General features: G+C 34.4%; 36 protein-coding genes, 5 tRNA genes and 3 rRNA genes (1 of these 44 running past the window's edge). 35 read left to right on the top strand and 9 right to left on the bottom strand.

What is annotated here, in order from left to right; genetic code table 11:
- From ACXGQW_RS04970 to rrf, 8 genes are all read left to right on the top strand, one after another.
- Window positions 1-609, top strand: the 3' portion of a protein-coding gene (locus ACXGQW_RS04970; RefSeq protein WP_457823990.1) for an NADH:ubiquinone reductase (Na(+)-transporting) subunit D. 63 nt of this gene lie to the left of the window's left edge; the window shows 609 of its 672 coding nt (coding positions 64-672); its start codon lies off the left edge, out of view; its stop codon occupies window positions 607-609.
- An 80-nt stretch (window positions 610-689) separates the two neighbouring features.
- The gene (gene nqrE / locus ACXGQW_RS04965; RefSeq protein WP_457823989.1) at window positions 690-1,304 is read left to right on the top strand and encodes an NADH:ubiquinone reductase (Na(+)-transporting) subunit E; all 615 of its coding nucleotides are present in this window, start codon (window positions 690-692) and stop codon (window positions 1,302-1,304) included.
- A 19-nt stretch (window positions 1,305-1,323) separates the two neighbouring features.
- On the top strand, window positions 1,324-2,619 hold the full coding sequence (gene nqrF / locus ACXGQW_RS04960; RefSeq protein ID WP_457823988.1) for an NADH:ubiquinone reductase (Na(+)-transporting) subunit F: 1,296 nt from the start codon (window positions 1,324-1,326) through the stop codon (window positions 2,617-2,619).
- Between the two features lie 871 nt (window positions 2,620-3,490).
- Window positions 3,491-5,013: ribosomal RNA gene (locus ACXGQW_RS04955) — 16S ribosomal RNA — on the top strand.
- A gap of 85 nt (window positions 5,014-5,098) precedes the next feature.
- A tRNA-Ile gene (locus tag ACXGQW_RS04950) sits at window positions 5,099-5,172 on the top strand.
- Between the two features lie 175 nt (window positions 5,173-5,347).
- Window positions 5,348-5,421 (top strand) — tRNA-Ala (locus ACXGQW_RS04945).
- A 241-nt stretch (window positions 5,422-5,662) separates the two neighbouring features.
- Window positions 5,663-8,469: ribosomal RNA gene (locus tag ACXGQW_RS04940) — 23S ribosomal RNA — on the top strand.
- A gap of 143 nt (window positions 8,470-8,612) precedes the next feature.
- Window positions 8,613-8,722, top strand: a 5S ribosomal RNA gene (rrf, locus tag ACXGQW_RS04935).
- Together the 16S, 23S and 5S rRNA genes with 2 tRNA genes alongside form the textbook arrangement of a ribosomal RNA operon.
- Before the next feature lie 533 nt (window positions 8,723-9,255).
- Here the strand turns inward: rrf and ACXGQW_RS04930 are convergent.
- Window positions 9,256-10,155: a DUF72 domain-containing protein gene (locus tag ACXGQW_RS04930; protein WP_457823987.1), complete on the bottom strand. Its 900-nt coding sequence runs from the start codon at window positions 10,153-10,155 to the stop codon at window positions 9,256-9,258.
- 87 nt (window positions 10,156-10,242) lie between these two features.
- Between ACXGQW_RS04930 and ACXGQW_RS04925 the strand changes: the two genes are divergently transcribed.
- The 9 genes from ACXGQW_RS04925 (at window position 10,243) to ACXGQW_RS04885 (ending at window position 17,256) form a co-directional block, all read left to right on the top strand.
- The gene (locus ACXGQW_RS04925) at window positions 10,243-11,508 is read left to right on the top strand and encodes a Y-family DNA polymerase (RefSeq protein ID WP_457823986.1); all 1,266 of its coding nucleotides are present in this window, start codon (window positions 10,243-10,245) and stop codon (window positions 11,506-11,508) included.
- Window positions 11,508-11,930, top strand: coding sequence for a LexA family protein (locus ACXGQW_RS04920; protein ID WP_457823985.1), 423 nt, complete (start codon window positions 11,508-11,510; stop codon window positions 11,928-11,930). Before ACXGQW_RS04925 ends, ACXGQW_RS04920 begins: the two co-directional genes overlap by 1 nt.
- A 483-nt stretch (window positions 11,931-12,413) precedes the next feature.
- Window positions 12,414-13,064 carry a hypothetical protein gene (locus ACXGQW_RS04915; protein ID WP_457823984.1) on the top strand — a complete coding sequence of 217 codons (651 nt, stop codon included), beginning with the start codon at window positions 12,414-12,416 and terminating at the stop codon, window positions 13,062-13,064.
- A complete protein-coding gene (locus tag ACXGQW_RS04910) occupies window positions 13,051-13,728 on the top strand; it encodes a hypothetical protein (protein ID WP_457823983.1) in 678 nt (225 codons plus the stop codon). Before ACXGQW_RS04915 ends, ACXGQW_RS04910 begins: the two co-directional genes overlap by 14 nt.
- Window positions 13,718-14,203 carry a hypothetical protein gene (locus ACXGQW_RS04905; protein WP_457823982.1) on the top strand — a complete coding sequence of 162 codons (486 nt, stop codon included), beginning with the start codon at window positions 13,718-13,720 and terminating at the stop codon, window positions 14,201-14,203. The genes ACXGQW_RS04910 and ACXGQW_RS04905 overlap by 11 nt, the downstream gene beginning before the upstream one ends.
- Before the next feature lies 1 nt (window position 14,204).
- Window positions 14,205-15,422 carry a hypothetical protein gene (locus tag ACXGQW_RS04900; protein WP_457823981.1) on the top strand — a complete coding sequence of 406 codons (1,218 nt, stop codon included), beginning with the start codon at window positions 14,205-14,207 and terminating at the stop codon, window positions 15,420-15,422.
- A complete protein-coding gene (locus ACXGQW_RS04895) occupies window positions 15,410-15,718 on the top strand; it encodes a PulJ/GspJ family protein (protein ID WP_457823980.1) in 309 nt (102 codons plus the stop codon). The genes ACXGQW_RS04900 and ACXGQW_RS04895 overlap by 13 nt, the downstream gene beginning before the upstream one ends.
- A complete protein-coding gene (locus tag ACXGQW_RS04890) occupies window positions 15,681-16,187 on the top strand; it encodes a type II secretion system protein (RefSeq protein ID WP_457823979.1) in 507 nt (168 codons plus the stop codon). Before ACXGQW_RS04895 ends, ACXGQW_RS04890 begins: the two co-directional genes overlap by 38 nt.
- Window positions 16,177-17,256, top strand: coding sequence for a type II secretion system F family protein (locus ACXGQW_RS04885; protein ID WP_457823978.1), 1,080 nt, complete (start codon window positions 16,177-16,179; stop codon window positions 17,254-17,256). The genes ACXGQW_RS04890 and ACXGQW_RS04885 overlap by 11 nt, the downstream gene beginning before the upstream one ends.
- A gap of 182 nt (window positions 17,257-17,438) precedes the next feature.
- Here the strand turns inward: ACXGQW_RS04885 and ACXGQW_RS04880 are convergent, their stop codons facing one another.
- From ACXGQW_RS04880 to ACXGQW_RS04860, 5 genes are all read right to left on the bottom strand, one after another.
- A complete protein-coding gene (locus ACXGQW_RS04880) occupies window positions 17,439-17,963 on the bottom strand; it encodes a hypothetical protein (RefSeq protein ID WP_457823977.1) in 525 nt (174 codons plus the stop codon).
- Window positions 17,935-18,957, bottom strand: a complete 1,023-nt coding sequence (locus tag ACXGQW_RS04875) for a hypothetical protein (RefSeq protein WP_457823976.1) — start codon at window positions 18,955-18,957, stop codon at window positions 17,935-17,937. The genes ACXGQW_RS04880 and ACXGQW_RS04875 overlap by 29 nt, the downstream gene beginning before the upstream one ends.
- Before the next feature lie 3 nt (window positions 18,958-18,960).
- Complete coding sequence (locus ACXGQW_RS04870) at window positions 18,961-21,114, bottom strand: type II secretion system protein GspD (protein WP_457823975.1); 2,154 nt, start codon at window positions 21,112-21,114, stop codon at window positions 18,961-18,963.
- A gap of 12 nt (window positions 21,115-21,126) precedes the next feature.
- Window positions 21,127-22,530 (bottom strand): GspE/PulE family protein, encoded by a 1,404-nt coding sequence (locus ACXGQW_RS04865; protein WP_457823974.1) that lies wholly within the window; start codon window positions 22,528-22,530, stop codon window positions 21,127-21,129.
- Between the two features lie 458 nt (window positions 22,531-22,988).
- On the bottom strand, window positions 22,989-23,381 hold the full coding sequence (locus ACXGQW_RS04860; protein WP_457823973.1) for a type IV pilin protein: 393 nt from the start codon (window positions 23,379-23,381) through the stop codon (window positions 22,989-22,991).
- A 153-nt stretch (window positions 23,382-23,534) separates the two neighbouring features.
- On the opposite strand from ACXGQW_RS04860, the gene ACXGQW_RS04855 reads away from it, so the two are divergent.
- The 6 genes from ACXGQW_RS04855 to ACXGQW_RS04830 all read left to right on the top strand — a co-directional run bounded on the left by ACXGQW_RS04855 (window position 23,535) and on the right by ACXGQW_RS04830 (window position 37,078).
- Entirely contained in the window at window positions 23,535-24,077 is a 543-nt protein-coding gene (locus tag ACXGQW_RS04855) for an OmpH family outer membrane protein (protein ID WP_457823972.1), read from the top strand.
- A gap of 53 nt (window positions 24,078-24,130) precedes the next feature.
- Entirely contained in the window at window positions 24,131-24,790 is a 660-nt protein-coding gene (locus ACXGQW_RS04850) for a hypothetical protein (RefSeq protein ID WP_457823971.1), read from the top strand.
- A gap of 93 nt (window positions 24,791-24,883) precedes the next feature.
- On the top strand, window positions 24,884-31,735 hold the full coding sequence (locus ACXGQW_RS04845; RefSeq protein ID WP_457823970.1) for an Ig-like domain-containing protein: 6,852 nt from the start codon (window positions 24,884-24,886) through the stop codon (window positions 31,733-31,735).
- 10 nt (window positions 31,736-31,745) lie between these two features.
- Window positions 31,746-35,678, top strand: a complete 3,933-nt coding sequence (locus ACXGQW_RS04840) for an RHS repeat domain-containing protein (protein WP_457823969.1) — start codon at window positions 31,746-31,748, stop codon at window positions 35,676-35,678.
- Window positions 35,679-35,684: 6 nt separating this feature from the next.
- The gene (locus ACXGQW_RS04835) at window positions 35,685-36,317 is read left to right on the top strand and encodes a hypothetical protein (protein ID WP_457823968.1); all 633 of its coding nucleotides are present in this window, start codon (window positions 35,685-35,687) and stop codon (window positions 36,315-36,317) included.
- A gap of 203 nt (window positions 36,318-36,520) precedes the next feature.
- On the top strand, window positions 36,521-37,078 hold the full coding sequence (locus ACXGQW_RS04830; protein WP_457823967.1) for an REP-associated tyrosine transposase: 558 nt from the start codon (window positions 36,521-36,523) through the stop codon (window positions 37,076-37,078).
- Here the strand turns inward: ACXGQW_RS04830 and ACXGQW_RS04825 are convergent.
- On the bottom strand, window positions 37,075-37,266 hold the full coding sequence (locus tag ACXGQW_RS04825) for a hypothetical protein (protein ID WP_457823966.1): 192 nt from the start codon (window positions 37,264-37,266) through the stop codon (window positions 37,075-37,077). The genes ACXGQW_RS04830 and ACXGQW_RS04825 overlap by 4 nt on opposite strands.
- Window positions 37,267-37,599: 333 nt before the next feature.
- Here ACXGQW_RS04825 and ACXGQW_RS04820 point away from each other — a divergent pair, with 333 nt between their 5' ends.
- Entirely contained in the window at window positions 37,600-38,364 is a 765-nt protein-coding gene (locus tag ACXGQW_RS04820) for an arginine deiminase-related protein (RefSeq protein WP_457823965.1), read from the top strand.
- 195 nt (window positions 38,365-38,559) lie between these two features.
- Here ACXGQW_RS04820 and ACXGQW_RS04815 read toward each other — a convergent pair whose 3' ends face one another.
- Window positions 38,560-41,112, bottom strand: coding sequence for an ATP-dependent Clp protease ATP-binding subunit (locus tag ACXGQW_RS04815; protein WP_457823964.1), 2,553 nt, complete (start codon window positions 41,110-41,112; stop codon window positions 38,560-38,562).
- A 290-nt stretch (window positions 41,113-41,402) separates the two neighbouring features.
- Between ACXGQW_RS04815 and gyrA the strand changes: the two genes are divergently transcribed.
- From gyrA to ACXGQW_RS04795, 4 genes are all read left to right on the top strand, one after another.
- Complete coding sequence (gyrA, locus tag ACXGQW_RS04810; RefSeq protein WP_457823963.1) at window positions 41,403-43,904, top strand: DNA gyrase subunit A; 2,502 nt, start codon at window positions 41,403-41,405, stop codon at window positions 43,902-43,904.
- Between the two features lie 36 nt (window positions 43,905-43,940).
- Entirely contained in the window at window positions 43,941-45,164 is a 1,224-nt protein-coding gene (locus tag ACXGQW_RS04805; RefSeq protein ID WP_457823962.1) for a tetratricopeptide repeat protein, read from the top strand.
- A gap of 115 nt (window positions 45,165-45,279) precedes the next feature.
- Window positions 45,280-45,975, top strand: a complete 696-nt coding sequence (locus ACXGQW_RS04800; protein ID WP_457823961.1) for a CoA transferase subunit A — start codon at window positions 45,280-45,282, stop codon at window positions 45,973-45,975.
- Window positions 45,976-45,980: 5 nt separating this feature from the next.
- Window positions 45,981-46,634: a 3-oxoacid CoA-transferase subunit B gene (locus ACXGQW_RS04795; protein ID WP_457823960.1), complete on the top strand. Its 654-nt coding sequence runs from the start codon at window positions 45,981-45,983 to the stop codon at window positions 46,632-46,634.
- Here ACXGQW_RS04795 and ACXGQW_RS04790 read toward each other — a convergent pair.
- The gene (locus tag ACXGQW_RS04790) at window positions 46,627-47,397 is read right to left on the bottom strand and encodes a C40 family peptidase (protein WP_457823959.1); all 771 of its coding nucleotides are present in this window, start codon (window positions 47,395-47,397) and stop codon (window positions 46,627-46,629) included. The two genes, ACXGQW_RS04795 and ACXGQW_RS04790, sit on opposite strands and share 8 nt — an antisense overlap.
- A gap of 257 nt (window positions 47,398-47,654) precedes the next feature.
- Between ACXGQW_RS04790 and ACXGQW_RS04785 the strand changes: the two genes are divergently transcribed.
- The 7 genes from ACXGQW_RS04785 (at window position 47,655) to ACXGQW_RS04755 (ending at window position 57,560) form a co-directional block, all read left to right on the top strand.
- Window positions 47,655-49,715, top strand: a complete 2,061-nt coding sequence (locus tag ACXGQW_RS04785) for an HD family phosphohydrolase (protein WP_457823958.1) — start codon at window positions 47,655-47,657, stop codon at window positions 49,713-49,715.
- A gap of 80 nt (window positions 49,716-49,795) precedes the next feature.
- Window positions 49,796-49,879 (top strand) — tRNA-Ser (locus tag ACXGQW_RS04780).
- A gap of 22 nt (window positions 49,880-49,901) precedes the next feature.
- Window positions 49,902-49,976 (top strand) — tRNA-Pro (locus tag ACXGQW_RS04775).
- An 8-nt stretch (window positions 49,977-49,984) separates the two neighbouring features.
- Window positions 49,985-50,058: transfer RNA gene (locus ACXGQW_RS04770), tRNA-Arg, on the top strand.
- A gap of 427 nt (window positions 50,059-50,485) precedes the next feature.
- Window positions 50,486-53,068, top strand: coding sequence for a glycoside hydrolase family 3 protein (locus tag ACXGQW_RS04765; protein WP_457823957.1), 2,583 nt, complete (start codon window positions 50,486-50,488; stop codon window positions 53,066-53,068).
- Window positions 53,069-53,242: 174 nt separating this feature from the next.
- On the top strand, window positions 53,243-55,057 hold the full coding sequence (locus tag ACXGQW_RS04760) for a sodium:solute symporter family protein (protein ID WP_457823956.1): 1,815 nt from the start codon (window positions 53,243-53,245) through the stop codon (window positions 55,055-55,057).
- 49 nt (window positions 55,058-55,106) lie between these two features.
- Window positions 55,107-57,560 carry a glycoside hydrolase family 2 TIM barrel-domain containing protein gene (locus ACXGQW_RS04755; protein WP_457823955.1) on the top strand — a complete coding sequence of 818 codons (2,454 nt, stop codon included), beginning with the start codon at window positions 55,107-55,109 and terminating at the stop codon, window positions 57,558-57,560.
- Window positions 57,561-57,671 lie beyond the last annotated feature (111 nt).

Here is a 57,671-nt window from a genome sequence, read left to right as displayed (position 1 = left end):
GATAACAATCCAATTTCAGTTCAAGTATTAGGAATATGTTCAGCGTTGGCTATTACAGTTCAGTTAAAGCCAGCCGTTGTAATGTCATTAGCAGTTTTATTTGTTGTCATAGCCTCTAATGTAATCGTATCATTAATACGTAATTTAATACCAGGACGTATACGTATTATTGTTCAATTGCTAATTGTTGCCTCTTTGGTAATTTTAGTAGACCAAGTATTAAAAGCCTATGCATACGATGTAAGTAAAGAATTATCAGTATTCGTTGGACTAATTATAACCAACTGTATTGTAATGGGACGTTTAGAAGCTTTTGCTTTAGCAAACGGACCATGGAAATCTTTCTTAGATGGTGTAGGAAACGGTGCAGGTTACGCATTAATTTTAGTTTTGGTTGCCGTATTCAGAGAATTACTAGGTTCAGGTAAATTATTTGGTATAGAAATTTTAGGGCACAAGGCTAAAACAATTGCAGATTCTACAGGTTTATACGCACTAGGATATGAAAACAACGGGTTTATGTTGTTATCTCCAATGGCATTAATTACCGTAGGTATCATTATATGGGTACAACGTTCTAGAAATAGAAAATTAATTGAACAACACTAATCTATTGTTAATTCGTCTATGAGTTGAGTCGTTTGCTCGAATCAACCAATGCACAAATCAACATATCAACAAAAAGTAAAATGGATTATATCAACATTTTTGTAAAAAGTATATTTATTGATAATATGGTATTTGCATATTTCTTAGGAATGTGTTCTTACTTAGCAGTATCAAAAACAGTAAATACAGCTGTAGGTTTGGGAGCGGCAGTAGTATTTGTATTGTCAATTACCGTTCCAGTAAACTTCTTAATTGATAGCTATTTATTAAGACCAGGAGCCTTATCTTGGTTAGGAGAAGAGTATGCCAATATTGATTTATCGTTCTTAAGTTTTATCATGTTTATTGCAGTAATTGCATCCATGGTACAATTGGTAGAAATGATTGTAGAAAGATTTGCACCAGCATTGTACGGAGCTTTAGGGATTTTCTTACCATTAATTGCGGTAAACTGTGCCATCTTAGGAGGTTCATTATTTATGCAGCAAAAAGATTTTGCCAACGTTGGAGAATCAGCCGTGTATGGATTAGGATCAGGAATTGGGTGGTTGTTAGCTATCGTTGCCATTGCGGCCATTAGAGAAAAAATTGCTTATTCTCATATTCCAGGACCTTTAAAAGGATTAGGAATTACTTTCATCATTACAGGGCTAATGGCGATTGGTTTTATGAGCTTCTCAGGTATTAAATTATAAAAATAAAGAACAAATAATTATGAATGTAATTGCAATAAGCATTGTTGTTTTCTTGATTATTGTTTTAATCTTAGTAAGTATTTTACTAGGAGCTAAAGCAAAATTACTACCGTCAGGAAAAGTAAAAATTACCATCAACGGAGAAAAGACGATTGAGGTAGATACTGGTAGTTCTTTATTAGGAACATTAGGAAACGAAAAAATATTTTTACCATCAGCCTGTGGGGGTGGAGGTACCTGTTTACAGTGTGAGTGTCATGTTCACTCTGGAGGTGGAGAAGCGCTACCAACAGAAACACCTCACTTTACACGTAAAGAATTAGCTGCGGGTGCTCGTTTAGGGTGTCAGGTTAAGGTTAAGAATGACATGGATATTTCTATTCCAGAAGAAATTTTTGGAATCAAAAAATGGGAAGCTACCGTTGTTCGTAACTACAACGTAGCATCATTTATAAAAGAGTTTGTGGTAGAAATTCCAGAAGATATGGATTACAAAGCAGGAGGATATATTCAAATTGAAATTCCCCCTTGTGAAGTAAATTACAAAGACATGGACATCACTGCGCATCCAAAAGATCACCCAGGAGAACCCGATAAGTTTCACCAAGAATGGGAAAAATTTGGTCTATGGCCTCTAAAAATGAAGAACACGGAGACAGTCGAACGTGCTTATTCTATGGCTTCTTACCCAGCAGAAGGGAGAGAAATCATGCTAAATGTACGTGTTGCTTGCCCTCCTTTTGATAGAGTAAAAGGTGGATGGATGGATGTGAATCCAGGAATTGCTTCCTCTTACGTATTTAACCAAAAGCCAGGAGATAAAGTAACAATTTCAGGACCTTATGGAGAGTTTTTCATTAATAAAAACTCAGATGCTGAAATGATTTATATAGGAGGTGGAGCAGGTATGGCACCAATGAGATCTCACTTGTATGAATTATTCCATACTATGAAAACTGGACGTAAAGTAACCTACTGGTACGGAGGTCGTTCTAAGCGTGAATTATTCTACATACACTATTTTGAAGATTTGATGGAAAAATTCCCTAACTTCAAATTACAGTTAGTATTGTCAGAACCATTACCAGAAGATAACTGGAAAATCAAAAAAGATATTCATGATGATGAAGGAGATGGATTTGTAGGATTTGTGCACCAGTCACTAATTGATAATTATTTATCTACTCACGAAGCCCCAGAAGATATAGAATTTTACTTTTGTGGTCCACCAATGATGAACCAAGCAGTTGTAAAAATGTGTGATGATTTTGGAGTACCAAAAGAAAATGTACGTTTTGACGATTTTGGTGGATAAGCCAAGTCAGATACAAATAAAAAGAGAGTCTATTATATATAATAGACTCTCTTTTTATTTGTATCTGATCAAGACGAGTGTAATAGCCGCAATAGTGATTTAATTTACCTTGGTTACTAATACGATGCTACTTAATCGAATTCATGAACCAAGCCGTGTAAAAAACAGAGATAAATAAGCATCATGCTCAAAATCTACTAACCAACAAGTTCACATATATCGTCTAGGGCGTTCCCCTATGGGTCGGGCTGTCGCTACTCGCTTTTTTTTGGTGCTCGACTAGCGCTCGAACACCCAAAAAAGAGCTCAAACACGCGCTCCATCCCTAACGCAAAGAGTAAAGTTTACCAAAGATATAAGACAGAGAATATATAATCAAAACATAACACCATAAACACATCTCAATAATGTCAAAGTTCTTAAACTTATAGCCACCAACCACCAACCACCAACTATCCCCATTAACCCCCTGACTAGTAACACACTAAAAAAAGAGATAAAAACTTCACGAAAAAACTACGTAAAAACATTAAAATATGCGTATGTTTGCATCCCCTTAGTGGCGAGAACTATTCGAGTTATAAAGGAATAAGATCAGATACATGATATAACATTTAATAAAGGAGCATCTCCTTTACAAACGAGTAAAAAAAAGATTTAGAAATAAATCAACAATTATTTGTTTGGGATTAAATAAAGTTAGTATATTTGCATCCGCTTAGCGAAGCAGCTAAGTTATTAAGTCGCTATGTGACTAAGTTCATTGAGAAATTTGAAATTGACAGCGTAAATTAGAGCGTAAATTACATGACTAGATCATGAGATTTTTTTGAGCATCGTCTAAATAAGCAGTGAGAGCTGTAAAAAAATAACGATGAAGAGTTTGATCCTGGCTCAGGATGAACGCTAGCGGCAGGCTTAACACATGCAAGTCGAGGGGTAACAGGGATAGCTTGCTATTTGCTGACGACCGGCGCACGGGTGCGTAACGCGTATAGAACCTACCATAAACAGGAGGATACCCTTTGGAAACGAAGACTAATACTCCATGGCGATATGATTTGGCATCAGATTATATTTAAAGATTTATTGGTTTATGATGGCTATGCGTCTTATTAGCTAGATGGTAAGGTAACGGCTTACCATGGCAACGATAAGTAGGGGTCCTGAGAGGGAGATCCCCCACACTGGTACTGAGACACGGACCAGACTCCTACGGGAGGCAGCAGTGAGGAATATTGGTCAATGGAGGCAACTCTGAACCAGCCATGCCGCGTGAAGGATGACTGCCCTATGGGTTGTAAACTTCTTTTATAGAGGAAGAAACGTGGTTACGTGTAACCATTTGACGGTACTCTACGAATAAGGACCGGCTAACTCCGTGCCAGCAGCCGCGGTAATACGGAGGGTCCAAGCGTTATCCGGAATCATTGGGTTTAAAGGGTTCGTAGGCGGGCTAATCAGTCAGAGGTGAAATCCAGCAGCTTAACTGTTGAACTGCCTTTGATACTGTTAGTCTTGAGTTATATGGAAGTAGATAGAATATGTAGTGTAGCGGTGAAATGCATAGATATTACATAGAATACCGATTGCGAAGGCAGTCTACTACGTATATACTGACGCTGATGAACGAAAGCGTGGGGAGCGAACGGGATTAGATACCCCGGTAGTCCACGCCGTAAACGATGGACACTAGTTGTTGGGCACAAGTTCAGTGACTAAGCGAAAGTGATAAGTGTCCCACCTGGGGAGTACGGTCGCAAGATTGAAACTCAAAGGAATTGACGGGGGCCCGCACAAGCGGTGGAGCATGTGGTTTAATTCGATGATACGCGAGGAACCTTACCAGGGCTTAAATGTAGGATGCATTGTTTAGAGATAGACATTTCTTCGGACTTCTTACAAGGTGCTGCATGGTTGTCGTCAGCTCGTGCCGTGAGGTGTCAGGTTAAGTCCTATAACGAGCGCAACCCCTATTTTTAGTTGCTAACAGGTTAAGCTGAGGACTCTAGAGAGACTGCCGGTGCAAACCGCGAGGAAGGTGGGGATGACGTCAAATCATCACGGCCCTTACGTCCTGGGCTACACACGTGCTACAATGGTAATGACAGAGGGCAGCTACCTGGTGACAGGATGCGAATCTTCAAACATTATCACAGTTCGGATTGGAGTCTGCAACTCGACTCCATGAAGCTGGAATCGCTAGTAATCGCATATCAGCCATGATGCGGTGAATACGTTCCCGGGCCTTGTACACACCGCCCGTCAAGCCATGGAAGCTGGGAGTGCCTGAAGTCGGTCACCGTTAAGGAGCCGCCTAGGGTAAAACTGGTAACTAGGGCTAAGTCGTAACAAGGTAGCCGTACCGGAAGGTGCGGCTGGAACACCTCCTTTCTAGAGAAACGAGATGTATGTTACAAAGAGATTATTTACCTCTAAGCTGTTAATTTAAAAAGATATAGAATACAATCACATATTGAGTCTCGTAGCTCAGCTGGTTAGAGCGCTACACTGATAATGTAGAGGTCGGCAGTTCGAGTCTGCCCGAGACTACAAACAAAGTTTGTTTAGGCGGTTATTAATTGCTAAACAATTACTTTAAAGTAAAGAGTATTAGATTGTATTTTAAAAAGGAAATTCTAGAAGCAACGCAATTCAATTAGCAATTGACCATAAGCAATTAACAATTATTGAAAATTGTAGATTGAAGATTGTTCATTGCAAATAAGGGGGATTAGCTCAGCTGGCTAGAGCGCTTGCCTTGCACGCAAGAGGTCATCGGTTCGACTCCGATATTCTCCACAAGGCTATGCCTTGAGGTATTTATTTATCTTACAGGTATATAACAGTCACCCTGATTTAAATTCAGTGGCGACTCGCCACCGTTCATTGACATATTGATATTATAAATATGGGAAACCATATTTACTTGAGTAGACATTAATAGTTAATATTGAGTACGAAGTACAAAGTATTAACTAAAGATAAAAATAAAATATTACAGTCGATGACTGTAATTAAAGATTAAAGACGCAAAAGAGTACAATAAGCTAATTAAGGGTGTATGGCGGATGCCTAGGCTCTCAGAGGCGAAGAAGGACGTGATAAGCTGCGATAAGCTACGGGGATTTGCACATAAGAATTATATCCGTAGATTTCCGAATGGGGCAACCCACTATGTTGAAGGCATAGTACCGAGAGGAGCAAACCCGGTGAACTGAAACATCTAAGTAACCGGAGGAAGAGAAAATAATAATGATTTCGTTAGTAGTGGCGAGCGAACGCGAAAGAGCCCAAACCCATTCTGTTACGGCAGGCTGGGGGTTGTAGGACTGAGTTATTGAGAAGCAATCGAATTAGAATAACCTGGAAAGGTTAACCACAGAGGGTGATAGTCCCGTATAGGTAAGAGAAGCGATCATATCAGATTCCTGAGTAGGGCGGGGCACGAGGAACCCTGTCTGAATCTGCCGGGACCATCCGGTAAGGCTAAATACTCCTGAGAGACCGATAGTGAACTAGTACCGTGAGGGAAAGGTGAAAAGAACCCTAAGTAAGGGAGTGAAACAGATCCTGAAACCGTACACCTACAAGCGGTCGGAGCCATTTTACATGGTGACGGCGTGCCTTTTGCATAATGAGCCTACGAGTTACTTTATCTAGCAAGGTTAAATTCTTAAGGAATGGAGCCGTAGCGAAAGCGAGTCTTAATAGGGCGTTTTAGTTAGGTTGAGTAGACGCGAAACCTGGTGATCTACCCATGGGCAGGTTGAAGCTGTGGTAACACACAGTGGAGGACCGAACCCGTTGACGTTGAAAAGTCTTGGGATGACCTGTGGGTAGGGGTGAAAGGCCAATCAAACCAGGAAATAGCTCGTACTCCCCGAAATGCATTTAGGTGCAGCGTTGTATTATAGTTATATAGAGGTAGAGCTACTGATTGGATGCGGGGGCTTCATCGCCTACCAATTCCTGACAAACTCCGAATGCTATATAATGGTTTACAGCAGTGAGGGCATGGGTGCTAAGGTCCATGTCCGAGAGGGAAAGAACCCAGACCATCAGCTAAGGTCCCCAAATATATGTTAAGTTGAATAAACGAGGTTTGACTGCCTAGACAGCTAGGATGTTGGCTTGGAAGCAGCCATTCATTTAAAGAGTGCGTAACAGCTCACTAGTCGAGCGGTCGAGCATGGATAATAATCGGGCATAAACATATTACCGAAGCTATGGATTTGTAACGTAAGTTATAAGTGGTAGGGGAGCATTCTAGTTGTGCAGAAGGTGTTCCGTAAGGAATGCTGGAACGGCTAGAAAAGAAAATGTAGGCATAAGTAACGATAAGGCGGGTGAGAAACCCGCCCTCCGAAAGACTAAGGTTTCCTCAGCGATGCTAATCAGCTGAGGGTTAGTCAGGACCTAAGGCGTACCCGAATGGGGAAGTCGATGGACAACAGGTTAATATTCCTGTACACGCACCCGTTAAAAGTGACGGATTGCCCAGATCTTTACGTACTGACGGAATAGTACGTTGAGCCTAGCCTTCGGGCGAAGCGAAAAGAAGTAAGCGGTTCCAAGAAAAGCGAGGGCTGCGTCCTGTACCGTAAACCGACACAGGTAGTTGGGATGAGTATTCTAAGGAGCTCGAGTGATTCATGGCTAAGGAACTAGGCAAAATCGACCCGTAACTTCGGGAGAAGGGTCGCCCTTAATTAAATTTAAGGGCCGCAGTGAAAAGGTCCAGGCGACTGTTTATCAAAAACACAGGGCTCTGCTAAAACGAAAGTTGATGTATAGGGCCTGACACCTGCCCGGTGCTGGAAGGTTAAGTGGAGGGTTTAGATGCAAATCGAAGATCTGAAATGAAGCCCCAGTAAACGGCGGCCGTAACTATAACGGTCCTAAGGTAGCGAAATTCCTTGTCGGGTAAGTTCCGACCTGCACGAATGGTGCAACGATCTGGACACTGTCTCAGCCATGAGCTCGGTGAAATTGTAGTATCGGTGAAGATGCCGATTACCCGCTACGGGACGAAAAGACCCCGTGAACCTTTACTATAGCTTAGTATTGGCTTTGGATAAGTAATGTGTAGGATAGGTCGGAGACATTGATCATGCGTCGCTAGGCGTGTGTGAGTCGTTGTTGAAATACGACCCTTTGCTTATCTAGAGTCTAACCCAGTGATGGGGACAGTGCTTGGTGGGTAGTTTGACTGGGGTGGTCGCCTCCAAAAGAGTAACGGAGGCTTCTAAAGGTACCCTCAGTACGCTTGGTAACCGTACGTAGAGTGCAATGGCATAAGGGTGCTTGACTGGGAGACCTACAAGTCGATCAGGTTGGAAACAAGAGCATAGTGATCCGGTGGTTCCGCATGGAAGGGCCATCGCTCAAAGGATAAAAGGTACTCCGGGGATAACAGGCTGATCTCCCCCAAGAGCTCACATCGACGGGGGGGTTTGGCACCTCGATGTCGGCTCGTCACATCCTGGGGCTGGAGAAGGTCCCAAGGGTTGGGCTGTTCGCCCATTAAAGTGGCACGCGAGCTGGGTTCAGAACGTCGTGAGACAGTTCGGTCTCTATCTGTAGCGGGCGTTAGAAATTTGCGTGGATTTGACTCTAGTACGAGAGGACCGAGTTGAACTAACCTCTGGTGTATCAGTTGTTCCGCCAGGAGCATTGCTGAGTAGCTACGTTGGGAAGGGATAAGCGCTGAAAGCATATAAGCGCGAAACCCACCACAAGATGAGATTTCTTTAAAGGGTGGTTGTAGACTACGACCTTGATAGGATATAGGTGTAAAGGCAGTAATGTCATAGCCGAGTATTACTAATAACCCATAGGCTTATGTACTTGCGGACTTTAATGATTTTAGTTACTCAAAGAATTGGAAACATGATTTATAATATCAATATGTTAACACATAATTAGTTGTGGGTTTTTCGTTGTTAGTATGATACTACTAACAAACAACGAACAACCACCAACCAAGACCTTAAGGTGATTATTGCAATAGGGCTCACCTCTTCCCATTCCGAACAGAGAAGTTAAGCCTATTCGCGCAGATGGTACTAGCACTTGCTGGGAGAGTATGTCATCGCCTTTTTTTGATTCTAAAATCACATTAGAATTTACAAACCTCATTCAATTCAATTGAATGAGGTTTTTTTGTTTTTATGAGTGTATACTGTACCTAGTATCAACGCTGAAAACAGTGGTTAAGAACTAGAAGAGTCAAGTTGGTAATGGCTTCTCGACTCCGCTCAGAGACCGTTATAGGTGTTAGAGCTAAACCCGAGAGCTATTTGTGTTATAGTCTTTCTCCAATATTCTTTGTTATTTTGGCTTAGCTGAATCACCTAAATACTAGAATTTATAGACACCAAAGTTCGATTGAGTAATCTCTGTGATTTCCAATTTCGACCTCTCGGTAAGGTTGTTATAGGTGTTCGAGCGGAGTCGAGAACGATTCTAGAAAAGATTACACTTTTGAAAATTGGATTTTATTGTTTGCGTTAGGGATAGTAGCGGCATCCTTTTACTGTCAGTTTGAGTGAATTTACGGAGTGAAACGGAATAAATTTGTATCGAAAACTAGTAAAAGATATAGCGGATAGCCCGACCCATAGGGGAACGCCATTAGAATAATGTTTGTTGTGAACTTTGGATGTCTTCTAATGTTAAAGGTATTTTGATATTTAGTTTTAGCCTTTCATTTAATTTTTTTATAAAGTAGGAGGAGAGTTTTACAGATTCTATTTCTGTATTTTGATGAATGAAAAAAGAGATACTTTTGAGTCCTTGAGAATGCCAAATTGTTAAACGATCTATCCAAGAATCAAGTCTTAAATAATCGGTCGAATGATTGGCACCCACGAATCGGATAAATACGTTAGGAGACGTTAAACTCATATGAATCAAATCTCTTCTACCTGCTGTATCGGTAATAATGTTACTAATATTACTCTTGACATAGAACTGATACAATTCTGTAGAGATAGAGGTGTTGAACCAATCTGTATGTCTCAATTCTATAGCAAGTGGAATTTTGCCTGGCCACATGTTGATATAGTTTTTTAGTGTTTCAAATTCGTTTGGTGAGTAATTTTCATGCATTTGTAAAAATACGCAACCCAGCTTACTGCCAAAAGCTCTAACGTTGTTGGTATATATTTCCGTTATAGGATACGAAAGTTCGCTTAATTTATGAATATGAGAAATATCTTGAATAATTTTAGGATAGAACTTGAAGTTACTAGATGTTTTTTCTTTCCATTTTAGAATTTGTTCTTGACTGTAAATTTTATAAAATGTAGCGTTTAGCTCTATAGCGTTGAATTGCGAACTGTAATATTTAAGCTCGTCCTTGGTACCTCTCGGATAAAAATTCTTTAAATCTTGTTTATTCCATTTAGCACAGCCTATATAATAAGTAGTCCCGGTTTTGTGGATTGGATTGAATATAGTTCGTGTGTTTGGGTGATCTGGAGGTAATGTAAAATCTATATTTGCTGGATTTGCTACTTTTCCGAATTGCATTTTATGGGTTGATTTGTTTCGTTAAAAATACTTTGTAATTTAAATATAATGCATAATGATTACATACTTTGGTTTACTTTTGTACTCATGTATGGAATAGTTGATTGTAATAGTTTTTATGCATCGTGCGAACGAGCTTTTAGACCAGATTTAAAAGGAAAACCTATTGTGGTTTTGTCTAATAATGATGGTTGTGTGATTGCTCGCAGTAGTGAAGCGAAAGCTTATAAAGATATTCCTATGGGAGCTCCTGCCTTTAAATTCGAGCATAAGTTTAGAGCTTATGGCTTTCAGGTTTTCTCATCAAATTATGCGCTGTACGGAGATATGAGCAAAAGAGTGATGAAAATTATATCAGATTATGTTGACGAGATTGAAAACTACTCTATAGACGAAGCGTTTTTTAAAATAAACGTAAACACTGATGAAGAAGCTAAAGCGATTGGTGAGAAAATACAAAAAGAGATTTTGAAGCAGTTAGGATTGCCAGTAAGTGTGGGTATTGCTCAAAGTAAAGCACTGGCAAAAGTGGCAAATAATATTGTGAAAAAATATAATGCTACTATAGGGAATGTTTACGTGATTTCGACAGAGCAACAACGCATAAAAGCTCTAAAATGGACAAGAATAGGTGATGTTTGGGGGATTGGTAGGGGCTTGAAAGGACAATTATTGGGGATGGGAGTTAACAAAGCTTACGACTATACTCTACTATCTGATAACTTAGTTAGAAAGCGTTTTTCTGTTGTAGGATTGCGTTTAAAACATGATTTAGAAGGCAAAGCTGCACTAGGGCTAGATGATGGTTTTAAAAGAAATAAAAAAGTAATTGCGGTTACTCGTAGTTTTCCTGTTGAAATTAAAGATTTGTATGAATTAGAGGAGCGTGTTGCAACCTTTGCCAACAGATGTGCAGAAAAATTGAGACAGCAAAATAGTGAGTGTTCTAGTGCTTATATTTTTTTAAGGTCTAATCGGTTTGGTGATGAGTATATAAAATTGAGTGGCATGGTACATTTTAGTTTTGAAACTAGCTCTAGTATTACGATCACCAAGCAAGTGTTAAAAAAGCTTAGAGAAATTTTTAAAAAGGAATATCAATACAAAAAAGCTGGAGTTATACTTATGGGACTGAAACCTACTAATCTCCACCAGACCCGTATGTTTTCAGATGAAGATCCAAAACATAAGTTATTAATGAATACTTTGGATAGCTTAAATAAGAAACTAGGAAAAGGTAAGTTGAAGCTAGCGAATCAGGATATTAAAAAGACATGGAAAATGAGGCAAGAGCGTTTATCGCCAGAGTATACAACAAATTTTAGAGATATTATAAAAATAAACTGTAAGTGATGGGGATAAAGTTTTATAAATTTAGTTCCAATGGTTTTGTAAAGATTCCAATTGTAGAAAACGGTATAAAGGCCGGTTTTCCTTCTCCTGCAGAAGATTTTGAAAATAAAGAGATTTCCTTAGATAAGGAATTGATTAGAGATAAAACTGCTACTTTTTTTGCAAGGGTTGATGGTAATTCTATGCTAGATGCAGGGATAAGCGACGGAGATTTACTTGTAGTAGATAGAAGTTTAGAGCCTAAAAATGGAAAAATAGCGGTTTGCATGTTGGACGGCGATTTTACAGTTAAAAGATTAAGAGTTACGAGTGAAGGGGTGTATTTGGTTCCAGAGAATAAAGAGTTTGGAGATATAAGAGTAGAGGAGCACCAAGAATTAGTTATTTGGGGAATTGTTACTTATGTGGTGAAAAGTGTGTAGTATTCTGGAATTCTAAAAAAAGCTGTCTATATTATGGAGGAGGTAGGTTAGGATTGGCAACGATAAACAACTCTAGTATAATTGCAAGTGAAAAATAAATATAGATTATTTCCTTAATAAAAGGAAGCAGAAGAGTTTATGGAAATCAGCAATCACTTTCCAGAAATTCCTTTCGGTGACAATTTTAGAAAGAACGACAAGAAGACTTTTTAAATGACCAGTGAGTTGTTAAAAAAAAATAGAGCTATCGCTTTATACCGTTTAACAACCAAGATATATAAGTTATCAAAAAGAAGAGTCGAAAGAAAGAGTCGTCTTAAAATCAAATTATCTAAAACGGAAGCTTTACTTTTAAAGTGGTAGAAAATAATTTTTAGTAGAAAAAAATCTGACCCAAATTTGGTGGAGATTCCGTTGTTACATAATAATCAAAGAATATAGAATTTAGTTAATTAAATAGTATTTTTGATTAAAATTTAAGGAATGAAGATATCAATTTATTTTTTTCTAGGTCTATTTGTAGCTAGTTGTGCTGTGCATAAGTACGACAGAAGCTTGAATAAGGGCATGCTAGATATTGTCAACGAAAAAGGGGAGGTCATATCAGGATTACAAAATATTGATAATGTTGATTTGAGCTATAGTTATAAGAAAATTTCTTTAAAGGAGGTTTATTTGAAACAATTAAAGAAAGTAGTTGATAGCCAAGACGTAAAAATCATTAGAGAAAATTATGTTTTATTAGATATTGATATTAAGAATAAGATTAATTTGATTGCAAATTTGAATGATTCGAATTTAAAAAAATACTTAATTCAAAGCCCTAAGAATACATTAATAACAGGACTTAGTTTTCTGTATAAAAAAGATGAATTGGGTGTTTTTCGTAATGCTCAAAAAATTACTTTAACTATCAAGGGAGGAACTCCAAACCTCAACATTGTTGGAAACAACAGAAGTGTAAATAAAGGTATTTCAGATTTACTTATTTTAGATGTTAGAACTTCGGCTATTTGCTTTGGTGTAAAAGGGTTGACAAGTTATGATATTATTGATGTTATGAAAAATTTAAGCGATAAGTGTGTCGATTCGAGGAAAATTAAACTTAAAAAAGAAATTTATGAAGGTTTTTAAAGTTATTGTTCTTTTCAGTTTTTTAGGATTATTATCATGTGAAGGAGTTCTATTAGAAGAAGATATAAGTGATAAAAAGATAAAGTTAATTGCACCATCAAATAATTCCAAATTAGAAAATAGAGACTTACATAACTTTTCTTGGGAAGAAATTGATGTAGAAACAGATTATCAAATTCAATTGGCAAGGCCAAATTTCACGAATCCCGATGAAATAGTTTTGGATTCTATTGTGTCCAATCACAGGATTAGCTTATCGGTGCAACCGGGTAATTATGAATGGAGGGTAAGGGCAAAAAATAGTGCTTATACATCCGCTTATACAAGTCCATTTTTATTTGAGGTTGAATCATCTGCGGACAATAACAGTGACAATGAAACAGTTATCTTATTCTCACCGTCTGACAATTCTTCGTTAGAACGACAAGATACTTATAATTTTAGCTGGGAAGAATTGAATATTGCTACGAGTTACCAAATTCAGATTGTAACTCCAGACTTTAGTAATCCTATGCAAAAGGTTGTTGACTCTACGCTGTCGGCAACAGACATTGATGTTGAATTAAATCCTGGAACTTATCAATGGAGAGTAAGAGGAAGCAACAATAACAATAGTTTTGATTACGGAAATCCATTTAATTTTTCGATAATAGATGGTCAATAGAACTCCTGAGAATAAAAAGAGATTTACACAATTATTAGTGGTGTTGGTAATTGTAATTTGGGGAGTGTTCTTCATTAAAATTTTTAATTTTTATGGAGATGAACAAGTAATAAATTATGTTGCAACTCCTGTAGAAAAAATACTATTGAGAAAAAAAATACAGGTAGAAAAAATTCAACTTTCTTACGATGATCCTTTTGGAATGATCGTTAATAAAAAGATTGTTAAAAGGAAACCAGTAGCTGTTAAAAAAAAATCTAAACCTAAAAGGAAAATTATATTTCCTACAATAATTTATAATGGCTTTATTGGCAGTAATTCGGATATTAAGTTTTATGTGGTAACCATAAGAGGTAAGCAACATTATCTAAAATTAAATCAAGATATTTCTGAGGTAAAGTTAGTGGAAGGAAATGCGAAAAGTATTTCTTTTTTAAAGGATGGTGAGATTAAATCATTTTTGTTATCAAAATAAGATGAAAATTTTTATTAAGAAAATTGAATCAGGAGCATTACAATTGGTTGTTTTTGTTGCAATAATTCTGTTTTTATTAATGTCGTCTTTGATTTTGTTAGATTACTTTAATAAAAAAAATCAGCTAGTTTTTTTATTTGATAAAGAAGTACAAGTGAAAAATATTGAGTCCTTCAAAAATCTCAACCATTCAAAAACAAGTGAAGAACTTTATTTACTAGGAAAAAGGGGAAGCGTAGAAAAAGAGTATTTCAATTATGGAAGTTTTCGGATACTAAACACTAGTACGGTACTAGCAAATAGTAGGATCAGGAATTACGCTTTTATGGGAGGTAAACCAAGTGAAACCTCCATCACGTTAGAAAATCATCAATTTGGGCTTTCTATTTCGGGAACTACAAGAATTGAAGGTAATCTCAAATTGCCCAAAGAAGGAATAAAAGCTGGTTTTGTTAATGGAAGATACTATTATGGCAATCAGTTAAACTATTTTGGAGTTGTATCGCCGTCAAAAGAAAAAATAGCGCAGCCTAGAAATGTAACTTACTTAAATGATTTTATAACAAAAGATTTGCGAAGTTATATAAACGAACTAAAGCCCAATTTAATTTATCACAATTCATTTTCTTTACCAACTAAGGTCTATCGTAGCTCTAGGTCTATTCATTTAAAAAAATTGAAAATATCTGGTAACATAGTTATTAATTCTAGTGAGGAAATTCACGTATATGAAACTACTAATTTGGAGGACGTAATCTTAATGGCTCCAAAAATTGTAATTCATCAGAGAACAAAAGGTGTATTTCAGGCTATAGCCACAGAGAATATTTTAGTAGAGAGAAATGTAAAAATGTACTATCCATCTGCTCTAGTCTTAAAAGACATTAATAAAACTGCTAAACTTGAAATTTTAGAAAATGTCAATTTTATGGGGATTATTATGTATCTTAAAAATGAAAACAAAGACTTTAGAAGTATCAATATTAAAATAAGCAAAGGAACTACTATTTTAGGTGATATCTACTGTGAAGGAGGTTTATTTATTACCGGAGCCACAGTTGATGGGAGTCTTAAGTCAAAATACCTTATACATAAAACACTAGGGAGTACCTATATTAATATGTTGTCCGATGTTAGAGTTTCCAACAAAAAAGGGTATCAGCTGTTCTCGGGGCTTAGCTGGGAAGATAATTATAAGGTGATGAAATGGCTATATTGAAAAAATTGAAAGGAAGCACGTTAGTCGAAGTTTTAGTCTCATCAGTTATTATGAGCGTACTACTTACTATATCTACATATACTATTTTAAATTTAAGCAGAGATAACTATTTGTTTAGGTTAAGTATGGATATAAATATCTTAAATGAGACTTTTTATTTTGAACTGCATGGTAATAAAGAGATGCAAAGCAAATTACAAGAAAATATTTCTATGAAAAATTTTAAAGACTCTTTTCAATTGTCAATTGAAGATAAAAATGGGCAGCCAATCAAAAGGTATGGAGGTAAAAACTAGCATAAAAAGCTTTACAATTATCGAACTTTTGGTGGTATTGCTCATTACATCCATCATTATGGGAATTGTATTTTCTGTACATCAGTTTGTAAACAAACAGTTTCATGAAAAGTCTCTTTTAGAAAGGTCAAATAGTAACATCAATTTTTTGGAAAAAAAACTTTGGAGAGAATTTAATAATTCTATTTGTTATATAGGTGAATCAAAGTTTCAGTTAAATTTTAAAAAGGGAAACTTAATTTCGGAGTTTGTTATTGAAGAAGATTTTGTACTAATAAATAAAGATACATTTGATTTGTATGTTGAAAATTTTTTCTTTTATAATAAAGGAGAAAGTGTAATAAGAGGTAGAGTGGATGCTTTGAAGTTGATTATACCTATCAAAAATAATATTAAAAGGGAAATTTTTGTTTATAAACAAGAAGATGTAGAAAGCCTGTTAAACGATAATATAGACTATGGGAAGTAAATCTGTTTGGACCAAAGAAATCACTCTTTTTAATTCGTCACTAAATAGCAAATCTAAGGCAGCTTTCTATACAGAAGTTGCTATCATGTTGTCTTCAGGAATAAATTTATTGGAAGCTATTAAAATGGGGATCTTACAGTTAAAAAATAAAGACCAAACTTTGTTTAATTCTATAATAAAAAAACTAATTGGAGGTGATTCTTTGCATCAGGCTCTTTCAAAATATCCTGAAATATTCTCTGCATATGAGTTAACCTCAATTAAAATTGGAGAAGAAACAGGTAGTTTGATTGAAGTTTTTAGCAAAATGGGTGCTTTTTTTCAGAAAAAAATTATGCAGAAGCAAAACATTATGAACGCGATTACTTATCCTATCATTGTTTTAGTTACCGCGTTATTTTCTGTTGGCTTTATGCTGAAGTTTGTTGTACCCATGTTTGCGGACGTATTTAAACAAAACGGTGTTGAGTTGCCTGTGATAACCCAACAAGTGATAAAAGTATCAAACTTTTTTCAAAATAATTTCTTTCTTATTTTACTTGGATTACTAGCTGTTATTTTAGGATACATCTATTTGTTAAAAAATAAAAGGTTTAAAGAGGTAAATGATAATTTGGTTCTAAAAGTACCCATTTTAGGTAATTTAATATATAAGAATAATTTATTGACTTTAACAGAATCGTTAACTTTACTTTTAGCATCTAATGTGCCTTTGCTGTTTTCAATACAATTGTCAGAAGAGATGCTAACTTTTTTACCTTTAAAGAAAGCAATAAGTAAAATAGAAAAAGAGATGATTAAAGGTAAAGGTATTGCTGTTGTGGTGGAATCAGAAAAAATATTTGACCGAAAATTCAAATCTTTAATACAAGTAGCAGAAGAAACAAATAATATGCACTACGCTTTTAACACGCTTTCACAGTTCTACACTAAGGAGTTGGAGTCGATTTCTAAGCGGATGGCTACTATATTAGAACCTATAGTAATTATTGTTCTAGGTGGAATTGTGGGTTTGATTTTAGTAGCTATGTATCTACCAATGTTTAAACTAAGTACCGTGATTTCGTAAATAAATTACGCTATCATATCTGGTAAGTTTGTAACATGATATGCAACTTACACTCATTGCTTGCTAAGTTATAAATTACCTGATAACTCAAAGTACCCATAAAACGTAGAAATGAATACGTTGTTTTGCTCTATTAAAGTTGAACAAAAGTACAGATTATTTGATTGATGGTTTAAATATCTCTATTCAATTACCCGTAGAATAACATCGCAGTTTAGCTCATTTTTATCAGTTCGATAATTTTTTACTTTTTCAAAATTCAAGTGAACAATACTTCCTAATGACTGAATTTCAATTTCATTGATACTTTTTAAAGTATTTTTAAACTGCCCATTCAATTTGAAAATATAACTGGTTTGTAAATTCTTATCAGAAATTTGAAGTTTGTGTGGTTTTTGATAAGATGATATTTTTACCTTGTTTTCGTCACAAATCGTTTGAATTTTTTCAAAGATGTAATTGGATAAATTTAAATTGTTGTGAATTTCAAGTTCACTCAGAATACTATCATAAGCAATTTTTTTTTGTTGGATTAAACTTAGTTGAGCAATCGCTTTTTGATTAGCAAAGAGCTCTTCTTTTAATGTTTTTTTTTCGCAATACAAATTCCAACTTTTTACTAACGATAATTGATATACAATCATGATCATAACGAAAAACGTAAGTGCTAAAATTTTATTATTTTGTAGAAGTCTCTTTATTTTCATTTAAGTAAATAGCTAGTTTGAACTCAGAGGTTGTTTTTAAATCATTGAAAGTTAAAATTTCTACAGACTTTATCAAAGTTAATGCTTCTAATTCAAAAATCCATTTCTGAATATCATCGTGAACTTTACTGTATCCTCTGATAATTATTTGATTCTGATCGAATAAAATATCTTTATCTTTTTTGACCTTCTTTAAAATAGGCTGAAAATTAATTTGATTCAGTAGAATAGAACTTGGCTTAATCAATAATATTTGATCTATGTAGTTGCCTATGTTTGTGTTAGACAATTTGTTAATTTGATTTATCAATTTCTCTTGTTGCTCAATCGTAGTTTTCAAATTATTGAATATTAGTAGTCTCTCATTATTAAATGTCTTCTGTTCCTTCAACTTTAGGAGTTTGGGGTATTGAAAACCATAGTAGGTGGCACTAAATACTATGAGAGAACCTATTATACAAACAGCAGCTATTTGATAAAAATAATTTTTTTGAATTGAGTTACTCGCTTTTTCAAGCTTTTGCTGTAAAACTTTAAAATCGCCATAAAATGTTATTTCCTTAGAATTTTCAATAAAGCTAATTAGTGATGTTGATCCGAAATAGCATTTAGAAAACCTTATATCTTTATTGCTAGCAGTATTTAAAATATTTTCTAAGTAACTTTTTCTAATAATAGAAGCAGTGCTCATATGATCAATATGATAGAAAAAATCGTCTGTATTGATACTAAATATCTGCATTATAAAGTTAATGCTATTTTTTTCATCTAGCTTAATACTAGAGTCAATTTGCTGGGTAATAACTTGATTATTATTAATGTAGAGAAATAGAGGGGGCTTACTATTTTTAAGTTGATCCAAAGCTTGCTCAATAGTTTCAAACGTGTCATGTCCAATTTTTTTCACATCTTCTTTTGGTCCAGAAAATTGGTGTAGGTGTATCTGAGAAGATGAAATTTCTACAACGTTAATATTTTGATTTATCAGAATCACAGACTATTGAATAATGGTAGGTTTTATTAAAATGGATAATTTTCTAGTAACATCTTCTTTCCTTTTGGAGCTAAACAAGTATTTTAAGATGGGGATTCTAGATAATATAGGAACTCCTGTATTACTATCATTATCTCTTTTTTCTTCTAGTCCACCTAAAATAATCATATCATTGTTAAACACCCTAATAGCTGAACTAAATTCTCTAGAATTTATACCTGGTGGGGCTTCTTCGCTAATTCGTGTACCATTAAAATTAGATTGAATAACATTTATATTCAGTGTAATACTACCATCACCAGAAACTAGCGGAGTCAAATTTATACCTAATTGAGCATCAATCGGATAAAAATTGGTGATTTCTGAGGTTTGAGGATTTTGTGTCCCAATAATATTGGTCTGTGTTACTGCGTAATAAGTAGTTTCACCAATAGATAGTCTTGCACTATGGCTATTTAGCGTAGCTAATTTAGGAGTAGATTTTACTTTGATAACACCATTAGATTCCATAGCCCTTATACTTGCATAGAAATTGGGAACAACCCTACCGATATTTTTAATTCCAAACGCATCAAACCCCCCAATAATTCTATTGATTTCGTTTGCCCCTAAATTTAAGTTTGTATCTGGGAAAGCTTGACCATTCAGCTGAGTAGGAGTATCTCGAACACCAAAATCTATTCCTGTATCAATATTTAGAGATTTATTAGTTTCAATAATCATAACCTCAATTAAAACAATAGGTACAGGTTTATCAATATATTCAACAAATTTTTCAAACTTATTTACTTTAATAGCAGGTCCTTCTACAATAAAGCTGTTCAGCTCAGAGTCTACTTTAACTTCAAGACCATCGGTATACTGAGAAGGGATTAGGTCTTGGAAATTTTGCACGCTTGCAGAAGAACCAGAGCTCCTGGGAGTTTCAAAATTAGTACTTGTATTTCTGTTATTGCCGTTTGAATTAAAGTTATTATTGTTTATTCCATTGCTGTTAAAGTTATTGCTTCCATTATTAAAATCATTTAAATTATTGTTAAAACCACCATTATTGAAACTACTGCCATTGTTATTTAGCGAATTTCTGAAGGATGATTCGCCAGAATCACTAAAAACTTGTATGCTACGATGTCGTAATGGAATAGCTACTGACTTATGAATTTGCTTTTGTTTATTTTCACCAAAAAAATAAAAGTTATTTTCCTTTTTGTAGGAAAATTGTGAATCCTCCAAAATATATTTTAATAAATCATCAAAAAAGATGTTTTTAGCGTTTACTGTTGCTTTACCAGCACTTTCCAACGGAGCGGTTGTAAAACTATTGATTTGTAAGTCGTATCCAATAGTTTCTATAATTTCAGAGATATTGGTATTGGTAAATTCAACGTCCAAAAGTTGTTTCACTGTATCTTTGACCTTATAGTAGAACTGGTTATTCTGATATTTTTTTCTTGAAGGTCTCTTTCGGTTATTTCTGTTATTACGATTATCACTCGTATCTTCGTATTCAATATCATTTCTTTCAAAAATATAATGATTATTGGTGGTTTTTTTAAGTATTAGGTCGTTAGTAAAAGCTAATTTGTCTAGAGCATCGTCTACAGGCAATTTATTAATATAACCTGTTAATTTAATATTTTCCATGCCAGGTGCAAATACTAAATTTTTGCTGGTAAGCTGAGATATTTTCTTGAATACTTGAAACAGTGTATCTTTTTTTAGTTCAAAACTTAAAGCCCTATCGTTTTGTGAAAAATCTATTTTTAAATTTTTAGCGATATATTTTTTTCTAGGAGCAATATATTTTTTTAAAGCAATAATGTTTCCTGTAAAATTGAGTGTCAGGTTATACTCTTTACACAAGTACAACAGAATATCCTTTACCTTAGCATCGCTAAAATTGTTAGATAACGAAATAGAATTTAGAGAAGTATCAATACCAATGTCTACTTGATGTAAGTTGGCTACAGCATTTACAAAATCTGGTAACTTGGTGTTTTTTACGTTGAAATTTACCGTTTTCAGCAAGCCCTCTTTTTCAATAGCGAGTGTATTGAGTTTTTGTTCTAAGATATCTAAGCGGTTGTTGCTTCTATCGTTTTGAGCAAAGAGTGCAATTTTTATTAAAAAGATGCAAATAGTAATATAAATTCTCATTTTTAATCTTTATTAAGCTGTAGTGGATAACAATGCTTGAACTTCTTCAAAAGAGGTAATTCCTTTCTTTAACAAATCTAAGGCTTTGTCTGGAATAGTAGCATAGTTTTTTAAAAGATCACGGGGGTAATTTTGGTGCTGATTCTTTATGTGTTCCATCAGTACACTTTCGATAGGAATAATCTCGTAAATAGCTACTCTACCTGTATAACCTGTATGAAAACAATGCCTACACCCAACAGCTTTGTATAAAATTGATGTTTTTTTTATATAAGGTTGTAAGTTTTGTAGTTCATCATATGAAATTTCTTTTTTACAGTGTGGACAAAGTTTTCTCAGTAAGCGCTGAGCCACACTCATAATTAAAGTGTCAGCAATCAGATACTCTGGAATTCCCATGTCAATGAGCCTAGAAATAGTAGCCCATGCGGAGTTGGTGTGTATTGTCGATAGAACCAAATGTCCTGTTAAGGCTGCTCTTATGGCAATATCAGCAGTATCAGTATCTCTAATTTCTCCAACCATAATTATATCGGGGTCCTGTCTTAAAAAAGATTTTAATACTTTAGAAAAGTCTAAACCAATATTTTCTTTTAATTGTACTTGATTAATACCGGGAATGGTATACTCAATGGGGTCCTCAACCGTCAAAATATTATTTGTTTCTTTATTTAATTCTTTTAACGCACCATACAGAGTAGTTGTCTTTCCAGAACCAGTAGGCCCAGAAACTAAAATAATTCCATGTTTTTTTCTTATATACTGCATAAAAGTCTGCAACTCTTCGGTATCGAAACCTAGTGAATCTAGTTCTATTTTAATATTCTCTTTACTCAGTAAACGCATAACTATCTTTTCTCCGTGCAAAGTGGGAATAATAGAAATACGAATATCAAATTTGTAGCTGGGTTGCTCTACATGAATTCTTCCATCTTGAGGTAGTCTCTTTTCAGAAATATCTAACTGAGCTGCAATTTTAATTTGATTGACCAAAGTCGGATATTCTTCTTTAGGAATAATAAATTGTTCTACCAATAAACCATCAATTCTATAGCGTATGCGTCCTTGCCCTTCAAAGGCTTCAATGTGTATATCACTAGATTTTATTTTTGTAGCTTGATAAATAATTTTGTCTAAAAATTGATCATTAGCAAAAATGATATCATTTTCAACATTAGTTTTAGGATAGGTGCTAATCAGTAGCTCTTCAAAATCAGTATCCTTTACGAGCTCTACAGTAATTTGATAACCTGTGATGATATTTAAAGTTTCTACAGAAGTTTGACTTCGGTCCTTTTCAGGAGTGTACACCTTTAATTGGTTATCTGTCAAATCGAAAGGAATGATTTGGTAATGATGCGCAATTTCGGACGATATCAACTGTTTTAGATGCGTAGGTATTTTAGATAAAATCATAAGAGGTGAGAATAAATATAAAATAAAGAACAATATAATGCTTGAAAACCAGCCAATGGCACCATATCGCTATAGTTGCTTCTCAATATTTTTTTTAAGACTAAATGTAGTAACAAACTAAAAATCATACTGAATACTAAATTTTGAATAAAGTGTAAAGTTGTAAAACTCGTAGCGATTATCACTAAAAACAATACATCTCCTAGTCCCAAATTATTCTTCAAACTTATATTTCTAGCTTTGGTATAAAGGAATAATCCCAACATTAGCATGGTCACCAAAACAATATTTAAAAATAACTCTTCTATCAAAAAGTTGGTATTCAAGTAAAAAATAGCAAATCCATTTACAAAAGCACAGATAAATAAAATAGAATAAACTTTTCTCTCTTTTACATCTTGAAAAAAAATAGATAGAAAAATAAGAATCTGTAAAATAATACAATAAAAAAGCATTGTTTAATCTTTAGTTGTTTCTTTCAAAACCTCTTGATGATCAACTTGCCACTGATTAAAAACACCATCTCCGTCAAAATCTACAACCGCAGTTGCTTTGGCAACAAATCCGCTAGCCGTTTTCTGAACTGAATACTCATAATTGGCATTACCTCCTTTGGTTATGCTCTTTGGAGCTTCAAAACCTAATTGAGAAAAATCATCACTGTAGGTCGAGTGTAAGTAAAAATGTTGTTTTTCTAAGGTATATAAATGTTTTAGTTGTGTTTGCGCTTCCATACTTTTAGTTTTTGTAATTAAAGGCATTAAATTAGGAACGGCTAGTAATAGTAAAATTCCCATAATAACTAAAACCACTAACAATTCTTGTAAGTTAAAAGCATTTATTTTTTTCATAATATATTGTCATTCTTTTATTCAAAAATAGATTTTATTTTTTTATCGAGTGAAATTTATCATTCACCAATGTTAATTTAATGTTAAATTAATTTTGATATTGTAAGTTATTGATTATAAATGCTTTTTTTTGTTTTGCTAAACTAAAACTATATGAAAAAAGAATCTTTGAGCCTACTGATCTCAGTAGCAGCCATTTTATTTGCCTTATTTACTTTTGTATTTCAATCATCTTCAAAAAAACATCAGGTTTACGTAGATGTAAATCAAATGATTGAAGGTTACAAAAAAACAGAAAAAATTAGAGCAGATTTTAAATTGAAGGCAACTCAAATGCAATCTAATGTTGATAGTATTGTAAAAAACTGGCAGGTTGAATTACAAGACTACGAAAAGACTCGCTCTAAAATGACTAAAAAAGAGCTGGCTTTAAAGCAAGAACTATTGGCTAATAAACAACAACAAGTTAATAATTATCAAGAAGCAGTCAAAAGGCAACTAAGAGGCGAAGATCAAAAAAACACACAAACTATTTTAAATGATATCAACGACTACGTAAAGTCTTACGGAAAAGATCACGGGTATGCTATTATTTTTGGAGCAACGGGATCTGGGAATATTATGTATGCAGAAGAAGGGGCTGATTTAACAGAAGATGTGTTAGAATCTCTAAATAAAGATTATAATCCAAAGTAGTACTAGAATTATAAGAAAAACATCTCTTTTATCTTTAATAAAACTCAATTGCTATGAAGTTTTTAAAAGTCATACAGTCTATAACGATATTGATTGTGTTTTTAAGTTTGCAAGCTTGTGGGTCAAAAACATTTGATTCAGAAGACGACTTGTGGCAATATTTGCAGGACAAAAACAACGGCTATCTTCATAAAAAGCAGGTTAAAGGAATAGACTATTCTATACTCTATAAACCTACAGATATACTAGTGAATCAAACATTAAGCCAATATTCAAAAAAGGCGATTGATAGTTTGCGTAATCATTACAGCCAGTATCTCTACTTCAATCTATCATTTTCTAAAAACCAACAAGAATTGCAGAGTACTGTCCCTAGAAACAAGCAACACTTTGGATCGATGGTCAATCAATTGGTATTTGGGATGGGAGAATATGTATATGCCTACACTAACAAAAGAGACACTTTGAGTTTGGTAGATTATATTTATCCACGAATGTATGGCGTTAGTAGCGGAACAAAAATGATGTTTGTATATGAGGCTAATCAAGAAGAACTAAAAGCAGAACACTTGTTTTTAGAAATTAAAGATATGGGTTTGGGTACAGGAGATGTAAAGTTTAAAATCCCCACCAAGATTATAAAACAAGAGCCAAAATTAAATTTTGAGAAACTAAAAAACATCAATTCGAGTGATTCTGAAACTTCGAAATAACACCGAGAATCATTTTTTTAGATGTCGAACAATATAAAAATACAATTCCAAACACGTTTTGGAGTCCATTAATGCCTAGTAGAACAGCAACCTATGAAAAATTCATTTATTAAAAATCAAAAACAAAGAATCATCGCTTTGTTTTTCTTGTTTACTTTTTTAAATACGTTTGTGCCTTACGATTTATTGTATGCAAACAATAACGGTCCAAGTTCACCTGAATCTGCGGGTTTTGAGTCTGTAGAAGCTACCGATATGGTAAATTTAACCAACGGAGATTTGGCCTATGTCTTGCCATTAATGAGCGTTCCTAGTCCCGAAGGGAATTTTCCATTAAGTTTATCCTATCATGCAGGAGTGACAAGTGATATGGATGCGTCGTGGGTTGGATTAGGCTGGTATCTAAATCCAGGTGCTATTAATAGAACTTTAAACGGTTCTGCTGATGACTGGAATGGTGGTACAAACATCAATTTTATATCGATGAAGGAATCAGAAACTTATTACAGCGTGAGTGTAGATGTCGGTTTACCTTCTGGGGCATCAGTAGGAGTAGGTTTGAACTGGGGAGGAAATAGAGGAGTTTCTGGATCTGTGAGTGCAAGTATAGGAATGGCTTCGGCATCAATTTCATCCACAGGAGATATGTCTATAGGACTCAATGTGAAAGGAATTTCAGTATCGGTTTCTTCTGCAGAAGGTGGTTCCATTGGTGTTAGCGGGAAATATGGGAAAAAAGGGTCTAACACAAGTATAGGAGGGAGTCTATCTTATTCAACTAAGAATCAATGGAAAGGTTCTGGAATTAACATTCGTACAGTTACAGATAGGGATGATAAAGGTAATGCTACATCCTCCACAGGAGTGTCTCTAACCTCAAGTGGAATTTCGGTAAGCTCTTCACAGGTAGGATCTAAAGGTGCTACAACATCAGGAGGTGCAAGTCTTAGTCAGAGTAGTTTCTCATCAGGAGATTTTAGTGTTAATGTTCAGAGTCAAGGAATAACATTGCCGTTACAATTAATAGGAATTCCTGTATCTCTGGGTTTTAATAAGACAAAAGTTACTTACAGTCTAAGGAAAGGATATAAAAATAGAGAATGGGGAGCTTTATATTCATCAAACTATTATGACATTATTGACGACGATGATGATGGGGGTAATAACGTGATAGGGGAGTTAAAAAGGATGAATAACCAGTTTAACGATTACCAGAGCAGAAATAGGTCCATGGATACATATGAACAAACTTTACCTTTAGGAGAAAGAGAATTCGTTGCAGATACCAAATCTAAACATGAAAAAGCAAATTTTACGTTTGTTGCTTACGATGATTATATTGTAAATGCGGAAGGGTTGAGCGGAACTCTACACCCCAAAATATTTCAGAACATCAATATTTTTGGTAAAGGTGATAACTCTAAATCGGGTGGAACAAAAACGCATACTTTTTTTCATCACGGAAGTGAGAATGATGTTACAGCCATTGCTAAGAGGAGTATAGGTAGTAATGCAAGCTCTAGAGACAATTTATATTTTTACTTCGACGGACAATTTACCAGTAATGAGTTAGCAGCAAGGGACAATATTAATTTAGGTAATGGAGGCACATTGAATGCATTGGTATCATCATCAAACCAAGGTACTCACGCTAATAATCCTTATGGCAGAGCCCAGTCTCCTTCCTATATCGAAGTGTTTACCAACAAACAAATTAAAGATGGAGATGCTGATGGGTTGATTACCTCCACGAGTTTACCAGATAACCAGCGAGATGATAAAGGTAAATATTCGTTAGATGGTATCGGTGCTTACAAAATTACGTCGCCTGATGGAAAAGTTTATCATTTTTCGTTACCCGTCTACCATTATGAACAAGTATACAGGACGCTTTTAAATGAGGGTGAGGATGAAACCCAAAACGCCAGGCACGTTAGTGAGAAGAGACAATACACCAAATATGCTACACACTGGTTATTGACAGGAATCACGGGGCCAGATTATATTGATGTAAACAATAACAAAAAGTTAGATGAAGAAGATTATGGTTATTGGGTAGAGCTAGATTATGGAAAATGGACGGATGGTTTTGTTTGGAGGACTCCTTACACCCAAGGGGTACAAGATTATAATACTAATAAGTCTAACGAAATAGAAGACGACGATTACGGCTATTACTCTTTTGGTAGAAAACAATTGTATTATTTAGATAAGATAAAAACGAGAACGCATACCGCTTTATTTGTAAAGGATATTAGGTATGATGCCGTTGGTCAAGCTGTAAAATATCGTTTTAACAATATCAATAATGGATTTAATTCTGACGGATCGACACGAAAATATCTAACTCCAACAGGAGATAATAGAGGGTTAAATAAAACATTTTCCATAGATGTCAAAGAAAACAACGTTAACTATGCCAGAGAATATACGTTAAAGTTAGATAAAATAGTTTTGGTTAAAAACGATAAAGCTGCTTTAGTATCTAAAGAGAACGAAATCTATTCTTTAGGAAAGTACATGACAGGCTCTCCACTTTTTTATAGGCCTGATAGCGGACATTCTCCGCAATGGAGTTCTAAGGATTTTGAAAGCGAGTACGGTGAAAATCTACGATACCAAATTCATCAAGAGGACAATGTGTTGGATGTTAAAGATATCTCACAAGACTTTATAAGAGCTAATGCTTTGGAGGTTATAAATTTAGAGCATGACTATGCGCTGGCAAAAAACTCACCTTCTTCTCCAAGTATTTTTAGAAATAAGAATACCAACGGAGGAAAGTTGACTTTGAGAAAAGTTGATTTTCAAGGAAAAGGGGGAGCTTCTTATGCCCCCCCATACGAGTATCAATATTATTTTGAAAATGAACCTAATATTCCCGAAGGGCTAAATGGTGGAGACAGACAAGCATATCACGAATGGCGTAAAAGCCAGCTGGACCCTTGGGGATTTATCAAAGGTGATGATTTGGTTGATGAGGGTGGCGTAGCCCATCATCGTTCTATACTTTGGAGTTTAAAGCAGGTTAAAATGCCAACAGGAGCCAAAATAGATATAGATTACGAAAGAGATACTTATTGGACTGAGGCCTTTGCAAGGAGGTATTGGGAGGAAGATCTAAGATTTCAAGTAATGAGCGAAAATGATAAAATAGTACAATTGAAAATTTTCAATGAACCAGGTTCAAATATCAATTTTGAGGATTATTTTGGTAGAGGAGATAATTTGTATTTTGACTTATGGTATTACTACGCTAGAAAATCATGTAGCGGACCTTTTAACACATTTTGCAGTTGGGAAAGACCGATGATGTTAAATTCAGATGTTTCATCAGACAAGTATAATGTTGAACTAAAGCGAGTTGAATCAGATTATATCATAGTTGAGTTTAAAAATTTAATCATACCAGTAACAGAATACCCTTGGCATGTAAAAGATTATAAAATAGGTAAGATTTTTAGTTTGACCACTGGAGCCACTGGGGGAGGAGTTAAGACTAACGGTAGACCTGAACAGCATTATGTTAGTCAAGGAGGCCCATTATCTAGGCACGCCTTAAAATATAAGCTTTTAGCCACAAGAGTTCCAGAAAATGAAACAGGAGGAGGTTTGCGAGTAAAAAAACTGATAACGACAGCATCGGACAATGAAAGGTATATAACAACATACGATTATAATTATCCAGCACATATCAAAGAAAATACTTCTTCGGGAATTACCTCTTATGCACCTGTAGATGGATTAAAGTATGTGCCTTATCAATCAGAAGTACCGCCACCAGGTGTTATGTATGAGTACGTAACTGTTTCTAACGAAGATGTAGATGGTAACAAACTTTCTAGTACGAGATATAGACATAATGTACTAAAACCCGTAATAGATATCTTTAGGGAAAATATTTCAATGGAGGCTATGGAATCTAACACTGGTAGAGAAGATAAAATTTTTAAAGCCAACGTGATAACCGAAAGAGGAGCTAACAATGTAGAAGCAAAAAAGATAGACTTGCACTTGAACACAGGTATTATTGGTCAGCTAAAATCTATAGAAGAACTAAATAGTGAGCAGCAAGTAATTGCCATTACAGAAAATGAATATATCAATGGTGATTACTTAATGAATGAACATTCTAGTAAAAGTGCTACAAGCGAAAGTTTCAGGGCTATGAAATCAGTATTTAAAACCAATGAAAGTAGTACAAGCATAAATGATGTAGATAGATATTTGTCCATTTCTACAAAAACGGAGCATAACAATCTTTTGAGAAAAGTAACCAACCACGGTACTGGTTTAGTAAAGTCTGTAACTTATACAGATTTAGATCCCTATCTAGGATCTTTTACAGGAAGTGAGTCAGAAATGAGTGATGGTACGCGTTTTAAAACGGAAAAAATACCTGCCTATCGTTTTTACGAAGGTATGCAAGCAAAAACAGAAAATCCGTTAAATAAAAACATGTTAACGCAAAATGCAATGGATATTACTTCCATATACATAAAAGAAGGTAATGAAATTGTAGAGTCATGGAAAACAATAGATGCTAATGTGACTACGTGGAATGAAGATTGGGAATACGTATCTAAAGAAGGAACCATAGAAAACGGAACTCAAGAATCTGTGTGGAGAAAGCATAAGACTTTTGTATGGAATGGAGACTTAACTAACGAGGGTACTTACGGTTTAAGACTTACTTCTAACGATTTTAATTGGACAATTAACAGCAACCAAACAAAGCAAGAATGGGAGCAAACTTCTGAAATAACAAGATATACGCATTGGTCTACACCAGTGGAAACCCGAGATGTCAACGAAAATTATGTATCATCTAAGATGGCAGATAATTATAGCAAAACTATTGCTGCGAGTAATGCTAGAAGTTCCGAAGTATTTTATTCGGGAGCGGAATATACAGAATCAGTAGATGGTCAAGGAAATAGTTTTGTTTCAGGAGTTTCTGAGAAAACACAGAATCAAGTAACTAATATATTTCATACAGGTAAAAGAGCGCTTAAAATAAACAAAGGTGATAGTGATTTTAAAGTAGAGCTAAGAGCTCAGAACTCGGGATTCAATTCTCATCGAGCGGGAAAATACAAACTATCAGTTTGGATGTACGAAACAGAGTGTATGCGAAGAAAAGATGTTAAACTAAACCTAGATGGAAGTCTATTGCCGTTTGACGATGAAGTAGTCGAAGCCGGTAGCTGGGTACAGTTAGTTAAATATGTAGATATTACAGGAGCAGACCACAGCATTTCAGTTGCGGTGAGCAATAATGCCTCTAATAACTACATTTATTTTGACGATTTTAGGTTGTGTCCCATCAGCAGTAATATGACTAGTTATGTTTACGACAACGCTACGGACGAACTGACCGCTATTTTGGGAGCAAATAATTTGGCAACTAAGTTTAGATATGACAAAGCAGGACGTTTAAGTAAAACCTACTCAGAGGTAGTTAATCATGCTGCAGTTAAAGGAGGATTTAAACTAGTAAACGACTATAACTATAACTACCATAATAAAAGTAGAACAAATGAAAACGAAGTTGATGCTCAGAGTAGCGAACAGGTTGTAGAAGTGAGAACAACAGAAACTCCTGAGGCGTTAGATGATACGTATAAACTTGAACCTAATGAGACAAAGAGATTTGACGTATTAAGCAACGATAGTTTTGGAGCGAACGGTGCACAATGTCAGTCTGTACGAATAATAAATTCGCCTTCAAGCGGTGTTTTAAGTTTGGATGACGGAGGTACTCCATTTGATCCACTAGATGATGTATTAACGTACACAGCCTCAAGTATTGAAGAAACAACTGCCGCGACATACGAAATATGTGATAGACAAGGAAATTGCGATAGAGGAACGGTAGTTATTAAGGTAGAAGAATATAAACCTGTAGTAGAAGATTATACGGTTGAGTTGAGTGAAATGGATTCGATTAGAATATACCCGTTTCGCAATGTTAGTTTTGGAGGTGATGGTCCATCATCGACAAACCCAGTAGTTATTAATTCAGAGCCTAAAGGTAAAGTGTTGAATTATATAAGAAGACCAATTGAGTTTGCATTAATCGATAACGGAACTCCTAATAATAAGTTAGATGATTATTTTTCTTTTATCCCTGGTAGCGGATTCATAGGTAATGATACATTTGGGTATAGTGTATGCGATAATGATGGAGATTGTGAAAATGTAACTGTAAATTTGCAAGTGAAAAGAAAACTCAGCGTAGTTGATTTGAGTACGACATTTAATCAGTACGAAACAGAATATCATTCTGTGGTCAATGCAACTACTGAGTCAGATAGATTTCGTAACACATATATGGCAGTACAAGAGTTAAAAATTAATTCTCTAAGTAATTCTTACATAGAAAACGTGAATTTGCCCGTTAAAATAGAATTAAAAAACCTGCCAGTACTATATGATGCTGATTCACGAAGAATCATTCCCTACGATCAAGTTGAGTTTGATTTTGGATATTTGATTACAAATAATCGTTTGACTCGTAGCGAAATGTTCGATTTTTCTAATTACAATGTGGTTCGTCCTTCTTTAAGTCATAGAAACGCACCTTTTCCATACCACTTTTATGAGCATTTGCAAACAGTTTTGAATTTTGATGTTACGCTTAATAATGTTGGAGAAAATATATACATATATGTATTTGGTTTTCATAACAAATTTGGAGGCATTGCTCTTGAACCAGAAGATCCTCGATTTAATCACGGAAGTACAAGTAGAGGTAGAATAGAGATGAGAAATGGAATAAGTCTCCGTGCTGATATGAAAATGAAAGTAACATTAAATAAGGCACATAGTGATTTTAGATCAACTGATTACTTTAACTATATTCCTTTTAGTAATAGCAGTCGTTACCCTTTGACAGAGGAAGAAGGAAATGTTTCGAAAGAGTTTGGCTATTTCACAGATTAATATTTAGACTATGAAAAAATTAAATACATACGGTTTTTGGTTACTGATTTTGTCAAGTACGGTGCTCTTTTCTCAGCAAAGACGAGTAATTTTATCGGATCCAGAACCATCTTCAAAAGCAATTACGGCGGTAAATACAATTACCTTAAAACCTGGTTTTTCCTTCTCGGCAACAAGTGGAAAAGTTTTTACAGCAGTACTAGTTCCTTTATCCTCGGAGCCCATAGGTCAAAAATACGATGTTAATCAAAGCTTAGCTACAGATGATTTAAACTGGGTAAATACCAATTCTTACGATATTCTAGGCCGTTTGACAGCAAGTAGCATATCTTATTTTAACACCATAGGAAAAGGAACTCAAAGTCAAGTACTGAATATAAAGACAGGAAAAGTATGGGCAACAGAAACGAAATACGACCGTTTTGGTAGGGCCGTTTTTAATACGATGGCAGCACCTATTGGACAAAATTTTGGTTATAAATCAGATTTTGTAAAGAACGTTGATGGGAGTAATTACGATATAAACGATTATGACAATTTAAGTACAAATAGCGTAGGTTTTGGAGAAAATCCTAATACAGTGGGTAGTCAAATAAATACTTTAGGTTGGTATTATAGTGACAATAACACTGACGAACTGTATCAGGACAAGACTAACTACCCGTTCACAAGAACAGTTTACAGTAACTTAATGCCTACAGAAGTTAAAAAAACAGTTGGAGGAAACAAGGTAACAATCAATGGAAATCAGGATTGGATTCATGGGTATACATTTAATTTGCCTTTAGCTCAGGAAATGCATTATGTGTTTGGTTACGACTATTTTAGTTCTAAAAAAGTTAGTCGAATTAATGAGTCCACGCTCAGTACTAATTACTTAAACGGAACTAAAACGGTAGTAAGAGACGAAAAAGGTATAGAGACCGTTGTTTTTCAAGATAGCGAAGGTAATACTTTAGCTTCTGCAAAAAGTGGAAACGAAGATTTGGCTGGCAGATTAAAATATAAAGTACTTTCTCCTGTAGGGGAGCAGGGCTATGTAGATATACACATTCCTGTGGGATGTGGTGGAACCGTAAATTTGTTAGGAAATTATAATGAAATAGAAATTTACAACTTAATTACAGAAGACAAACATACAAGTACACCTATTTCAGGAGTTAACAATCTTAATTTACCTTCAGGACTGTACAGGGTAGCAGTAAAAGGAATTGATAAAGAAAATCCTTTTGCTAGAATTAATAGCAATAGGCAAATAGAAAAGGTAAATCCTAGTGGATTCGCTCTAGAATATTATGTAAACTACTACGATTACTCCTTAAACTATTACGATAGGTCTGGAAATTTAATCAAATCAGTTCAACCCATAGGCTTTGATGCAAACGCTCTAGAAAGCTTAAAAACAAAATTGGAACTAAACCATAGTTCTGCAAGTACCTATAAATACAATTCACTAGGACAATTATTAGAGTCAGAGAGTCCAGATGAAGGTAAGTCGTGGTTTAAGTACAGAAAGGATGGACAAATACGTTTTTCCCAAAACGAGAAACAACAATTACAAGGAACATTTTCTTACACACATTACGACAAACTAGCAAGACCTATAGAAAGCGGAGAATATAAAGGTAGTAGTTATGTTTTTGACGCAAATAATTCAAATAATTTGGATGCAATTATAAATAATGTTTACACTTACCAAGCTTGTTTTGATGATGTAGATGATTTTGCAGATGCAGATTGTAGCGAACAATTATTTACCAAATTCGATGAAAAGGATAATTTTATATTGGATGGAGAGTTGAGTAATATAGGATATCCTACAGCAGATTACCAACAACATTTTGTAGCAGGAAATGTAAGTAAAACCTTTACTAAAAATCCAGAGACTACAATTACGTGGTATAGCTACGATATTTACGGACGCGTAGAGTGGATGGTGCAATACATTGATGGCTTGGGATTGAAAACAATAGATTATGAATACGACCCTGTTACTAGCGAAGTCTTAAAAATAATTTATCAAAAGCACAGTACTACAGAATTATTCGTACATAAGTATACTTACGATATTGTAGGAGAATTAACACTAGTACAAACATCAACAGATAACGTTAACTTCACAGAACAAGCATGGTATGATTATTATGAAACAGGAGCACTAAAAAGAATAGAACTGGCAGAAAATTTGCAGGGAATAGATTACGTATACAATCTTTCTGGTCAATTAAAATCTATCAATCACCCTTCTTTAAATAAAAGTAAAGATCCTGGAGAAGATGGAGACAATGGTATAAAACAAGATGTTTTTGGAATGTCTATCAATTATTACAGTGGCGATTATCAGAGGAATAATAATCATTTAAGTAGTCTAAATTTGGGGACCGATCAATTTAATGGGAATATAAAATCTATCCGTTGGCAAACAGCTTCATTACACGGAGGAGAAAGAGGGCAATACTTTGAGTATGACAATAAAACCAATTGGTTACAAGAAGCCAACATGGTTAAAATAAATTCTAACGCTAGCTATAGCCATACGAATGATTACAAAGTGTCTGGGATTACTTATGACGTTAATGGAAATATAAAAAGTTTAAAGAGAAACGGATATACAGATGCAGGCAAAGGAATTACCAATAGTATGGATGATTTTAGATACGAGTACCATACAGATGCAGGCAAGCCCAACCAGTTAAAGCATGTAACAGACCACGTAAGTAATAATACAAACGCAGGAGCTTATAACGACTTAAAATCGCAAGACAGTAATAAACAGTACCGTTACAATGTTATTGGTCAGCTAGAAGAAAATGAACACGAAGGGATTAAGTATATCTACAATGTAAGTGGTTTGGTAACAGAGGTGTTAGAAAAAGAAGTTCTCCGAGTAAAATTTTATTATAACGACAAAGGTTTTAGAGTACGTAAAGAATCTTATGATTCGGAAGGAAATTTAACGTTTACAGAGCATTATATAAGAGATGCGTCGGGAAGTACCTTAGCTATTTATAAAGATGGAGTACAAAAGGAAATACCTATTTACGGAGCATCACGCTTGGGTGTGTACCAAAAAACGAACAGTGCAACCACTACACGTTACGAGTTAACAGACCATTTAGGAAATGTGAGGGTGGTACTTACTAAAAACAGTACACTACCTGCATTGTTTACTGATTACTATCCTTTTGGTATGCCCATGCCTAGTCGTAATACTATAAATAATGAGTACCGTTATGCCTACCAAGGACAAGAAAAAGACCCCGAAACAGGGAAAGAAGCTTTTGAACTCCGCTTGTGGGATAGCAGAATTGGTAGATGGTTGACGACGGATCCTAAAGGACAGTATGCAAGTCCGTATTTGGGAATGGGAAATAATCCTATGTTGTTAATTGATCCTGATGGTGGCATGACCTTTGGACCAGGTCCTTGGCCAATTAATGGAGAATCTTTAGCAAGAGGTTTTAGAAACTGGGTCGGTAGTATTAGTAGAACTTTAGGTATTGAACGAAGTAATAATATAAATCATAAGACAAGTAAGGTTGCTACAAAAGATGGTATTATTTTGGGAAGTGAAGGTGGATCTTCAAACCCTTTAAACGTAGAAGTACCAAAAGCAGGTCCATCTAGTATTTGGGGAAATATAGATGCTTTTCTGGCAATATTCGAAATAATTTCCAAAGATTTGAAATTTTCACCACCCAAAGTTCCTACATTTACTACTGACTTACATGATATTGATATTAAATCTACTGAAGTAAGTACATTTGAGTTTAAAAATAGAAGCTTATTTAAAAATATTTCGAGACTTAGAGTTTTTGAAAATGGACTAGAGTCTCAAATAATTGATGTCCAGGTAGATAGTTCTGAAAATAGTATTAGAGATCTTATAAATCGACAATATCCCCCTTTGAAACATTCTGATTCAATTATTATAGGACAATAAAATATCATGAAAAATTTATTATTATTATTATTATTAGTAGTAGGATGTAATCAAGTTGATGACAAAATTAGATCATACAAAGAATTTTATCCTAGCGGATTAATAAAAATTGAAGGTAGCTTATTGTATGATTCTATACAAATAGGTGAATGGAAAGTTTATGATAGTTTAGGTAACGTTAAAAGAATTTTAAATTATAAAAACGTTAATAATTCAACAAGATTGAATACTTATTGGGATTTGAATTCAAATAAGGATACTATTGGGGGAATTGGTTACACAATTATTGGATTTAAAAAGCAGATTAGATTAGATGAGGCCAACCCTATTTGGATAAATCTTACTTATCCTAAGTATTCATTTAATAGTAAAATATATTTTATGTACCCATCCAAAGGAGAAGAAAGATTAGATAGTATTTTTTCAAATATGAATGATATAAGATATGACACTATTTTGAATTTGAAAGACAAAGGGTATGATTACCAGTATGGTAATCTCAAGATTTTTGTAAAAGTTTATTCTGATAGTATTATGGATGGACATGTAAGAGGTATTTTAAAGGAGTCAGATACTATAGAAGGAAAACCTTATGAGAATCAATATTTTATTGATCTAGACTATGAAGTTCTTAATTAACGTGAGTTCGACTTAAGAAACAGTAAGAATTCAGACAAAAAAAGCAGAATGTTTAGTGAATTAAAGTACTGAATTCCCCCGCTAGTCCTAGTTTATAAAATGTTTGCTAGTCCTAGTTTTTAACTAGTACGGTTAGCTACTGAGATACCAATAATAAAAACTACTTTATTTCTTTAGAGTAGTTTTTGTATTTTGTGTTTGCTATGAGTAGGAAATACAAATTTCACAACAAAAACGGTTTATACTTTGTAAGTTTTGCTACTGTCCATTGGATAGATGTATTTACCAGACAAGTATATTTAGATGTTTTATCAGACAGCGTTGTTTATTGCCGAAAAGAAAAAGGGATGGAATTGTATTGCTATTGTTTTATGCCCAGTCACGTACATTTTATTTTTCGCTCTAGTCTAGGAGAACCCTCGGAATTGTTACGAGATTTCAAGAGGCATACTAGTAAAAAAGTATTAGAAGCCATAGCAAATAATCCACAGGAAAGTAGAAAAGAATGGTTGTTATGGATGTTTGAACGAGCAGGAAAAAAGAATGCAACAACAAGTAAATATCAATTTTGGCAACATCACAATCAGCCTATAGAATTATGGAGTGAAAAAGTAATCAAACAAAAAATAGATTACATACATAAGAATCCAATAGAAAGTGGATTTGTAACCAATACTTTAGATTGGAAGTACAGTAGTGCAAGAAATTTTCAAGGAGACCTTACTGTTTTAGAAATAGATGAAATAGGGCTCTTTTTTTAAGAATAAGCTTGTTTTGTTTTTACGTTTTGCAAAAGCCCATCTAATGTATAGAGAATACAATTTTTGTCGTGTTCGGGTAGGTTGTTAAGTTCTTCAAATCTTTTTAACATCTCAGGGTTTTTAAAAATAATGGTATTGTTGCTTTCTCCTAATAAATAACCAACAGTAGTATTTAAGGCTTTAGCCATGTTTAGAACTACATCAATGACCCGTCACTTCGGATTCATAATCCGAGCACACAACTACTTTAGGAGCACTAATATTAAGTTCACAAAACTAATTTGTTTAATAACAGATTGATTTTTGTTATTAGTTCGTTTCAAGATAACTTATTGACAGGTAATACAGCTTTTGAGAAGATAAGGATGAGATTCTGTGTCAGGCACAGAATGACGTTACGTTTTGAATTTTGATAGTTTCAAGAAAAAAATAGTTTAAACAGGAGACAAGGAGTACTAAAAACCTGTGAATTGGATAAAGAACTTTATTTTTGCCTATTCTTATAAAACAAAGAAAAAACAATGCTATTATTAGATTTTAGAAATTGGAAGATTCAAAATTTGGGGATAATTCCCAATACACAGACAGCCTTGTTAAAAAAGGATTTTGAAGTTTTAAAAAATATTTTAAAAACTAATGTGTTAAAAACGGTAACGGAAAAACCACTGAGTCTATCTAGTTTGTTTTTTGAGAATTCGCATACTGTTGCTGTTTCTGCGGTAAGAAATTTAAAATCTTACTACGGTTTAATTGATGAAGTTCTTGATGTAAAAAATAAGGAATTAATTGATTATACAGAAGCTATAAAAGAAGAAGTGTTTTTTTATGGAAGCGAAAGTTTGGTAGCTCACCCGTCATCAGAAATAGCTTTGGCAGGAATTAATCAAAAAACGGACGAATCTTTATTTGAGGAGTACTGCGAAGATTTTGAACTAACTCCTTTTAGCTTCGATTTACCGGATGGTTTATTTACCAGGGATATAGCTTGTTTTTTAGGTACTACACTACTCGTATGTTTAGATTATATAAGTGATAAAAAAACAAAAAAAAGTTTACTTGCAAATCTAAAAATCAATGGGATTGATATCATAACGGTTAGTAAGGAGCAAGTGAGTATGGGGATTTTGAATTTTACAGTTATAAACGATACTGTCTTGATGCCAAAATCTGTAATAGAGATTTTTACTACCGTACAGTTAAATAAATTATCTGAGATTGAAATTATAGAACTATCTCTCTCTTTTTTAGATCAAGCCAATATCAAGTTGAGAGACGTTATCATATAATCAATTTGCTGGTGTATTTCAGCTTGCGATTGGTAAAATCTTTTGAAGTAATGAGGTTTTAGTAATGATGAGATGCTGAAACGAGTTCAGTATGACTAAGCAAAACAAGTGAAAATAAAAAAGCGAGTGGAACATGTTCCACTCGCTTTTTTTAATAACATTCTAAAGTATAAAAGAATCTGCAAAAAAAAGTGCCTACACTTCGGTGTTTTTGGCTTGTTCTATAGAAATAGTTAATTCCTGTTTCTCCTTATCCAAGTTCATTTGAATTGTATCTCCCTCGTTTAAATTGGTATTTACAATTTCCTCTGCCAACGCATCTTCTATATACTTTTGGATAGCACGTTTTAAAGGTCTAGCTCCATATTTCTTATCAAAACCTTTGTCAGCAATATAATCTTTGGCATCATCGCTTAAAACTAAAGTATAACCCAATCCTTGAATTCTTTGAGTCAGTTTAGATAATTCAATGTCAATAATTTTGTGAATGTCTTCTCTTTCCAAAGCATTAAATAAAATAACATCGTCAATTCTATTTAAAAACTCAGGAGCGAACGATTTTTTAAGAGCGCTTTCTATGACACTTTTAATATGCTCATTAGCTTGTGCCTTTTTAGAAGAAGTTCCAAAACCAACACCAGCACCAAAGTCCTTTACTTGTCTTGCCCCAATATTAGAAGTCATAATAACGATAGTATTTCTAAAATCTATCTTACGACCCAAACTATCAGTCACAAAACCGTCGTCTAAAATCTGTAGCAACATATTAAAAACATCAGGGTGAGCCTTTTCAATTTCATCTAATAGAACAATAGAGTAAGGTTTTCTTCTCACTTTTTCTGTTAATTGTCCGCCCTCTTCGTAACCCACGTAACCTGGAGGAGCACCTACCAATCTAGAAATCGCAAACTTCTCCATGTACTCACTCATGTCGATACGAATAAGTGCATCATCAGAATCGAACATTTCATTCGCTAAAATTTTAGCCAATTGCGTTTTACCAACTCCTGTTTGTCCTAGAAAAATGAATGAACCAATAGGTTTGTTGGGATCTTTTAGTCCAACTCTGTTACGCTGAATAGCCTTAATAACTTTGGCAATAGCCTCATCTTGACCAATTACTTTCCCTTTAATAGTTGTTGGCAACTCTCGCAGTTTATTGCTTTCCGCTTCGGCAACTCTATTTACAGGAATTCCCGTCATCATAGAAACAACCTCAGCAACATTCTCTTCAGTTACAGTCTCTCTGTTCTTTTTAGCGGCTTCTTCCCACTGTTGTTGTGCAGAGGCTAGGGCAGCTTCCATATTTTTTTCATCATCTCTTAACTTGGCAGCTTCCTCATATTTTTGCCCATTAACCGCTTTGGTTTTTTTCTCTTTGATGTTTTCCAATTCAGTTTCTAACTGAATGATTTGTTGAGGCACCACAATATTTGTAATATGAATTCTAGATCCGGCCTCGTCCAAAGCATCAATAGCCTTGTCTGGTAAAAATCTATCCGTCATGTAGCGATTGGTTAACTTAACACATGCTTTTAAAGCATCCTCAGTAAAGGTTACATTATGATGATCTTCATATTTAGCCTTGATATTTTGCAATATTTGTAAAGTTTCTTCCTCAGAAGTAGGTTCCACAATCACCTTTTGAAAACGTCTTTCTAAAGCTCCATCTTTTTCAATATTCTGACGATATTCGTCTAAAGTAGTAGCACCAATACATTGTATTTCTCCTCTAGCTAGAGCAGGTTTTAACATATTTGAAGCATCTAAAGAACCTGTGGCACCACCCGCACCAACAATGGTATGAATTTCATCTATGAATAAAATGATATCATCATTCTTCTCCAATTCATTCATCAACGCTTTCATACGCTCTTCAAATTGCCCACGGTACTTAGTACCTGCAACCAAACTAGCCAAGTCTAAAGAAATAACTCTTTTGTTAAAAAGTATTCTAGAAACCTTACGCTGTACTATTCTCAATGCCAATCCTTCTGCAATAGCAGATTTACCTACTCCAGGTTCTCCAATAAGCATTGGATTGTTTTTTTTACGTCTACTTAAAATTTGAGAAACTCTTTCAATTTCCTCTTTACGACCTACAACAGGGTCAAGTTTATCCGTTTCTGCTAAAAAAGTTAGGTCACGCCCAAAATTATCTAAAACAGGTGTTTTAGATTTTTTACTTTGATTTCCGCTAGGGGAACTCTTTTCAAAAGAACCCGAGTTTCCAGAAGGAAAATCCTGTGAACTCTCATTGGTTGGGGATTCAAAAGTATTGTCTATTTCATCCATATTATCATCTCCTTGGCTTAATTGTTTGTAAAGCGATTTAACATCGTTGTAAGAAATATGTAACTTGTCTAAAATTTTAGTAACAGGGTCGTTATCATTTCTTAAAATACACAACAATAACAGTGCAGTATCTACAGTAGTGCTATTGTACAAACGAGCCTCTAAAAAAGTAGATTTAAGCGCTTTTTCAGCTTGTTTGGTTAAGTGTAAATTCTTTTTGTCGGATTGTATTGATGGCAAGCTTGATATTGGGTGTAAAGCCTCAACTTTATGTTTTAAATATTCTAAGTTTACATCCAAAGCAATCAACATATCGTTGGCTTTGCTAGTTTCGTTTCTAATGATTCCTAGAACCAAATGCTCGGTACCAATAAAGTCATGACCTAGTCTAATAGCTTCTTCTTTACTGAAACCAATGACATCCTTTACCTCTTGTGAAAAATTATCATCCATATGCTGTCTTTTTAAGATTAGGTTCTACGTAAATTTAGTAGATTTTTTTTAGATATTTTACAAATAACTTGCCATACTTCTGAAATGCCAAATTGGCTTGTTTTTAGTAGTCTGTTTTTCAGTATTTTAAAAATAAAATATGGATATAAAACATATTTTAACAAACTAAACTTTGAATTTCATTTGTTAATAACTTATCGCTAAATTACGAGCTTGTATCACTTGCAAAATCGCCTAAAAAATGTAAATTGCTATGTTGATAAATAAAATATAACTTAAGAATATTATACATGATTGAAGGAGAAAAGCTAATCCCGATTAATATAGAAGAGCAGATGAAATCTGCATATATTGATTATTCTATGTCTGTAATTGTGTCACGTGCGCTACCAGATGTTAGAGATGGATTAAAGCCTGTACATAGACGTGTGCTTTTTGGAATGCATGAGTTAGGAATTAGGTCTACTGGTGCGTATAAAAAATCTGCAAGAGTAGTAGGAGAGGTATTGGGTAAGTACCATCCGCATGGTGATACATCGGTGTATGACTCAATGGTGCGTATGGCTCAAGACTGGAGTGTGCGCTATATGATGGTAGATGGTCAAGGGAACTTTGGTTCTGTAGATGGAGATAGTCCAGCAGCGATGCGTTATACGGAGGTTCGTATGCAGAAAATTTCTGAAGAGATGTTGTCTGATATCGAGAAAGAAACGATTGATTATAAATTAAATTTTGATGATACTTTAAACGAACCTACAGTTTTACCAACACGTATACCTAACTTGTTAGTAAACGGAGCTTCTGGTATTGCGGTAGGAATGGCTACCAATATGGCCCCTCACAATTTAACTGAGGTGATTAACGGTATTGAAGCTTATATTGATAACAGAGATATTGATATAGATGGTTTGATGGAGTTTATAAAAGCTCCAGATTTTCCTACAGGGGGAATCATTTATGGTTACGACGGTGTAAAGGATGCTTTCCATACTGGTAGAGGTAAAATTGTAATGAGAGCAAAGGCTTCTTTTGAGGAAATTAAAGGAAGAGATTGTATTGTAGTTACGGAAATTCCTTACTTGGTTAACAAAGCAGAAATGATTAAAAAAACTGCGGAGTTAGTTAACGATAAAAAATTAGAAGGAATAGCAAATATACGTGACGAATCTGACCGTAAAGGGATGAGAGTTGTTTATGTTTTAAAGAAAGATGCAATTCCTAACATTGTATTAAACAAGCTTTACAAATATACTTTACTACAAACCTCTTTTAGCGTTAATAACATTGCTTTGGTTAATGGTAAACCAGAAATGTTAAATTTAAAAGATTTAATTTATCACTTTGTAGAGCATAGACACGAGGTAGTAACCCGTAGAACTCAATTCGACCTTAAAAAAGCAGAAGACAGAGCTCACATACTAGAAGGTTTAATTATTGCTTCTGATAACATTGATGAAGTGATTAAAATCATTAGAGCTTCTAAAAGTCAAGATGAGGCTCGTGAAAAATTAATGGCTCGTTTTGATTTAACCGAAGTTCAAGCAAAAGCAATTGTTGCAATGCGCTTGGGGCAGTTAACAGGACTAGAGCAAGATAAATTAAGAGCGGAGTACGATGATTTGATGGTTTTGATTGCAGATTTAAAAGATATTTTAGCGAACGAGCCAAGAAGAATGGAAATCATTAAGAACGAACTAATTGCTATTAGAGACAAGTATGGTGATGAAAGACGTTCTGTAATTGAATATGCAGGAGGTGATATGAGAATTGAGGATATCATTCCTAACTCAAAAGTAGTAGTTACTATATCTCATGCAGGTTATGTTAAACGTACTCCATTATCAGAATACAAAACGCAGAACAGAGGAGGAAAAGGACAGAAAGGAGTAGCCACAAGAAATGAAGATTTCTTAGAACACCTATTTGTAGCTACAAATCATCAGTACATGATGTTCTTTACTCAAAAAGGAAAAGTGTTTTGGATGAGGGTATACGAAATACCAGAAGGAACTAAAGTATCTAAAGGTAGAGCGTTACAAAACTTAATCAACATAGAAAGTGATGATAAAGTAAAAGCCTTTCTAGTTACTCAAGATTTAAAAGATCAAGATTATATCAATAGTCATTATGTTATTATGGCTACTAAAAAAGGTCAGGTTAAAAAGACTTCTTTAGAGCAATACTCAAGACCTAGAACTAATGGAGTTCAAGCCATCACTATTAAAGAAGAGGATGAGTTGCTCGAAGCTAAATTAACTAACGGAAGCAGCCAAGTAATGTTAGCTGTAAAATCTGGGAAGACGATTAGGTTTGAAGAAGAAAAAACAAGACCTATGGGAAGAACAGCATCTGGAGTTAGAGGTATTACCTTGGCTCATGAGCAAGATGAGGTAATTGGCATGATTGCTGTAGATGATATGGAAAGCGATATCCTAGTGGTTTCTGAAAAAGGATATGGAAAACGATCTAGTTTGGAAGATTATCGTATTACAAACAGAGGTGGAAAAGGAGTAAAGACTTTAAACATTTCTGAAAAAACAGGAGATTTGGTTGCTATTAAAAACGTAACTAACGAAGACGATTTGATGATTATTAACAAATCTGGGATTACCATCCGTATGGAGGTAGAACAGTTGAGAACAATGGGTAGAGCCACTCAGGGAGTAAAGTTAATCAACATAAAAAATTCTGATTCTATTGCTGCTGTTGCTAAAGTAATGAAAGACGATGAGGAAGTAGATGAATCATTAGAAACCTCTACTGAAGAAACAGGTAACGAAAACAACTCTTAAACGGAGTTTTAATTTATTTGAATTAATCAATTTTATATGAATAAAATATTATTAGTAGCCCTAAGCACTGTAATTTCCTTTTCTGGAATAGCCCAAAAAAAAGAATTAAAAAGTATTGAGAAAAAACTAATTAATTCCGGAAAAAAGCAAGAAGCAAATGCAGCTTTGAAAGAGATTGATGCTACTGCCAAAGGAACAGAATACGAATCATATTTGTTCTATTTATATGGTAGAAATGCCTTTGGAGACAAAAAAAATGCTGACTACATCACTGCAGCAGAATTTTTTAAAAAGGCAATAAAAAGTGAGCAGGAAAAGGGGCAAGATGACTACACAAAAAAGTCAATAGAGTATTTAAATAATATTCATAATTTTTACTTTGGTAGAATTAGTCAAGCCGTAAAGAAAAAAAACTACAACCAATCAGGAGGTTTTTATGATTTGTATAGTAAGGCTTTTCCTGAAAGAAGGGATTTATTGATACTTTCATTGTTCAATTATCAGCAAGCTAAAAGCGAAGATAAAATGATTGGAGTTTTAGAAAAATTGCTAAAACTAGATCGCAATAATATCTCCTATGCGGCTACAGATAAAAGAACTAAAAGAGTAGATGAATACTTTGATAAGGAAAGTAGAGATTTGATGGTTGAGATTAAAACTCATCACAAACCTGAGGAAATTAAAATTGATGCTAAAACTAGAGTAGAATATTATAATAACTTGGTTAGAATTTATAATAATAAAGGGTCGAATAAAAAGACTCTTAGTACGTTAGATAGAGCTAGAAAAGAGTTTCCTGAGAACGTAAAGTTTATGAACGACTATGCAACTGTAATTTACAAGACAGGAGATAAAAAGGGGTTTGTTAAAGCATTACAAGACGTTGCAAAGTTAGATCCTAATAACAAAAATACATGGCTTAATTTGGGTATAACACATCAGGAGTTAAATAATACTGAAGAGGCTATTTTAGCTTATGATAAAGTAATTGAACTAGATCCTAATTACAGAGGAGCTTATGTAAACAAAGGCTTAGCCATTATGTCTAAAGAAGCTTCTATTATCCAAGAACTAAATCAAAATTTGAACAACCGTAAAAATTATGATGCAATCAAGAAGAAGCTAGATGCGATGTATCAAAAAGCAATTCCTACTTTTGAAAAGGCTTATGAATTGGAAAAAACCGACGGTATTAAAGCAACTCTAATTAATCTTTACAACAGTTTAGGGCAGAAAGACAAAGCTAGTGCAATTCAGTAATAGCTTAGGGTTAAAATACAGTTAAACTCATTATAAAACAAAGGTTTCACTCCAAAGTGAAACCTTTGTTTTTGTTTACGATTGTGTTATCTTTCATAGAATTCAATTAAAAGGTATGATATCTAAAAAAGTAAATTCTGTACAAGAAGCATTAAAAGGTATTACCAACGGCAAGACTTTATTGCTAGGTGGTTTTGGTTTGTGTGGTATTCCAGAAAATGCTATCGCAGAATTAGTTCGTTTAAAAGTACAACAACTAACCTGTGTGTCTAACAATGCTGGGGTAGATAATTTTGGTTTGGGCTTGTTACTTCAAAATAAACAAATAAAAAAAATGGTTTCTTCTTATGTTGGAGAAAACAAAGAGTTCGAAAGACAAATGTTAAACGGAGAAATTGAAGTTGAGTTAATTCCTCAGGGAACATTGGCAGAGCGCTGTAGATCAGCCAAGATGGGAATTCCAGCTTTTTATACACCAGCAGGTGTGGGTACAGAAGTAGCAATAGGCAAAGAGGAAAGGGTTTTTGATAACAAAAGACATTTGCTTGAATATGCAGTACAAGCAGATTTTGCATTGATAAAAGCATGGAAGGGAGACGAGGCAGGAAATATAGTGTTTAAAGGGACTGCCAGAAATTTTAATCAAGTCATGTGTGGGGCTGCTAACATTAATGTGGTTGAGGTCGAAGAACTTTTGCCGGTAGGAGCTTTAGATCCTAACGATATTCATGTTCCAGGTATATTTGTACAGAGAATTTTTAAAGGAAATTTTTATGAAAAAAAAATAGAGAAACTAACGATAACTGAATAACGTTTATGTTAAACAAAGAGCAAATAGCCCATAGAATATCTAAAGAATTACAAGATGGTTTTTACGTAAACTTAGGAATTGGAATTCCTACTTTGGTAGCCAATTACGTTCCTAATGATATTGATGTAGAATTTCAAAGTGAAAATGGTGTGTTAGGTATGGGATCATTCCCAACCAAAAACCAGGTCGATGCCGATATAATTAATGCAGGAAAACAGACGATTACAACTTTGCCAGGAGCTTCTTTTTTTGATTCAGAATTAAGTTTTGGGATGATAAGGGGAAAACATATCGATTTAACGGTTCTTGGAGCGATGGAAGTTTCGCAGCATGGAGATATCGCCAATTGGAAAATTCCCGGAAAAATGGTTAAAGGTATGGGGGGAGCAATGGATTTGGTTGCTAGTGCAAATCAGATTATTGTAGCTATGATGCATACCAATAAAAATGGAGAATCAAAACTATTAAAAAAATGTAGTTTACCTTTAACAGGTGTTGCTTGTGTTAAAAAAATTGTTACTAATTTGGCAGTTTTCACCATAGAAAAAGGCTGCTTTGTTTTACAAGAAACGGCACCCAATGTAAGTGTAGATTATATAAAGAGTGTTACAGAAGGAGATATGATTGTATCGAAAAACTGTAAAGAGATGGTTATATAATTTTTTTAATAACTCTTAGTTTGTGGGTATGTCTTTTACTATCCACATTATAAATACCCAAATGGTCTAACCTGTCAATCCTTACTTTTCCGTGAGCATGTATAATGTAGTTGTCTGCCATCATGATTCCAACATGAATGATACTCCCCTCTTCATTATCAAAAAAAGCAAGATCCCCAGGTTCGCTTTCTTCTATAAAACTTAACACCTCACCCTGTTTGGCTTGGTCTTTAGCATCTCTTTGCAACGTGTATCCGTTAATTTTATATACCAACTGAGTAAGTCCAGAACAATCAATTCCAATAGGAGATTTACCACCCCACAAATAGGGAGAATTTAGAAACTGCAAGGCTGTAGTAATCAGCTTTTCTTTCCCTTGTTTTTCTGATAAAACTTCACCCTCTATGTAAAGTTTTTCTTCTCCTATAGTAAATTTTCCTTGGGTGTAAAAAGGCAAATGAGAACCTATTAAGACGTGCGATAACATATTATTTTGATTCTCCGAAAAATTAATAAGATCATTGGAAACAAACAGTTTCGACTGGTTTAGTGTATGATAATCTTTTTCAGGAATCAGTAAAAATTGCTTATTGTCCAGCCATCCCTCATAGTTATCAAAAGCAAGTCTTATCTTGCTCCATTTATTTCGTATTTCTAAAACTTTAAAATGCTCTCCTAACAACACCTGAGATACCATTTCAGAAGTATCCGATGGTTCTAATCTTAAAGGGATGATACTAAGGTTGCAAATACCGTAATCCATATAGATGTAAAGACTAGCTAACGTTTTTAATAATCAAGGCAGTAGCTCCACCACCACCAAAAAATTGTAGCAAGACCGTAGTTTGCTTGCTTTTGGTTTAAAATATTTATCAAAGAAACAACAATTCTGGCACCTGAGCAACCGAGAATATATTCAAGAGATGGTATTACTTTGTTAGACACTTGTTTTTAGGTGTAAATACAGAGTTAATTTACAAAAATTAATTGTTTATTTTTGAGAGATATCAAATTCAATGAATGAAAAACATTATTAATAGCATTTACCAAAATCAATCTATCATTTACAAGGTCTTTCTATTTGTTATGGTAGTTTTTTCCATTGTCTATTTTTTTCCGAATGGGGGGCAGTTTAAGTACGAGTTTCAGAAAGGAAAACCTTGGCAATACGAAAATTTGCTAGCCCCTTTTGATTTTGCGATTCAAAAAAGCAAGGAAGAAATAGAAGCAGAAAAAGCGAGTATTGCTAAAAAGGCTAATTTATACTTTGTAGTAGATGCGAAAGTTAAAACTGAAGTAATTAAAAAGTTTTCCAACGCTTTTGATGAAAAAATTGAGAAGAGTGATTTAGATTCCAATAACGAGGCTGCCATCTACAAAAAAACAGCTTTGGATTTGATTCGTTATATCTATAAAAAAGGATTTGTAGATGTATCTCAAAAAGAGATATCAGATGCAAATCAGCAGATTTTTATAAGAAAACAGCAAGAAGTCAGCAAGATAGTTTACGACAAATTAATTACCCCAGAAGAAATACTGCCTTTGATTAATAATGTTTTAAAAGATCAGGTAGATTATAACTACAAAAGCATCATTACAAATTTGCTAGCAGAGGTTTTAGAGCCTAACGTATTTTACGATCAAGAATATACTCAAAAAGATATAGATGAGGAGTTACAACTACTTACTTACACCAAAGGTAAAATATCAACAAGAGAGCTCATAATAGCTAGAGGAGATATTGTGGAAGGTAAAAAAATGGAAGTGTTAAATTCTTTAAAGCAAGAATATGAATCCCAGCTGTGGACTAAAAAGAACTACGTTTGGATACTTACGGGTTACATTATTTTGGTATCACTGGCCATGGGAATGCTGATGCTCTTTTTGTATTTGGATAGAAAAGAAATTTACGAGAATAATACACATGTAACATTCATTTTTTTAAATGTGCTACTGATGGTTTTTTTAGAAACCTTAATGATAAAGCAACAAGTAGACTATTTATATGTAGTGCCCATTTGTATACTACCCATCGTAATCAAAGCTTTTTTTGATGCTAGAGTAGCTATGTTTTCTTACTTATTAATGGTGCTAATGTTGGGATTTGTTGTTCCCAATAGTTTTGAATATATCTACTTGCAGACCATTGCAGGTTTTGTTACCATTTTAACTGTTTCAGACATTCATAAAAGAGGAAATCTATTTATATCTGTTATTAAAATAACGTTTGTGTATATGCTAACGTACTTAGCTTTTTACATTATTCACGAAGGAGGTATTAGCCAAATTAAGAGTAATTATTTTATTCTTTTTGCGTTAAATGGAGTGTTATCGTTCTTATCAGTTTTTCTGATTTGGTTGTACGAAAAGTTATTTGGTTTGGTGTCTGACATTACATTATTAGAGTTATCAAACACCAATAGCTTACTGCTAAGAGAATTGAATGAAAAAGCCCCAGGAACGTTTCAGCATTCTATGCAAGTGGCCAATTTGGCCGAGGCAGCAGCAAACGAAATCAATGCAAATGTAATGTTGGTAAGAACAGGAGCTTTGTATCATGATATTGGAAAAATATTAAATCCTTTTTACTTTACAGAAAATCAATCTACAGGAGTTAACCCGCATAACGAACTAACACCAAGAGATAGCGCAAGTATTATTATAGGTCATACTTTAGAAGGAATTGAGTTGGCAAAAAAGTATAGGCTTCCGGATAGAATTATTGATTTTATAAGAACACACCATGGAACTAGTCTGGTATATTATTTTTACAAGAAGGAATTAGATGAAAATTCAGATGAAGTTAACCAAGATGACTTTAGGTATCCAGGACCTATTCCTTTTTCCAAAGAAACATGTATATTAATGATGTGTGATGCTGCAGAGGCAGCTTCAAAGAGTTTACCTGAGCCAACCGCTAGTGCTATTGATGATTTAATAGAGCGCATTGTGGAGAAACAAAAATCCGAAGGACAGTTTTTAAATGCCAACATTACATTGAAAGAAATAGAGAGTGTAAAGAAGGTAATTAAGAAAAAACTTAAAAATATATACCACGTTAGAATCGAGTATCCAGAGTAAAAAAAATAAATAAAAATGTTGGTGTAATTAAAGGAATCTTCTATATTTGCAACCGCTAAACGAAATGGTAAAACATTTTGGGAGAGGTGCCAGAGTGGTAATGGAGCAGATTGCTAATCTGTCGACGGGTAACCGTCGCCAGGGTTCGAGTCCCTGTCTCTCCGCAGATTAAATTGATGACTTTTTCGGGGTGTAGCGTAGCCCGGTCATCGCGCCTCGTTTGGGACGAGGAGGTCGCAGGTTCGAATCCTGCCACCCCGACACAAAACGGTCGCGTAGCTCAGCTGGATAGAGCATCTGCCTTCTAAGCAGACGGTCACAGGTTCGAATCCTGTCGCGATCACATAAAGCCTTAACTCATTGTAGTTGAGGCTTTTTTGTTGCAAAAAACTTCACTTTTTTACTTTCTTTTTTCTTCTGTATTTTAGCTTGGGTACAACATAGGTACAGCCAAATTGCATCATAAAATAAAACACGAATGGTAGAAAAATTTGTAGAATATTAAATAAAAGAGTACAACTACATTGCTAATTATTAGATCTACATCAATGAATCTTTTGAGACTTTTCTGTCAAGGAAAAAATAGTTTGAAAGATATAGTAGTTTCTAATAAAAAGTCTTATTTTAAGGATGCTTTAGTTTAATTTATATTTATTCATTTTAGTTATTATTTTGATAAAGAGTAGCAAAATAGGAGCTATATTATGTGTGAGTTTTATACAGAAAAAATAAATTTGTAAACCCCTAAATAATTATACAATTTTAAAATTATGAAGTTAAAAAATACGTTCACATTTGTTCTCGTTTTTATTAGCTTATCCTCTTTTTCCCAAGTTATGTTGTACAAAAAAATACAACTAGAGGGAGAAACCAGAGTGACGGATTTGCTACATAGAATGACACTGGATGAAAAAATTGATTTTTTAAGTGGTGTTGGTAAAACCGGAGGTCAACTTGGTCAATACGATGGTACCAAAGGAACACCAAGCTTAGATATATCGCCTTTTAAAGTATTCCAAGGTCCCTACGGAGTAAATGCCACGGATTACTTGCGAAAAAATGGAACTTATTACCCAGTTTCGCTTAACATGGCGAGTACATGGAATCAGAATTTAATTGAGCGTTCTATGAATTCTTTAAGTAAAGAGTTGAATGCAGCGGGAGGACAATCCAACTTAGGACCTGCCATGAATATCATTAAAGATTTAAGAGGAGGTCGCAGTTTTGAATACTTTACAGAAGATCCTTTTTTAAATGGAGAAATAGCATCGGCATATGTTAGGGGGATACAATCGCAAAGAAACCTTGCGGTACTCAAACATTTTGTTTGTAACAATCAAGAAAGAGAAAGAGATTTTTTGAATGTTAAAATAAGCGAAAGAGCTCTGAGAGAGATTTATCTGCCAGGGTTTAAAGCAGCAGTACAAAAGGGTGGAGCTTTGGCATTAATGACATCGTACAATAAAATCAATGGAAAGCCAGTAACTGAAAATCAGCATTTGTTGAGTGAAATTTTAAAAGACGAATGGGGATTCCAAGGAATCGTAATGACCAATTGGAATGGATCAGGAGATTCAGCTTCAGAAATGATTCAAGCAGGTGTTGATTTGGAAATGCCATCAGCCAATCAATTCACCAAAGAAAAAATTTTAAAGGCTATTGAAGCGAATCAAATTACGGAATCCAATATAGATGAAATGGTGAGAAGGCTATTAGTAGTAACTTTTGTTTCGGGAGTTGTAGATAATTATCAGTTCGAAAATCCTAAGTTATTGGCGACTAAAGAAAATGCAACCATTGCCAGAAAGTTAGCCGAAGAATCTCTTATTCTGTTAAAAAACGAAGGCAAACTTTTGCCACTAGATAATAAAAAGATAAAGAATATTGCTGTTATAGGTCCCAACGGAAAATATGGACCTCATTTTAGAGAGGGTAAAAGAACTTATCAAATGTTACAAGGTGGTGGTATTTCAAGTGTAGCACCTCCTCTAAATAAAATGATTACTCCAGTAGCAGGATTGAAAGCTTTAAACAAAGGAGCAAAAATAGCTTTTGAACCTGGTTGTTACGGAGATCACGGCTGCACGGAAATTAGAAATCAGTTCTTAGTTTCTAAAAAAGGAAAAACAGGCTTAAATGCTGAGTATTACGATAATGACGATTTTGATGGAGAGCCCATTAAACAATTAGATAGCAATGTATCTTTTGACTGGGGAGAGGCTCCAGCCATTTTACAAAATAGAGATCAACCTTTTTCTGTGAGATGGACAGGAAAGATTAAAGCACCAAAATCTAGATTATACACTTTTGAAATTCAGGCTCAAGGAATAGCTAGAGTATACATCAATAAAAAATTGGTCATCAATAAAAGAAAAAGAGATTTAGGCTGGGACAAATTCGCCATAGGGACTACTTACCTAGAAGAAGGAGTTTATGATATAAGAGTTGAATTTAAAAAGACAACATCATTAAATCAATGTAAATTATTATGGGATTACGGAAATGACGAGTACTTAACAAGAGCAATTAATCTAGCGAAAAAATCTAGAGTCGTTATTATGCCTGTCGGAACTTCTGGTTTAATCGAATCAGAAAAAATAGACAGAGACGAAAAGCTAAATAGAACAGAAAGTTTAGCTTTGTCTTTAGCCCAAGAAAAATTGATAGATGAGGTTTCTAAGGTTAATAAGAACGTAATTGTAGTGGTCTATTCTTCTGGAGTAGTAAGTGAAAAGTGGAGAAGCAAAGTAAAAGCTATTATTCATGCAGGTTTTCCAGGTCAAGAGGGAGGTTATGCTTTGGCAAACGTAATTTACGGAAAAGTAAATCCATCAGGTAAATTAACAGTTACCATTCCCAAATCCGTGGATCAGTACCACAAAGCAACACACACCTCGGCTAAAGAAATAAATTACGATGATGGTGTTTTTGTAGGATATAGACACTTTGAAAAAAACAATTTAGAACCTGCTTACCCTTTTGGATATGGTTTGAGCTACACAACGTTTGATTACTCCAATCTTGTTTGTGTGAGACCTTCTCCCAAAAATAATAAAGTAACAGTTAGGGTTACGGTAAAAAACACAGGTAGTGTGGAAGGTAAAGAGGTTGTTCAATTATACGTGAGCGATGTTAAAAGTAGTGTTGAAAGACCTAAAAAGGAGCTAAAAGCATTCAAAAAAGTAAATTTAGCACCAGGAGAATTTGAAGAAGTTTCTTTCATACTAGATGACCAAGCTTTTGCTTATTTTGATGAAAAATCAAGAAAATGGGTGGTAGAACCTGGAACGTACAATATTATGGTAGGTGGAAATTCCAAAGACATAAAACAGACTTTCTCAATCGCTCTGTAAAAACTAAATTTATTATACAATACCATAGAGCCTAATAGTGTTAAATTACTATTGGGCTTTTTATTGATGGGTAAGTATTCGATATTAAAACACGGGCTATATAATCAATGAGATAGTGTTTAAACGAAGCTATTTTGTTAAATTTAAGTCTTATTTTAATAAACATTCCGTTAAATGATTTCTCTCAGCACTTTTGATTATGTATTAATCGCATTATTTTTTGTTATCACTTTGTTAATAGGTTTTTCGGTTTCAAAAAAATCAGGGAAGAACACGACTGAATTTTTTTTATCGGGAAAAAATATGCCTTGGTGGTTATTGGGTTTATCTATGGTTGCCACAACTTTTTCTACTGATACCCCAAATTTGGTAACAGATATTGTAAGAAATAACGGAGTAGCTGGTAACTGGGTTTGGTGGGCTTTTTTATTAACAGGTCTCCTTACTGTTTTTGTCTATGCAAAGTTATGGAGAAAGTCTGATGTAGATACAGATATAGAGTTTTATGAATTGAGATACGGAGGAAAACCAGCTAAATTCCTAAGAGGATTTAGATCTATCTACTTGGGAGTTGTTTTTAATATCATGGCCATGGCGGGAGTTACTTTAGCTGCAATTAAAATAGGTCAAGTTATGTTAGGATTAGATCCTTGGCAAACTGTTTTGAGTGCAGGTTTAATTACAGTTGTGTTCAGTGCTATTGGAGGATTCAGAGGAGTGGTTTACACTGATTTTTTATTGTTTTTTGTTGCCATGTCGGGTGCTGTTGGTGCTGCTTATTATTTAGTGAATTTGCCAGAGGTTGGAGGTTTGCAGAACTTACTGATACATAAAAATGTAGTTAATAAACTTTCTTTATTTCCAGATTTTTCAGATAAAGAATCATTAATTACTCTGTTAATTATTCCTTTAGCAGTACAATGGTGGAGTTCTTGGTATCCTGGAGCAGAACCTGGAGGAGGAGGTTACATTGCGCAAAGGATGCTAGCCGCAAAAAACGAAAATCATGCCATAGGAGCTACTTTCTTTTTTAATATTATGCACTATGCGTTAAGGCCTTGGCCGTGGATTATTGTTGCCTTAGCTTCTCTAGTTATCTATCCGGATTTAGTGAGTATCAAAGAGGCTTTCCCAAACGTATCAGCAGATAAGTTAGGTCACGATTTAGCATATTCTGCCATGTTAACTAGGTTACCGAGTGGTCTATTAGGTTTAGTATTGGCATCTTTAATAGCTGCTTATATGAGTACCATCTCTACCCATTTAAATTGGGGTGCCTCCTATGTTGTAAATGACTTGTATAAGCAACAAATAAACAGCAATGCTACGGAAAAAGAATTGGTAAGAGTAGGTAAAATTACAACAGTAGTCCTTATGGTTTTTAGTGCGTTATTAGCTCTTTTATTAACGAGTGCGTTACAACTTTTTGATATTATTTTAATGTTTGGAGCAGGTACAGGTCTATTATTTATTTTAAGATGGTTTTGGTGGCGAGTAAATGCTTGGAGTGAAATATCAGCCATGTTATCTTCGGGTATTATTTCAATTCTGTTAAACTTTACATCCTTAAATAATCTATTGTTTAACGATGCAAATGCTTTGCTACCTAGTTGGTCTAAATATCCAATTATTGTAGGGGTTACGACTATGGTCTGGTTATTGGTAACTTACCTTACGCAACCTGAATCTGATAAGGTGCTTTATCAATTTTATAAAAAAACGCAACCTGGAGGTCCTGGCTGGAAAAAAATTGTGGACAGTGCAATTGCAAAGGGCATTTCCATAGACGATTCAAAAGGAAGTTGGAATTTGCCTAGTGGAATTCTAGCTATGCTGTTAGGGTGTGTGGTAATTTATGGAGCGCTGTTTGCTACAGGATATTGGATTTATGGAGCAAGAACAAATGCAATTATATCGTCATTCGTAGTACTTATATCAAGTGTTTTATTGATGATTGTTTGGGAAAAAATAAAGAAGCAGGTTTTTTAATTGCAATTGAATTTTTAAAAATACTTTAAAGAAAAATAAGATTACTAAAATGAAAAATTTCTATTTGATATGTGTTTTGATATGCTTGGTCTTTAGCTCTGTTAAAGCTCAGGATGTCAATTTTAACAAATCGTGGAAGTTTTTGAATAAGAATGTTAAAGGAGCAGAACAGCCCCTATTTGATGATTCCGGATGGCGAACGCTGAACTTACCACATGATTGGGTGATAGAAAATTCTTTTGATGTTAAAAAAAATGGAGCCAATGGAAACTTTTCTTATAAAGGGATAGGTTGGTATCGAAAAAAAATTAAAGTAAAGCCAGAAAATCAAGGTAAAGTAGTAAGAATAGAATTTGAGGGTGCTATGTGCAATGCTCAGGTGTGGATTAATGGACAACTCGTGGGAAGTAGGCCTAATGGGTATATTGGTTTTGAGCTTGATATCTCACAATATTTAAAATATGATGATACAGAAAACATCATAGCCGTGAGATTAAATCCTGACGAATTATCTTTTCGTGGGTACTCGGGAGCAGGTTTGTACAGGTCTGTATGGTTAAGAGTAGATGAGCCTATTTACATTGATATTTGGGGAACCTATTTTAAGACTTCAACAATCAACCAAGATTTTGCTATTGTTCAGAACGAAACGACAATCATCAACAAAAAAGGCAGCAAAGTAAATATAGAAGTTAGGCACGAATACATTTCTCCAACAGGACAAAGCGTAGCGATAGAAAGAGAAATCGTAACCGTTCCAGCAAATTCAAGAGGAGTTTCTGCTACTTACACCAAAATTAACAAACCACAAAAGTGGGACATTGATACTCCTAATATATACAACGTAATTACAACGTTACACGAAGGTGGGGTGAAGATAGATACTTTTCTGACTAGAATCGGACTAAGAACTTTGACTTATACCAACGACGGTTTTTACATCAATAATCAAAATATTAGATTTAAAGGGGTTTGCTTACGTCACGATAACGGAAGTTTAGGGACTGCTGTATATCGAAAAGCAGATGAAAGAAAACTTAGATTGATGAAAGAGATGGGAGCAAATGCGGTTAAAGTAAGCCATAATCCACCTTCTAGAGAGTTTTTAGAGTTGTGCGATGAAATTGGGTTGATGGTAATAGACGAATTTTTTGATGTATGGCAGAAAAGCAATACTACCAATGGTTATGATAGATATTTTGAGGACTGGTCTGAGCGCGATTTAAAAGATATTATTACTAGAGATAGAAATCATCCATCTATAGTAATGTGGAGTTTGGGAGATGGAATACTAGAACAGAGTAGTAGAAAAAACGGATATAAAATAGCGAAAAGACTACACGATCTTTGTGTTGAGATGGACCCATCACGTCCAACGACTATGGGGCTAGACAATTACAAAAGCACTTATGCTTTTAACTTTGCACAGCAGGTACAAATTCCGGGAATAAATTACAAGCCATCAGAATATCAGGCTATTCGAAAGATGTTCTCACAATTGCCTTTATACGGTTCAAAAACTTCGGGATACGCAAGCAGTAGAGGAGTGTATCACTTACCCATAAAAAATTACAATACTCATAAATCCCAACACGTTACAAGTTATGATGTTGCAGGTCCTATAGGGACTTATCCACCAGATGTGGAATTCTATTTTCAAGAAAAAAACACAGACCTTCTAGGAGCGTTTGTTTATACAGGTTTTGATTATTTAAAACCACAAACTACAATCACAACTGAAGACAATGCTAACGATAACAATTGGAATAAAAATTGGCCTTCCCGTGCTTCTTACTTTGGAGCTGTAGATTTATGTGGATTTCCTAAAGATCGTTTTTACTTGTACCAAAGCCAATGGACTGAAGCTCCTATGATACACTTACTGCCTCATTGGAATTGGAAAGGTAACGAAGGAAAAAAGATACCTGTTTATTGTTACACCAACTGCGATGAAGCAGAATTGTTTGTGAATGGAGTTTCTATGGGTAGTAAGGTGAAGGGAAAGGATGTTACGGAAATTCCTGTTGATTTTTTAAATGATGAATCAAAAACTTTTAAATCTAAATATAGACTATCTTGGGAAGTTCCATACAGGGCTGGTAACATAAAAGTAGTTGGTTATAAGAATGGAGAAGTTGTTAAAGAGGAACAAATTTTTACAGCGGGAAAACCATCTAAAACGACGTTAACAGCAGATAACAAAATCCTAACGGCTGATGGTAATGATTTGGTATACATCGCTATCGAGATCAAAGATACTAAAGGAAACTTATGTCCTAACGCAGATAATTTGATAAAATTTTCAGTAAAAGGAGAAGGTGTTTTGGTTGCTGTTGACAACGGAAATCAAATAAGTAATGAGTCTTTTCAAAAACCGCAAATAAAAGCTTTTAACGGTAAATGTGTGTTGATCATAAAATCGACAGAAAAGAAAGGAAAGATAGAAGTCACTGCCAAATCCAAATCTTTAAAATCTTCTAAGATTGTGATTTATTCTAAATAGTTTGTTCAAAAATATAGAGGTTCGAATGATTTAAATCCCTAGCTAATATCGATTAATCATAGACTGCTGAAAGATTCGCCATTATAAAAAGATGTGAATTAAAGCACTTAA

The organism is Wenyingzhuangia sp. IMCC45533 (genome assembly GCF_054111225.1).
Note: the sequence above shows the minus strand (reverse complement) of the source record. Positions and strands in the feature narration are given on the sequence as shown.

What these genes read in the sequence shown, in the direction of transcription:
- nqrE (WP_457823989.1), top strand. Translation starts at nt 690, where the DNA reads ATGGATTATATCAACATTTTTGTAAAAAGTATATTTATTGATAATATG.
- nqrF (WP_457823988.1), top strand. Translation starts at nt 1,324, where the DNA reads ATGAATGTAATTGCAATAAGCATTGTTGTTTTCTTGATTATTGTTTTA.
- ACXGQW_RS04930 (WP_457823987.1), bottom strand. Translation starts at nt 10,155, where the DNA reads ATGCAATTCGGAAAAGTAGCAAATCCAGCAAATATAGATTTTACATTA.
- ACXGQW_RS04925 (WP_457823986.1), top strand. Translation starts at nt 10,243, where the DNA reads ATGTATGGAATAGTTGATTGTAATAGTTTTTATGCATCGTGCGAACGA.
- ACXGQW_RS04920 (WP_457823985.1), top strand. Translation starts at nt 11,508, where the DNA reads ATGGGGATAAAGTTTTATAAATTTAGTTCCAATGGTTTTGTAAAGATT.
- ACXGQW_RS04915 (WP_457823984.1), top strand. Translation starts at nt 12,414, where the DNA reads ATGAAGATATCAATTTATTTTTTTCTAGGTCTATTTGTAGCTAGTTGT.
- ACXGQW_RS04910 (WP_457823983.1), top strand. Translation starts at nt 13,051, where the DNA reads ATGAAGGTTTTTAAAGTTATTGTTCTTTTCAGTTTTTTAGGATTATTA.
- ACXGQW_RS04905 (WP_457823982.1), top strand. Translation starts at nt 13,718, where the DNA reads ATGGTCAATAGAACTCCTGAGAATAAAAAGAGATTTACACAATTATTA.
- ACXGQW_RS04900 (WP_457823981.1), top strand. Translation starts at nt 14,205, where the DNA reads ATGAAAATTTTTATTAAGAAAATTGAATCAGGAGCATTACAATTGGTT.
- ACXGQW_RS04895 (WP_457823980.1), top strand. Translation starts at nt 15,410, where the DNA reads ATGGCTATATTGAAAAAATTGAAAGGAAGCACGTTAGTCGAAGTTTTA.
- ACXGQW_RS04890 (WP_457823979.1), top strand. Translation starts at nt 15,681, where the DNA reads ATGGGCAGCCAATCAAAAGGTATGGAGGTAAAAACTAGCATAAAAAGC.
- ACXGQW_RS04885 (WP_457823978.1), top strand. Translation starts at nt 16,177, where the DNA reads ATGGGAAGTAAATCTGTTTGGACCAAAGAAATCACTCTTTTTAATTCG.
- ACXGQW_RS04880 (WP_457823977.1), bottom strand. Translation starts at nt 17,963, where the DNA reads ATGAAAATAAAGAGACTTCTACAAAATAATAAAATTTTAGCACTTACG.
- ACXGQW_RS04870 (WP_457823975.1), bottom strand. Translation starts at nt 21,114, where the DNA reads ATGAGAATTTATATTACTATTTGCATCTTTTTAATAAAAATTGCACTC.
- ACXGQW_RS04865 (WP_457823974.1), bottom strand. Translation starts at nt 22,530, where the DNA reads ATGATTTTATCTAAAATACCTACGCATCTAAAACAGTTGATATCGTCC.
- ACXGQW_RS04860 (WP_457823973.1), bottom strand. Translation starts at nt 23,381, where the DNA reads ATGAAAAAAATAAATGCTTTTAACTTACAAGAATTGTTAGTGGTTTTA.
- ACXGQW_RS04855 (WP_457823972.1), top strand. Translation starts at nt 23,535, where the DNA reads ATGAAAAAAGAATCTTTGAGCCTACTGATCTCAGTAGCAGCCATTTTA.
- ACXGQW_RS04850 (WP_457823971.1), top strand. Translation starts at nt 24,131, where the DNA reads ATGAAGTTTTTAAAAGTCATACAGTCTATAACGATATTGATTGTGTTT.
- ACXGQW_RS04845 (WP_457823970.1), top strand. Translation starts at nt 24,884, where the DNA reads ATGAAAAATTCATTTATTAAAAATCAAAAACAAAGAATCATCGCTTTG.
- ACXGQW_RS04840 (WP_457823969.1), top strand. Translation starts at nt 31,746, where the DNA reads ATGAAAAAATTAAATACATACGGTTTTTGGTTACTGATTTTGTCAAGT.
- ACXGQW_RS04835 (WP_457823968.1), top strand. Translation starts at nt 35,685, where the DNA reads ATGAAAAATTTATTATTATTATTATTATTAGTAGTAGGATGTAATCAA.
- ACXGQW_RS04830 (WP_457823967.1), top strand. Translation starts at nt 36,521, where the DNA reads ATGAGTAGGAAATACAAATTTCACAACAAAAACGGTTTATACTTTGTA.
- ACXGQW_RS04825 (WP_457823966.1), bottom strand. Translation starts at nt 37,266, where the DNA reads ATGGCTAAAGCCTTAAATACTACTGTTGGTTATTTATTAGGAGAAAGC.
- ACXGQW_RS04820 (WP_457823965.1), top strand. Translation starts at nt 37,600, where the DNA reads ATGCTATTATTAGATTTTAGAAATTGGAAGATTCAAAATTTGGGGATA.
- ACXGQW_RS04815 (WP_457823964.1), bottom strand. Translation starts at nt 41,112, where the DNA reads ATGGATGATAATTTTTCACAAGAGGTAAAGGATGTCATTGGTTTCAGT.
- gyrA (WP_457823963.1), top strand. Translation starts at nt 41,403, where the DNA reads ATGATTGAAGGAGAAAAGCTAATCCCGATTAATATAGAAGAGCAGATG.
- ACXGQW_RS04805 (WP_457823962.1), top strand. Translation starts at nt 43,941, where the DNA reads ATGAATAAAATATTATTAGTAGCCCTAAGCACTGTAATTTCCTTTTCT.
- ACXGQW_RS04800 (WP_457823961.1), top strand. Translation starts at nt 45,280, where the DNA reads ATGATATCTAAAAAAGTAAATTCTGTACAAGAAGCATTAAAAGGTATT.
- ACXGQW_RS04795 (WP_457823960.1), top strand. Translation starts at nt 45,981, where the DNA reads ATGTTAAACAAAGAGCAAATAGCCCATAGAATATCTAAAGAATTACAA.
- ACXGQW_RS04790 (WP_457823959.1), bottom strand. Translation starts at nt 47,397, where the DNA reads ATGGATTACGGTATTTGCAACCTTAGTATCATCCCTTTAAGATTAGAA.
- ACXGQW_RS04785 (WP_457823958.1), top strand. Translation starts at nt 47,655, where the DNA reads ATGAAAAACATTATTAATAGCATTTACCAAAATCAATCTATCATTTAC.
- ACXGQW_RS04765 (WP_457823957.1), top strand. Translation starts at nt 50,486, where the DNA reads ATGAAGTTAAAAAATACGTTCACATTTGTTCTCGTTTTTATTAGCTTA.
- ACXGQW_RS04760 (WP_457823956.1), top strand. Translation starts at nt 53,243, where the DNA reads ATGATTTCTCTCAGCACTTTTGATTATGTATTAATCGCATTATTTTTT.
- ACXGQW_RS04755 (WP_457823955.1), top strand. Translation starts at nt 55,107, where the DNA reads ATGAAAAATTTCTATTTGATATGTGTTTTGATATGCTTGGTCTTTAGC.